This window comes from Calidithermus roseus (assembly GCF_003574095.1).
Taxonomy (GTDB): Bacteria; Deinococcota; Deinococci; order Deinococcales; family Thermaceae; genus Calidithermus; species Calidithermus roseus.
This window is the reverse complement of record NZ_QWLA01000021.1, coordinates 1-46,809: the sequence shown is the minus strand read 5'-3', so window position 1 is coordinate 46,809 and position 46,809 is coordinate 1. Positions and strand designations below refer to the sequence as shown.

The following is a 46,809-nucleotide window of genomic DNA, read 5'->3' as shown; positions in this document are numbered from 1 at the left end:
TGATCCTCTGTGAGGGTCTTACGTCGTACGTCCTACGTCGTACGCAAAACGCAAGACGCGAGACGCCTTCCTCGACCCTAGACTCTGGACCCTCGGACAGGCCACCGGCCTTACCGCCCCTCTCTCCGGCGAGGCTCCGCTGCGGCGCTCGGACAATCCCGGCGGCCAGGTGCGTAACCTGCCCAATCCCTGGCGCGGCGGTCAACCCCCGCAAAGCGTCCGGCGGCAGGTGGAGCGCTACCTCGAGTCCGAACCCCTACCCCCCGAAGTGCGCAACCTGCTGCGGCGCTATTTCGAGCTGCCCGAGCAGTGAGGGAGCCGTCAGCTATCAGCCTTTAGCGGTAAGCGGGAAGCCCGTGGCGCGCGGTCTGTCGAGGGTCGAGAGCCAAGGGTCCAGGGCATTTTGCGTAGAACGTACGACCCCTCACCGCAACAGCCGCACCGCGTCCAGGATGGCCTTGGTGTCGATCTCACCCCGGCTCATCTCGGCCTGGCACTCCAGCAGGTACTCCTCGAGCACGATCTCCCCGATACCCTCCAGCGCCCCACGCACCCCCGCCAGCAGGGTCAGCACCTCGTGGCAGGGCCGTCCTTCCTCGATCATGCGCTGTAACCCGCGCACCTGGCCCTCCAGGCGGCGCAGGCGGTGGAGGAGCTTCTGGCGCTCGGCCTCGGGCGGACTCGGGATCAGGGCTTCGCTCACGGGCCGCTCCTGCTCGGGCTTCAGGCCGTGACCCCTACGCCCGCCGCCTTGAGGGTGGCCTCGAGGAAGACCCGCTCGGGCTGACCGCCCAGCACGCGCTGCTGGGTGAGGCCGTGAATGATGGTGTCGGGCACGCCGGAAATCTTGTAGCGGCTGGAGAGCACGGGGAACTCGCTGGCCTCGATCCCCTCGGCCACGATGTTGGGGTTGTGGTAGGCGAACTTGAAGGCTGTCATCACCGCGCGGGGGCAGTAGGGGCAGGTGGGGGTCACGAAGCTCTGCATCCGCACCGGCTCGCTGACCTTCGCCAGCTCCTGCCGGGCGGCCTCGGGGAGCTTGCTCTCACCCGTGCCCAGCATCAAGAGGGTCTCGAGCAGTGTGGAGAACTCATAGCCGCTGGGGATGCCCACAAAGCGGATGTTGCCGCGCTGTGAGCCCGCCTCGCGCAGCAGCGTGGTGGGGGCGTGGGTCAGGCCCAGGCTCTGGGCCTCGGGGTCGCTGAAGGATTTTTCGATCACCGTGATCTTGTCGCTCAAGCTGGCGATCTCCTTGAGCAGTTCCACGGTTTCCTGCTGCAAACCGGGCTCATCCTGGCCGGGCAACACCAGCGCGCTCTTGGTGAAGACCACCAGCTCGATAGGCCGGGCGATGGGTTGTAGAATCTCCCTGACCTGTGCCTGGATCTTTTCGTCTAAAAGGCTCATCCTGTCTCCTATTCCCCTCTGGGGTTCAGTATACCCCCTGGGGCTATTCGACAGTATACCCCCTATAGGTATATGATTCCAGCCAGGAGGCACAATGTGCTCCCGACAGATCTACGAGGAGGGGTTAGCCCAGGCCAGCTACTACCAGCTCCTCGAGGACGGCGAGGAGTTGAGGGTGGGCAACGTCCGGATCAAGGCCCTGCCCACCCCCGCGCCTTCCTCACCGGCGGCATCCGGGCCTGAGCTCAGGCAGGGTGTCCCCTCGAGCGCGACCCGCAAGCGGAAAAACCGGTGGCCAGCCCTACGTCACAGCGTCTTAAAGCTCTCGAAGGGCTCCCGGCAGACGTTGCAGACGTAGATGCTCTTGCACAGCGTGGGGCCGAAGGTGTTCTTCACTGCCGTGTCGAGCGAGCCGCAGCGCGGGCAGCGCACGAGCTCGAGCTCCAGTTCGATCAGCCCGAATTCGCTCGTCGGGCGCGGCGGGGCGATGCCGTAGCGCTCGAGCTTGGCCTTGGCCTCCGGGGTGATGCAGTCGGTGGACCACGGCGGGAAGAGCACGGTCCTGACCTCGACCTCGGCGAAGCCCAGCCCCCGCACGGCCTGCTCGAGGCCCTCCCGGATCACGTACAGCGCCGGGCATCCCGAGAAGGTGGGCGTCATGGTCACGACCGCCTTCCCTCCCTCCACCTGCACGTCCCGCACGATCCCCATCTCCACCACGTTGATGACGGGGATTTCGGGGTCGGGCACCTGCGCGAGGGCCTGCCAGATCTGCTCAGCGTTGGGAAGGGGGGTCATAGGAACCTCGAGGGGACGGGAGAAGAGGGTAAAAAGGCTAAAAGGGAAAAAGGCGAAAAGCACAAAGCCAAAGCAATCGCCCGGCTCTTTCCCTTTTTACCTTTTCCCCTTTTCACCTTTTTCTCCCCTCTCACCACACCTTCGCTTCCGCGTCCCAGCGAGCGGTGGACTGCATCTCGGCCAACAGCGACCACAGATGCTCGGTGTGCATCTGGCGGGAAGTGGGCTGGTAGCCGGGTTGCAGGGGCAGCTTCAAGCCCGAGTTCTGGAGGTGCTGGGTGGTGTGAAGGAGCCAGGTTTGCTTGAGCCCGCCCAGATCCGGCACGATGCCCTCGGCCACCAGCACCCCCTCGCCCTCCAGCGGCACGAAGAGTTGCTGGGCATAGCCCCACTGCGCGTCCAAAGCCGCCTGCATGCGCCGGTTCGACTCCTCGGTGCCCAGCCCCAGCCGCTCGACCCAGGCCTGGGTGTGCTGGAGGTGGAAGCGCTCCTCGCGCAGGATCTTGGCAGCGACCTCGGCCAGGGGTTTGTAGGTGCTGTCTTTCGCCGCCGAAAGCCACAGCGCCTCGTAGGCGTCGAAGAGGTACTGCCTGAGCAGGGTGAAGGCCCAGTCCCCCTTGGGCAACTCCACCAGTTCACAGTTGTGAAACTCCGCAGCGTCGCGTAAGAAGGCCAGCCGGTCGGGGTCTGAGCCGTCGAGAGTCGAGCGCAGGCCGTACCAGAGCGTAGCGTGCCCCAACTCGTCCTGGGCGATGTTGGCCAGGGCGATGTCCTCCTCGAGGATGGGCCCGTGTCCCACCCACTCGCTATCCCGGTGAGCCAGGATCAGCTCGTCATCGGCCAGAGCGGTGAGCTTGGCAATGAGGGCCTGTTTTACCTGCTCATTCATCGTCATCCCCCTGTGTGCGCTTGTGCTTGCCAGCGTGCGCCCCCACCAGCCCGTAGTACGACTGCTGCTTGTAGGTCTTGTCCTTGGCCGGGGCGAACCAGCTCTCGACGGTTTCGGGGCTGTCCTCGCTCTTGGTCACGCTCGAGGCCGGCACCACCCACCACGCCAGCGCAGGAGCGTCGGTGAAGCGTTCTATGGCCAGCTTTAGCGCGTCCTCGGGGGAGGGGGCCTCGAGTTCGCCCACGTAGTCCACGAAGGTCATCGAGCGTTTGTGGGAGGTCTTGCGGAAGACGTAGTACGTCGAGGGTTTAAGGTCGAAGGTCGAGGGCTTCAACTCCCGACCCTCGGCAAGCTCTTCCTTCGTCACCGAGAGGATCGCCGAGGCAGGAGCGACCCACATGCTCACCGCCTGGGGCCGGCGGGCGAAGACGTTACGCGCGGTGAGCAGCGCGTGAAAGGGGTCGGCGGCGTGCACCGAGCCCACCGCCTGGTGGGGCTTGGAAGGAGTGTCCTGCTTGAAGACTTCCCAGCGGGGCCACTGTGTGTCCATAAAACCTCTCAAACCGCGACCGCGGTCTGCTGCCTCCTCGCCGCGTAGGCCGCCAGCGCCTCACGTACCCAGGCGCCTTCGGCGTGGGCACGGCGCCTCGCCTCGAGGCGCTCCTTGTTCATGGGGCCGTTGCCGCCCACCACGGCCCAGAACTCGTCCCAGTTGATGGGCCCGTGGAGCCAGTTGCCCGTGGCCTCGTCGTAGCGCAGGTCGGGATCGGGGAGGGTGAGGCCGGCCTCCAAGATCTCCGGCGCGTGCTCGTTGATGAACTCTTGCCGCACCTGGTCGTTGGTCTTGGTCTTGATGCCCCACCTCACCAGCGTGGGCGTGTTGGGCGAGTCGGAGTCGTGGGGGCCCAGCATCATTAAGGCGGGCCACCACCAGCGGTTGATGGCGTCCTGGGCCATGGCGCGCTGCTTGGGCGTGCCCTTGGCATAGAGGATCACCATCTCCTTGCCCTGCTTGTGGTGGAAGGTCTCCTCGGCGCAGATGCGCACCATGGCCCGGCTGTAGGGCCCGTAGGAGCACTGCGCCAGCATGGTCTGGTTCTTGATGGCCGCCCCGTCCACCAGCCAGCCGATGGTGCCGATGTCGGCCCAGGTGAGGGTGGGGTAGTTGAAGATGGAGGAGTACTTGGCCTTGCCCGAGAGGAGGGCTTCCAGCATCTCCTCCCGCGTGACCCCCAGCGTCTCGGCGGCGTGGTAGAGGTACTGCCCGTGCCCGGCCTCGTCCTGCACCTTGGCGATGAGGATCATCTTGCGCTTGAGGCTGGGCGCCCGCGTGATCCAGGCCCCTTCCGGCAGCATCCCCACCACCTCGCTGTGCGCGTGCTGCGAGATCATGCGCACGAGCTGGCGGCGGTACTCCTCGGGCATCCAGTCGCCCGGCTCGATCTTCTCCCCCCGCGCGATACGGGCCTCAAACTCGGCTAAGCGCTCGCCATAATCGGGGTCCGTGGGTTTTCCGAACTTTCCAGGCATGGGCCTACCTCCCAAACTAACGCTCGTTAGGTTAAGAGTATAGGGGGCAAATGCCCTGCGATCAAGAACCCCCACACCGTGAAATTTGGACTTCAGTCCAAGTTAGGTCGCAATTCCCCGCCTTCAAAAATCGGTTGCCGGATACGTCTACGTCGGCGTAAACCTCCTCGAGGCTCAGCTTCAGGCTCAAGCAGGGCAGCTCGAGTTCAGCTACCGACAACCATCCCTCAAACCCCCAGCGCCTGCTTCAACCCCTCTACCGCTGCCCGCAGTTCGCGCATCTCGGCCTCGAGCGCCTCCACTCTCGCCTCGAGTTCGCTCTTCTCCTCCGCCCGCGCCACCGGGGCCGGGGTTCCCGAGAGCAGGTGGGCGTAGCGGGGCTCGCGCTCGCCGCTCTGGCGCTCGAGGCGCGTCACCAGGGGGTTGGGGGCGAGGTTCATCAGAAAGCTGAGGACCGCCTCGACCTCCTGGGTGGAGGCGAATTTGTGCATGGACTCGGTGCGGGCCCTCAACTCGCCCACCGTCTGGGGGCCGCGCAGCATCAGCACCGCCAACACCGCCAGGGCGGGGGGCTCGAGCTTGAACTCGCGGTCGAGGAACTGGCGATACTTGGGGGCGCGAGCGCCGTACTCCTTGACCAAAGCGGTCAGGCGCTTGATCTGGAGGGTGTCGAGGGCTTCTTGCACTTCGGCGTCGCTGAGGTTGGTGACGGGGTTGCGGCCCTGCTTCTGGTTGGCCCCCAGCCGCACGGCGTTGAGGGTCAGGGGGTAGTACTCGGGGGTGGCGAACTGCTTCTCGATGAGCGTCCCCAGCACCCGCACCTCGGTCTGGTTGAGAAGTTCCACGGCAGGATTGTATCGCAGGGGCGACGGCGACGGGCTTGCGTGCTGCGAAGCTCGCGGAGCGATGAACCGAGTACATAGCCCGGCTGGCGGGTCGTTTGCAGCGCCTTGAGCGGGGCGAGCTGTCTAGAATTTGCCCATCACCGCAAACCCCAGGAGGTCTCATGTCGGTCCAAAAACTCATTGACACGGTTCAGGAAGCCGTCCGAACCTCGCAAAGCCTCAACATCTATCTCGTCGGCTCAATAGGCAAGGACTACCGCTCGGGCTTCCTCACCCTCTACCGAGGGGAACTGGTCCAGTTCGCCCTGCACGACAAAGGGGGCCGGGCCGCCCTGGCCTACCTGCCCAACTACGAGATCAGGGAAGTCATGACCTCGCCGGTGCAGGGCACCCCTGGCCGTGATGTCAACGTGCCTAGTGTGAAGGAACTGCTCGAGGCCATCGCCAAGTCACGCTGGGTGCACAACCCTTAGAGCGGTTCCCACGAACACCCCATACAGCCAACCAGGCCGTGTTAAAACACCCGCCGATCCCGGCGGGTGTTTGGGGTGGCCCTGCGAGTCGCGGCCCTGATCCCGGTGGCCGCTTTCGCCGCGCTGGTGGGCAGTGGGCTGAGGCTTGACCCGGCAACCTGGCCACACTGGGTCGCGGTGGCGGCAGGGGGCCTGGCGGCCTATCGGGGAGTGCCCGTATGGGGCACAATTGCCCTCGGGCTCGGAGTTTTCTGGCTGCTGCGGGCGCTTGTTTAAAGTGGCCTGGAGTGCTAAACTTGGTTTTAGCGGTTCTCCCTGGTAATTCGGGGTGGGTTTCGGGCCCACCCCTTCTTCTTGGGGGAAGTGGAATCTCAGGTCCATAGCCGTTGTGAGGAAAGGAGGGATCTCCAAGCTGAGCGCACAGGTCTTCGAGGCTCGGATTGGGGGTTTGAACCGTGGATTGGCAGCAACTGGCCCAAGAGGTGTTGGAGCGCCTGGGATATGACGTGCTGGAGGCCAACCTAAAGTCGGCAGGCCGGAGCCGGGTGCTTCTGGTGCGCCTCGAGCGCAAGGACGAGCATCCGGTGAGCGTGGCCGACCTCGAGCGTGCTAGCCACGTCCTGAGCGACGAGCTCGACCGCCGGGACCTGATCGAGGGGGCCTATCGCCTGGAGGTCGAGTCCCCTGGCCCCGAGCGCCCGCTGCTCACCGCCCGCCACTTCGAGCGCTTCATGGGGCTCAAGGTCAAGGTCAAAAGCGAGCAGGGCAACTTCACCGCCCGCATCCAGGGAGTCCAGCCGGGGCGAGTGGACTTCGTGCTCGAGTCCGGCGAGACCAGAAGCCTCGAGTTGGGCAGCTTTAAGGCCAATCTGGCCGAGTGGCCGGATACGCCGAGGTAATCAAGAGGCAATCAAGTCGTACGACAAAGGAGGAACAGTGAACCGAGAATTCGTAGAAGCCCTGACCCAGGTAGCGGTCGAGCGCGGCGTGACCGCCGACGAGCTGATCGCGGCCTTCGAGTATGCCCTGCGGCAGGCTTACCTGCGCCAGCGGGGCTACAAGCAAAAAGACGTGGAGGAGGGCCTAGGCCCCGTGGTGGAGGTCAACCTCGACCCGCAGAGCGGGGAGCTGGAGGTGCTCGAGATCCGCACGGTGGTGGAGAAGGTGGAAAACCCCGACCGTGAGATCTCCCTCGCCGACGCCCTCACCTACGATCCCGACGTGCAGGTAGGCGAGGAGATGGAGTTCCCCGTCGACCGCGAGGAGTTCACCCGCATCGCCGTGCTGGCTGCCAAGCAGGTGCTGACCCAGCGCCTCAAAGAGGCCGAGCGCAACCGGGTGCACAGCGAGTACAAGGACAAGGAGGGCGAGGTCATTACCGGCACCGTGGCCCGGGTGGACAACCGGGGCAGCGTGTACGTGGACTTAGGCCGCGGCGAGGCCCTGATGCCCCTCAAGGAGCAGATCCCCACCGAGCGCTACCATCCGGGCAACCGGATCAAGGTCTACCTCAAGCAGGTGCAGCGTGGCTCCAAGGGGGCTAGCCTGATCGTCAGCCGCGCCAGCGAGGAGTTGCTGCGCTACCTGCTGCGCCAGGAAGTACCCGAGATCGCCGAGGGCATCGTGGAGGTCAAGGCCATAGCCCGCGAACCCGGAAGCCGCTCCAAGGTGGCCGTGATGAGCCACAACCCCAACGTCGATCCCATCGGGGCGTGCATCGGGCACAAGGGCCAGCGCATCCAGGCCGTGAGCTCGGAGCTGGGCCGCGAGCGGGTGGACATCATCCAGTGGTCGCCCAACGTGCGCGAGTTCATCCGCAACGCCCTCTCCCCCGCCCAGGTGGGCAACATCGAAGTGGACCTCGAGGGCAAGCGGGCGCGGGTGGTGGTCTCGAAGGACCAGCACTCCCTGGCCATCGGCAAGGCCGGGCAGAACGTACGCCTGGCCAGCAAGCTCACCGGCTTCGAGATCGACTTCGAAGAGGCCGAGGAGATCACCGACCTCGACGCGGCCATGCTGCGCGCCAGCGAGAAGGAAGAAAAAGAGCGCGTCAGCCCAAAAGTCAAGAACCGTTTCGAGAGCCTGTTCACCGACTCGGACGAGTAGAATGTCCAACGCTGAGGGCCAAACGCCAAGCACCAGCGGGTCGTACGTCATACGACGCACGCAAGGTGCAAGACGCAAAACGTCGGTGTTTTTGGCGTTTAGCGTTTTGCGTTTAGCAACTTTTAGCTATCGGCTATCGACCTTCGACGGAGTGTAGCATGAAACCCAAGCACGTTCCCGAGCGCATGTGCGTGGCCTGCCGCAGGCGCAGGCCCAAGCGGGAGCTGCTTCGCATCGTGCTTACTTCCGAAGGCCCGGTGATCGATCCTACCGGCAAGAAACCCGGACGCGGCGCTTACGTGTGTCCCGATGAGGCCGAGTGCTGGGCTGAGAAAAAGCTGCGGCGCTTCGCCGGAGCGAAGGCCGCCACGCTCTCCCAGGCGCTTTTCACCCTGCTCGGTCCCGCCGTATCCGAGAAACCCTCGAGCTAAGCACCATTGTTGGAGGTGTCAATGGCCAAAGTACGCATTTACCAGCTTGCCAAAGAGCTGGGCATGAGCAACGAGGAGCTGCTGGAAATCCTCGACAGCATGGGGGTGGAGTACAAGTCCCACGCCTCGACCCTCGAGGACGAGACCGCCGCGGCGGTCAAGGAACTCATCGGTGAGCAGCGCCTCGCCGAGGAAGCCAGGAAAGCCGAGGAAGCCAGGAAGGCCATCCCCCACCGCGCGCCAGTGGTGGTGATCATGGGCCACGTAGACCACGGCAAGACCAGCCTCCTCGACTACCTGCGCAAGAGCCGCATCGCCGAGAAGGAAGCGGGCGGCATCACCCAGCACGTGGGGGCCTTCGAGGTCAAGACCAAAGGGGGGACCGTGGTCTTCATCGATACCCCCGGTCACGAGGCCTTCACCAGCATTCGCGAGCGCGGGGCCAAGGTGGCCGACATTGCCGTCATCGTGGTGGCCGCCGACGACGGGGTGATGCCCCAGACCCGCGAGGCCATCGCCCACGCCAAAGCCGCCGGGGCCAAGCTCATCTTCGCGGCCAACAAGATGGACCTGCCCCAGGCCAGCCTCGAGAAGGTCTATCAGGGCCTGATGAAGGAGGGCATCGTGCCCGTGGCCTACGGCGGCGAGGCCGAGGTGCTGCCCATTTCGGCCAAGACCGGGCAGGGCGTACAGGATTTGCTGGAGACCATCCTCATCACCGCCGAACTCGAGGACCTACGGGCCGACCCCAATGCCGAAGCGACGGGGGTGGTGCTCGAGTCGCGCATCGACAAGCAGGCCGGGGTGCTCGCCAGCCTGCTGGTACAGCAAGGAACCCTCAAGGTGGGCGACTACGTGGTGGCCGGGGAGCATTGGGGCAAGATCCGGGCCATGACCGACTCCGAAGGGGTGCGGCGCAACCAGACCGGCCCCTCCACCGCCGTGCAGGTGCTGGGCTTCTCCGAGCCGCCCTCGGCGGGGACTGCCTTCGAGTGGGTGCCCGACCAGGTCGCCGCCAAGGAGATCACCGAGGAGCGGCGGCTGGAGCGCGAGGCCCGCGAGGTGGCTCCCGAGGTGGGCCGCCCGCGCAACATCGCCGACCTGCTGCGCCAGATGCAGGGCAGTGAACAGAAAGAGATCAACCTCATCCTGCGCGCCGACACCCAGGGCTCGCTCGAGGCCATCCAGCAGATCCTCTCCCGCGAGCAGAGCGAAGAAGTGAAGATCAACCTGTTGCTCGCGGCGGTGGGAGCCCCCTCCGAGTCGGACGTGCTGCTGGCTTCGACCGCCAACGGCGCGATCCTCTCCTTCGGCGTGACCCCGGCGGGTTCGGTGAAGAAGATGGCCGAGCAGAAGGGCGTGCCGCTTCAGAGCTTCCGCATCATCTACGAGCTCATCGACGAGGTGCGCAAGATGGTGCGCGGGCAGAGGGAGCCGGTATACAAGGAGGAAATCCTCGGCCAGGCCGAGGTTCGCGCGGTGTTCAAGCTCTCCAGCGGGGTGGTGGCAGGTTGCATGGTCACCAGCGGCAAGATCACCCGCAACGCCGACATAAGGGTGCTGCGCAAGAAGCAGGAGATCTGGAAGGGCAAGATTCACAGCCTCAAGCGCCTCAAGGACGACGTGCGCGAGGTGGCGCAGGGCTTCGAGTGCGGCATCCTGCTGGAGGGCTTCAGCGACTTCCAGGAAGGCGACGTGCTCGAGGCCAGCCAGCGGGTCGAGGTGGTGCAGGAGTGAGGCTTGGGCGAGGCGTGCCCGGCGCGGGGATTCGGTAAGATTGACGGGCATGGGTAGGGGCTGGGTCAGCTGGGTGGTCCTAGGGGTTCTCCTCCTGGGCCCCGATCCCCTCATCCTGCTCACCCCCCCCACCAAGGCCATCCAGGCGAGCTGGTCGAGCAACCCCGGCCCGCAATTCCAGGAGAAAGCCAGCCCCCAAGGCTGGTTGGGCTGGCTGCCTTTCGTGCTGGGTCGGGGTGAGCGCTGCCGGCTGGCCCGACTGCGCCTGGGCCCCCCCCGGCCACGTCCGGCCCGGCCCCGCGCCCAGGGGCGGCTGTTCCTGCTCTACGGGCGTTTGCAACTCGGGGGCTGCCCAACCCCAAGCCGACGAGGGCTCCCCGGATGCCGGGAAGCCCTCGTCGAACGCAATGGCTTTGTAGGATAACCCACGGAACAAACCCTCGACCCAATTCGCGTCGCCGACGCTCTTTAAGGAGTACTGAAGCATGCGACCCCAACCCATGCGGCCCAGCTACAGGCCGCGCAACCCTACCCCGCAGGCCAACCCCCTGTGGACCGGAGTGTTTTTGCTGCTGGTGCTGATCGCCGCTGTCATCGGCATCTGGAAGCCCTGGGTTCCCGCCAGTGAACCCCGCATCAACCTGGGCCTCGACCTGCAGGGCGGCCTGCGCATCACCCTCAAGACCGAAATCGCCAACCCCACCAAGGAAGACCTCGACACCGCCCGCACCGTGCTGGAGAACCGCGTCAACGCGCTGGGCGTGGCCGAGCCGCTGGTGGCGGTGCAGGGCAACGACCGCGTGGTGCTCGAGCTGCCCGGCCTCAAGCAGAGCGACCAGGAGAAGGCCATCCGGCTCATCGGCCAGACCGCCAAGCTCGAGTTCCGCATCGTCAACCAGGGCGCCAGCGGCACCACTGTAGCCGAGATCAACGAGCAACTTCGCAACAACCCCAGCCTCAAGCGCGAGGAGCTGGAGAAGAACCTCATCAAGCTCAGCGACCTCGGCCCGGCGCTGCTTTCGGGCTCTGACCTCGCCAGTGCCCGCGCCAGCTTCGAGCCCGGCACCGGTCGCCCCATCGTCGAACTCTCCTTCAAGCCCGAAGGCGCCCAGAAGTTCGCCGACATCACCCGCCAGAACGTGGGGCGGCGGCTGGCCATCGTGCTCGACGACAAGGTCTACACCGCGCCCAACATCAACCAGGCCATCACCGGCGGCAACGCCATCATCACCGGGCTCTCCGGCCTCGAGGAGGCCTCCGACATCGCGCTGGTGCTGCGCTCGGGCGCGCTACCGGTCAAGCTCAACATCGCCGAGACCCGCGCCATCGGCCCCACGCTGGGCCAGGACGCCATCGCCTCGGGCATCCGCGCGGCCATCGTAGGCACCGTCCTCATCTTCCTCCTGCTCTTCGCCTACTACGGCTTCTGGATGGGCCTGGTGGCCGCGCTGGGCCTGATCTACACCTCCGTCCTCATCCTCGCCATCTTCACCAGCCTGGGCGTGACCCTCACCCTGCCGGGCATCGCGGCGCTGATCATGACGCTGGGCGCCGCCGTAGACGGCAACGTGCTCTCCTTCGAGCGCATCAAGGAGGAGCTCAAGAACGGCAAGCGCTTCCGCCAGGCCATCCCCGGCGGCTTCTCGCACTCCATCATCACCATCCTCGACGTCAACATCTGCCACCTGCTGGCGGCGGCGGCGCTCTACCAGTACTCCACCGGCCCCGTCAAAGGCTTCGCGGTCTCATTGGCGGTGGGGGTGGTGGCTTCAGTGTTCTCCAACTTGGTCTTCGGTCGCTACCTGCTCGAGCGCATCGCCGCCATCCGCGAGGTGCGCCCGCCCTACTGGCTGTGGGGCACCAAGATCGACTTCATGAAGCCCGCCCGCTACGTGACGCTGGTGAGCCTGATCCTGGCGGCGCTGGCCGGGGGGGTGGTGCTGACGAAGGGCTTCAACTTCGGCATCGACTTCACCGGGGGCACCGCCTTCACCATTCGGGTCCCTCAGAGCGTGAACTCCGAGCAGATTCGCTCCTTCCTCGACTCCAGCGGCATCGCAGGGGCAGGCGGAGCCGAGGCCATCGTCACCAGCGTTTCCTCCAGCACCGGCAAGGAGTTCTCGGTGCGGGTCAAGCAACTCAGCGAGCAAAACCGCATCGCGCTCGAGCAGGCCTTCACCCAGAAGCTCCAGGCCCAGGTGCTCCAGTCGGAGACGGTGGGCCCGGCCATCGGCTCCGAGCTGCGCCGCAACACCATCTGGGCGGTGCTGGTGGGGCTGGGTCTGATCCTCGTTTATGTGGCTATCCGCTTCGACTGGGTCTTCGGGGTGGCCAGCCTCATCGCCGTGGGCCACGACATCGCCATCGTGGCCGGGATGTACAGCCTCTTCGGGCTCGAGTTCACCATCCCCACGGTGGCCGCCTTGCTCACCATCATCGGTTTCTCGCTCAACGACTCGGTGATCATCTCCGACCGCATCCGCGAGAACCTCAAGCTCATGCGCGGGGTCAGCTACTACCAGATCGTCAACACCTCCATCAACCAGACCCTCTCGCGCACCATCATGACCGCGCTCACCACCATGCTGCCCATCCTGGCGCTGCTCTTCCTGGGCGGCCCGGTGCTGCGCGACTTCTCGTTGGCGATCACGGTGGGCTTCGTGGTGGGCACCTACTCCTCGATCTACGTGGTCTCGGCGCTGGTGGTGTGGTACAAGACCCGCGAGGCGGCCCGTCGCAAGACGGCTAAAGCCTAGCGCCGTCGCTGGGCGATAGCCAGGAGGCGTCGAGGGCTGGATCGGCCTTCGGCGCCTCGCGCATTGCATACGACGTACCCCCTTTGCATCCTGGCACCCTTCCTTCCCGCCCCTCAGCGGATATCCTCAGGCTCATGGAAGTCCTGGCCCTGGTCTATCGCAACCTGCGCGTGCGGCCCGTGCGCAGCCTGCTGACGCTGCTGGGCATCGTGGTGGCGACGGCCAGCATGGTGCTGTTCATGTCCTTCGGTGAGGGTTTGCGCAGGGCCCTGGGGAGCGAGCTTGCCAGCGTGGGTCCTGCGCTTTTGATCCTGCCCGAGGGGGTGGAAGCGTTCAGTGCGGGTTACCCCGAGCTGCCGCCTGCCGTGGTGCAGAAGCTCGAGGCCATCGCAAACGAGGTAGGGATCACCAAGATCATTCCTGTCACGGTCTTCGTGCGGGGTGGCTTCGACCCGACCAGTAGCTTCGCCTTTCAGGGCCTGCCCAAGGGGGTCAGCCCCAAGGACATCTACCCCAACCTGAAAGTCGCCGAAGGCGTGTTGCTGCCAGGGGCCAGGGGAGCGGTGGTGGGCGGGACCATCGCCCAGCGCAACAACCTCAGCCTGGGCAAGACCCTCCGCCTCTCGCCGCAGGTCTCGCTCGAGGTGGTGGGGGTGCTCGAGCGGACCGGAGGCCTCGCCGACAGCGTCGTCTATGTGCCCATCGAAGCCGTTCGCACGGTGCTGGGCACCCCGAACTACACCTCCATCCTGCTCTCCATCCGCGACGACCGGCGCGCCGAAGCGGTTGCCAAAGCTATCGAAGCCCAGATTCCGGGCATCGACGCCCAGACCTCGGGTGACGTGCTGCGCTTCGCCGAGCGGGCGGTGCGCATCAGCGACCTGGTGCGCTTCGGCATCAGCCTGGTGGCCCTCACCGTGGGGGGGCTGCTGGTGGCCAACACGGTGATGATGTCGGTCTACGAGCGCATCCGCGAGTTCGGGCTGATGCGGGCCATCGGGGCCAGGCGGCGCTTCATCTTCGGGCTGGTGCTGCTGGAAGCCCTGCTGCTGGGGCTAGGCGGGGGCCTGCTGGGGCTGGTCCTGGGGCAGTTAGCCTCCTTCGCGGTCAACTGGTACACCGTGCGGGAGGTGGGGCTGGCCCTTTCCGCCGTCACGCCGCGCCTGGCCCTCTTCGCCCTGCTGGTGGCGCTGGCGCTGGGCCTGCTGGCCGGGGCGCTGCCCGCCCGCACCGCCAGCCGGATTTCGGTGGTCGAGGCTTTGGGCCGAATCTAAGGAGGTCGCAGTGCTCGAGGCCATCAACCTGACCAAACGCTTTCACCAGGGTGACATCGACGTGACCGCCGTGGAGCGCTTCAGCCACCGCTTCAAAGCGGGCATCACCGCCATCGTGGGGCCTTCGGGCTCGGGCAAGACCACCCTGCTCAACCTGCTGGCCGGCTTCGACACCCCCACCGAGGGCGAAGTACGGGTGCAGGACGGGGGGAAGGAGGTAGTGCTGTCGCGGCTGGACGAGGGCTCGAGGGCCGGGCTGCGCCTGCGGCTGATGGGCTTCGTGTTCCAACAGTGGAACCTCATCCCCACCCTGACCGCGCTCGAGAACGTGGCCTTCCCCATGCTGCTGGCCGGGCACAAGCGTAAAGAGCGCCAGGAGCGTGCTGCCTTCCTGCTGGCGCAGGTGGGGCTGGAAAAGCGCCTCAAGCACCTTCCCCACCGGCTCTCGGGGGGTGAGCAGCAGCGGGTGGCCATCGCCCGCGCGCTGGCCTTAGACCCGCCCATCCTCTTCGCCGACGAGCCCACCGGCAACCTCGACTCGGCCTCGGGGGAGCGGGTGATGGAGCTGATCTACTCCCAAGCCCGCAAGGGACGCACCATCATCGTGGTGACCCACAACCTCGAGCTCGCCCGGCAGGCCGACCGCATCCTGCGTGTGCGCGATGGCCGCTTGCTGGAAGAGGTGGTCCAGTAGCCCGCCGCAACGACCTGACCCGCATCGAGAAGAGCAGGCTAACCATGTCGGCAGGCTTTAAAAGAAGAAAATCGCCGAGCTGAGGCGGACGCTGGCGGTCGCCCTGGACCCGCCCGACCCGGATGGCTTGGAGCTATGACGATCAGACCACTTCGGCCCGCTTGCGTTGGCTGGGGTCGAGCACCCGCTTGCGCAGCCGCAGGCTCTTGGGCGTGACCTCGAGCAGTTCGTCGGGGGCCAGGAACTCCAGGGCCTCCTCGAGCGTGAACTTGCGGGGCGGGATCAGGCGGATGTTCTCGTCGGAGCCGGCGGCGCGGATGTTGGTGAGCTTCTTGTTGATGCAGACGTTGACGTTGAGGTCGTTTTCGCGGGAGTTCTCGCCCACGATCATGCCCACGTAGACCTCGGTGCCGGGGTCGATGAAGAAGCTGATGCGCTCTTGCAGGCGGTGGAGGCTGTAGGCGAAGGCCACGCCCGCTTCCATGGCCACCGCGCTGCCGGTGGTGCGGGTCTCGAGCGCGCCCACGTGCGGCCCGTAGCTGTGGAAGTTGTGGCTCATCACGCCCTCGCCGGCGGTGAGGGTGAGGAAGAGGGTGCGGAAGCCGAAGAGGGCCCGGGCCGGGACGGTGAATTCAGCGCGCACGCGCCCTCCCTCCTGCTCCATGTGCACCATCTGGGCCTTGCGGGTGCCCAGCGCCTCCATCACGGGGCCGAACTTGGCCTCGGGCACGTCCACTACCAGGTACTCGTAGGGCTCGTGCACCTGGCCGTCCACTTCCTTCAGCAGCACGCTGGGCTGGCCCACGCTGAACTCGAAGCCCTCGCGGCGCATGGTCTCCAGCAGCACGCTCAGGTGCAGCTCGCCGCGCCCGTGCAGCTCGAAGGTATCGGGCGTGACCTCAATGACCCGCAAGGCCACATTGGTCTCGAGCTCCTTCAAAAGCCGCTCGCGGATCTGGCGGCTGGTGACGAACTTGCCCTCTTTGCCCGCGAAGGGCGAGGTGTTGGGGGTGAGGGTGATGCTCACGGTGGGCTCGTCCACCGCCAGGCGGGGCAGGGCCTCGGGGGCCTCCTTGGCGGCGAGGGTGTCGCCGATCTCCACGCCCTCCATGCCCGCGATGGCCACGATGTCGCCGGGGGTGACTTCCTCGACCTCGAGCCGCTCGAGGCCCTGGTGGGTGAAGGCCGCCACCACCTTGGCGTCGCGGTTGCCGTGCTCGCCCACGATGGTGATGACCTGGCCCTTGCGCACGGTGCCGCGGTGCACTTTGCCCAGGGCGATCTTGCCCAGGAAGTTGGAGTAGTCGAGGTTGGCGACGCGCAGTTGGAAGGGGCCCTCCTCGATGCGGGGGGCGGGGATGTGGGTCAGGATGACCTGGAAGAGGTCCTCGAGGTTGTCCTTCTTCTCCTTCAGCCAGGCCGCGCCCTCGCGCCCGATGGCGTAGAGGTAGGGGAAATCGAGCTGCTCGTCGGAAGCGCCCAGCTCGGCCATGAGGTCGAAGGTCTCGTTCAAGACCTCGTCGGGGCGGGCATCGCGCTTATCAACCTTGTTAATGACCACGATGGGCTTAAGCCCGGCCTCGATGGCCTTCTTGAGCACGAAGCGGGTCTGGGGCATGGGGCCCTCGGCGGCATCGACGAGCAAGAGTACCCCGTCCACCATGCTCAACGCGCGCTCGACCTCCCCGCCGAAGTCGGCGTGGCCGGGGGTATCGACGATGTTGATCTTCACGTCGTTCCAGACCACGGCGGTGTTCTTGGCCAGGATGGTGATGCCGCGCTCGCGCTCGAGGTCGTTCGAATCCATGATGCGCTCGCCCTCCGCGTCGTGGCGGGAGAGGGCTTTGGCCTGCTTGAGCATGGCGTCGACGAGCGTGGTCTTGCCGTGGTCCACGTGCGCGATGATCGCGATGTTTCTGAGTTCCATACCGTCCTCTTGGGGGATTGGGTTGCCTCTCCCCGGCCCCGAGGAACGGCAACGACACAACCTTCATAGTCTACTGGCCACAAAGGGGTTTGTATAGGGCGGGAAGGAGAAAGGGCGAGCCCCCGTGCTCGCCCCTACACCCGGCAATCGATCAGCGACGTACCCCAGCGTTTAGCCTCTTGCCTACGACCCGCGTTTTGCGTTTGGCGTATCGCATACGGCGTACAGCTCATGGCGCTCGGCAGGATCGCCCTATAATCACACTGACCATGCCCGTGAGCGCCCCCCGTCCCGCCCGGCTGAGCAAAGAGGAGTGGCTCGAGCTGGAGAAGCAAAGCGGCCTGCGCTACGAATACCTCGACGGCTTCGTGTACGCGATGGCCGGGGAAAGCCGTACCCACAACGACATCGTCGTGAACATCACCCTCGCGCTGGCCCAGAAAGCCAGGGCCAAAGGCTGTGAGTTCCAGGTCGAAAACATGCGAACCTGGGTCAAAGCGCTCAACCGCTACTACTACCCCGACGTAGTGATCAGTTGCGGCACTGAAGCTCACGAAAGCGAAATCCACGAGCCCTGCTTCATCGTGGAAGTACTGTCGGAGAGCGGTTCCCACGAATACCCCACACGGCCAACTAGGCCGTGTGGGGTAAAACACCCGCCGAGATCGGCGGGTGTTTGTGGGAAACGCGATGAGACCACCGCCGACAAGGACCGGCGGGAGAAGCTCGAGGCCTACTTCAAGATTCCCACCCTCAAGACCTACGTGCTGGTCTCGCAGGAGGAGAAGCGGGTGGAAGTTTATCAGCGAACCCGCTGGAACTTGGTGTGGAGCGAGTTGGTCAACGACAGTGAACTCGAGGTCGCCTGCTTGGGAGAAACCCTCAACCTCGAGCAGATCTACGCCGGGCTGGCCGTCGCCGAGGTCGTCGAACCCTCGAGCGACGTGAGCCCCTGAGCCCCCCGCGGCTGGAGGGGCCCGGCAAGCCGGAGCCGCCGCTACCCGAGGTAAACGCAGGGGTCGGGAGAATCCGCCTTGGGTGCTTCGGTGCTCTCTTCCCGAAAGCTCATCAGCATCAGCAGAAAGGTTTCGGTAGAAGCCGCTTCACTCCGGCGGATCTCCGAGGCGATGGTCTTGGCGAGCTTGGGCAGCAACTGGCTCAGCGCCCGTTCGGGGTCTTCCGTATGGGGCAAAACAGCCAGTAGCTTTTCCATAGGGAATTAGCCTACACCCGCCACGCCAGGCCCACAACCCACTCGACCCTCTGAGCTCAGCCTTGATCTTTGCTTTCAAAGTGATATCATTTTACTAACAGGAGGCATCATGGCACGTATTCCCATCATCGTAGGTTTCATCGCCGCAGCCACAGGGCTGCTGGGCAAGGGCTTAGCCGCCGCCCAGGAGGTGGTGCTCGAGACCCCCACCGGCAAGCTCTACGCCACCCTCGAGCTGCCCGCCACCAACCCGCCCTACCCCGTCGCCCTCATCCACCCTGGCTCCGGTCCCACCGACCGCGACGGCAACAGCCCGCTGCTCCCCGGGAAGAACGACAGCCTGAAGCTGCTGGCCGAAGGGCTCGCCGCGCAGGGCATCGCCAGCCTGCGGGTGGACAAGCGGGGCATCGCCAAGAGCGCGGGCGCGCTGGCCCGCGAGGAGGACGTGCGCCTGGAGAGCTTCGTCGAGGACGCGGCAGCCTGGCTCGAGTGGCTGCGCCGCGACGGGCGATTCGGCAAGCGGGCGGTGATCGGGCACAGCGAGGGCTCGCTCATCGGGATGCTCGCCGCCCAGCGGGCCGGGGCCGACGCCTTCGTCTCGCTGGCCGGGCCGGGCCGCCCGCTGGGGCAGATCCTGCTCGAGCAGCTCAAGCCGCAGCTCCCCCCCGCCATGTACCAGGAGGCCGAGCGGGTGGTGAAGGAGCTCGAGGCCGGGCGCACCGTGCCCGAGGCCAGCATCCAGCTCCCCCCGCAGCTCACGGCGCAGCTCTTCCGCGCGAGTGTGCAGCCCTATCTGATCTCGCTCTTCCGCTACGACCCCGCCCGAGAAATCGGCAAGCTGAGCGTTCCGGTGCTCATCGTGCAGGGCACCACCGACCTCCAGGTGAGCCCTGCCGAGGCCGAGGCCCTGGCAAAGGGGAACCCCAAGGCCCAGAAGGTGATCATCGAGGGCATGAACCACGTGCTCAAACGTGCCCCCACCGACCCCCAGGCCAACCTCGCCGCCTACAGCGACCCCAAGCTGCCGCTGGCCGAGGGCCTGTTGGAGGCCGTGGTACGCTTCCTGCAGGCTTCGCTTTAGACACACCCGCCACCGCTCATAGGAGGCTATATGAACATCACCCGCGAGAAAAGGGCCCTGGCGCTGCCGGGGATTCTGGGTCTAATCTTGGTGCTGGGGCTGCTGGCCTGGGGTGGGTTGCAGCTTCGCGACTTCGTCCTCGAGGTCACCCGCAGCCGCGTCAACGAACAGGCCATGCTGCCCACGCTGCTGTACGGGGTAGGTTCAATTGTGCTGGGCTTCATCCTGATGGGGGGCTTTTTGGTGGTACAACCCAACGAAGCCCGGGTCCTCACCTTCCTGGGTAAGTACACCGGCAGCATCACCCGCGACGGCTGGTACTGGGTCAACCCCTTCGCCAAGAAGCAAAAGCTGAGCCTGAAGGTCAACAACTTCAACTCCGAGCGGCTGAAGGTCAACGACGCGACGGGCAACCCCATCGAGATCGCGGCGGTGATCGTCTGGCGCGTCACCGACAGCGCCCGCGCCACCTTCGACGTGGAGGACTACCAGGAGTTCGTGGCCATCCAGTCCGAGACCGCCATCCGCGCCCTCGCCAGCCGCTACCCCTACGACACCCACGACGGCACCGAGTCGCTGCGCGGCAACCCCGACGAGGTGGGCGACGAGTTGCGCAAGGAGTTGCACAAGCGCCTCGAGATCGCCGGCATCGACGTGCTCGAGGCCCGCATCTCCCACCTGGCCTACGCCCCCGAGATCGCCCAAGCCATGCTGCGCCGCCAGCAGGCCCAGGCGGTGATCGCCGCACGGCAGAAGATCGTCGAGGGCGCGGTGGGCATGGTCAAGCAGGCCCTCGAGCAGCTCAAGAGCGAGGGCGTGGTGGACCTCGACGAGGAGCGCAAGGCCGCCATGGTCAACAACCTGCTCGTGGCCCTGGTCTCCGAGTCGGAGGCCTCGCCCATCATCAACACGGGCAGCCTGTACTGAGCGCTGGCGGCCCAAGGACCACATTCCACGGTAAACCGCCGCGGGCTACGGATCGCCTTCTATGGCCGAGAAGAAGAAATTCCTCTTGCGCATCGACCCCGAGCTCTACGAGGCGCTCGAGCGCTGGGCCAACGACGAGTTTCGCAGCGTCAACGCCCAGATCGAGTTCGTGCTGCGGGAGTCGGTGCGCAGGGCGGGAAGGCTCAAGGCGAAAGCCCAGCCCGAAGCCCCCACGGAGGAGGACTGAACTGAGATGTTCAAGCAGCGCATCAGCGGGAGGGTCGGCGGCCCCAGGACCGGCTACGACGTCAACCTGACCTGGGACGGCACCCACCTCACGGGCCGCGTCGGCGGAGCGCACCAGGGCAAGGACGTTCACCTCAACCTCAGCAACGGCCAGGTGAGCGGGCGGGTCGGGGGCAAGCACGCCGGCTTCGACGTGCAGGGCACCTTGAGGCCCCAAGCTCTGAAGCTGCGCCTGGGCGGGGCTATCCTCGGCAAGGACCTGCGGCTCGAGCTCAGCCGCACCCACTTCACCGGGCGGCTGGGCGGCCCGAAGCTTGGGCACGACGTGAGCCTCAAAACCACCGTGCCCAACCGCCTCAGCGGGCGTATCGGCGGGCGCTTCGACGGCAAAGACGTGCGCCTCAGCAGCACCGCACCGCTCGAGATCACCGCCCTCGCCGCCGTGATCGCCTTCTATGCGCTCGAGCAGAACCACCAGTCCAGCGCCGCCTCCGGCTGAGGGTGCTATGGTCTGGCTCAAGGCCCTGCTCTTCACCCTGGTAGCCCCCGTCACGGTCGTCCTGTGGGTTCCCCTGTGGCTGCTGGGCTGGAGCTACCCCCGGCCCGCCCTCCTCCTGCAGTGGCTGGGGCTGCTTCCCATCGCCCTGGGCGCGGCGGTCTATCTGTGGTGTGTCTGGAACTTTGCAGCCAGGGGGCAGGGCACCCCGGCCCCCATCGACCCGCCCAAAACGCTGGTGGTACAGGGGCTTTATCGCTGGGTGCGCAACCCCATGTACATGGGGATCGGGCTGGTGCTGATGGGCGAAACCCTGCTTTTCGGCTCCGGAAGCCTGCTGCTGTACACCCTGCTGGTCCTGCTGACCTGCCACCTCTTCGTGATCCTCTACGAAGAACCCACCCTGCGGCGGCGCTTTGGCCAAGCCTACGAGGATTACTGCCGCACCGTCCCCCGCTGGGTTCCCCGCTTCAAAAAACAACCTTGAGTGCCGCGATTCAAACTCACCTGTCCCACCGGGAATGCCCGACCTTGTGACTCTGAGCGCCCGCCCCGATGCTAGGATGGATCCATCAACCCAAAGGGTTGGCGATACTTGAAAATCGGCTCGAGACACATCAAGGGGGTCAAGGGGCAATTTTTCTCGCTAGAATCAAGTGTGTTCCCCACGCACGCGGGGATGAACCGGGAGACCAGGACCATAACCCTCAGAGTAAACGTGTTCCCCACGCACGCGGGGATGAACCGGAAGGGCGAAGGTCCTCAGGGGCTATTCCCCAGTGTTCCCCACGCACGCGGGGATGAACCGGCTTAGCCAAAGCTCCTCTTCTAGCCCCCCCCGTGTTCCCCACGCACGCGGGGATGAACCGCCTGGGCGGTGCCGGGGCGGGGGAGCCCCCCGTGTTCCCCACGCACGCGGGGATGAACCGCCCCAACCCGCGTGGTAGACGGGCTTGTCGGGGTGTTCCCCACGCACGCGGGGATGAACCGGGCGCCCAGGACGCGGGCGGTCGCCTTAACCGTGTTCCCCACGCACGCGGGGATGAACCGGCCTCGAGCAGGTCCATCAGCAGATTGAAAGCGTGTTCCCCACGCACGCGGGGATGAACCGAGCGTTCCGAATCTAATAGAGATCGCGGGAACGTGTTCCCCACGCACGCGGGGATGAACCGCGCTGGATCGAGCACGCCCGCACCGCCACCGCGTGTTCCCCACGCACGCGGGGATGAACCGGAAGTCATGGCCGCTCTGGCGGAGCCCTTCGCGTGTTCCCCACGCACGCGGGGATGAACCGGTCATCTGTTCCTCCACGAAATGCGCCCCGTAGTGTTCCCCACGCACGCGGGGATGAACCGTCACCGCCAAGCTCTTCCCTGGGGGGGGCAACGTGTTCCCCACGCACGCGGGGATGAACCGCAAGCTGCGCTCCCGGATACTCCAAAGCGCTGGTGTTCCCCACGCACGCGGGGATGAACCGTAGCCACAGACCCCTGCTCCAGAATTCTCCAAGTGTTCCCCACGCACGCGGGGATGAACCGCGGCAGCCGCATTCGGTCTAACTCGTTCTGCAGTGTTCCCCACGCACGCGGGGATGAACCGGAGCCACCTTCCCCTCCCCCCACAGGGGCTGCGTGTTCCCCACGCACGCGGGGATGAACCGGTCGTTCGCTCGGTCACCCGTAGCCGCCCCCGGTGTTCCCCACGCACGCGGGGATGAACCGATGTGAGCGATGCCCTGAAGGAGCGGGGCATCGTGTTCCCCACGCACGCGGGGATGAACCCTGTGGCGCGGGCTCGGCGGTGCGGCCCGGCAGTGTTCCCCGCGCACGCGGGGACGTTACCCGCCTAAATCACCCCCGTAGGCACCAAGTACCAGTACGCCTTGTTGAAGGCCATCTTCTCGTAGTGGTAGAGCCAGCTCGGGGCTGGGGGGTTGGGCGGGGTGTCGTAGTCGAAGGCCAGGATGCTGGCTTTTTCGTAGCCGGACTCGAGGAAGCACGTCACCTTGCCGTGGTAGGCCGCGTGGCGGGGGTCTACCTCGCGACCCTGGATGGCGGCGGCGATGCGCTCGGCGATCACGGGGGCCTCGAAGTGAGCGGTGGAGCCAGCCTTGGAGATGGGCAGGTCGGTGGTGTCGCCCAGGGCGTAGACGTTGGGGAAGCCGGGCACCTGGAGGGTGCTGCGGTCGGTCTTGACCCAGCCTTGTGCGTCGGCGATGAGGGAGTTCTCGAGGAACTTCGCGCCCCGGTGCGGTGGGATCATCACCAGCAGGTCGTAGGGTAGTTCGGTGCCCTCGAGGCTGTAGGCGATCTTCTTTTGGGGGTCCACGGACTCGAGGTTGAAGAAGGTCTCCACCCTGACCCCGCGCTCAGCCAGCAGGGGCGCGGCGAGGTCGGCCACGCTCTGGATGGTGAACACGCGGTCGATGGGGTAGGTGTAGGTGATCTCGGTTTTGTCGCGGATACCGCGGCGGGAGAGGTACTCCTCGAGCAAGAAGGTGAACTCGAGGGGGGCCACCGGGCACTTGTGGGGCAGACCGCCCACCCCCACCACGATCCTGCCGCCGGTGAACTCCTCGAGGGCGCTGTGCAGCCGCCAGGCGGCCTCCTCGGTGTAGAAGTGATGAGCGCCCTCAGCCAAGCCTGGCACATCCTCGGGGGTCACCCGGGAGCCCGTCGCCACCACCAGATAGTCGTAGCCCAGCTTGCGGCCATCCTCGAGCTCGACGGTGTTATGGGTCGGGTCCAGCGCGGTGACGCGGGCTATCTCGAGGCGAATCCTCCGGCGCAGCAGGCTCCTGAGGCTTCTCGACAGCGTCCTAGGGTCCTGCCAGCCGAAGGGCACGTACAGCCAGCCCGGCTGGTAGAGGTGGCGGGGCGAGGCGCTGACGAGCGTGATCTCGGCTTCGCCCTTGAGCTTCTTGGACAGCAGGTTGGCGACCAGGGTTCCGCCCGTGCCCCCGCCTAGCACCAGAATCTGTTTCATGGCTCCTCCTCGGCAGCGGGGCCCAGGGTCTCCCTGAGCCCGCTACGGCTTGCCTCGCTAATGGGTCTTGCGGACGATAAAGCGCTTGGCATCGCCTCCGACGTCCTCGAGGGCCACCAGCTCGTGGTTGGCCTTGGCGACCCAGGCCGGGATGTCCTTGACGGAGCCGGGGTCGCTCGAGAGCACCGCGATCACGTCGCCCACCGCGGCAGAGCGCACGGTGCGGATGAGCTCCATCAGGGGACCGGGGCAGAAACTCCCACGGGCGTCGATTTCCTTGGCGATGGTAACGGGACTGAGCATGGTTTCCTCCTTCAGATGAACAGCGTCTGCGCGCCCTCGGCTTCCTTGATGAAGTAGGCCACGCCCACCACGTCCTCGACAATGGGCTCGAGGTCGTCCTTCTTGAGGTCGAACATGTCCAGGGTGGCGCTGCAGGCGTAGATATGGACGTTGCCCACCTCCTTGGCGTCCTGGAAGTTCTTCATCCAGTGGGGGATGTTCTTGGCCTTCATGCTCTGGGCCAGCACGTCCTCCATGCCCTTGAACTCGTTGGGCATCACCATCGGGGCTTGCTCGTAGCCCTTCTTGAAGGCCAACAGCCCCCCGAAAGTGAGGAACACCGTCACGTCCTTGCCCATGGCCGCCGCTCCCGCGGTGAGGATCGAAGCCGCCATCAGCTTATCGGTGGTGCCGCTCTCGACGATCAGGGCGAATTTGTCTGCCATAAAGCCGCTCCTCTCTTTCTCGAGTCTTATTCTGCTTTTATACCCCCAGGATGTATGTCCTGGGTAAAATGTCCCTACTAAACGAAATTTTCGCAATCAAACTGATGAGGGTAGGAATTTTATTTCTCTTATTTATCGGTAACCAAATAAATATACCCCCATTAGCATGGGTATAGCGTTCGACAGCGGAGCAAATCGCCGTCTTAGGACATGGCCTGGGCTGGCTCGAGCAGATCGCCGCCCCCTGGCCTGTAGCCACCTCTCCGAGAGCGACCGGGGGACCCCCGGCAGCGGCAACGTGTACTGGGACGAGGTGTTCAGCGGCCTGGGCGCTATCGGCTACTGGGGCGACCTGGTGATGGAATCGTTCGTAGCCCTCAACCCGGACATTGCCCGCGCCACTTGCATGTGGCGCCCGGTAGTCGAAAACCCGGCATACCTGGTACGCGAAGGGCTGGCCTTCCTGCGTTCGAAGGCCCGCTCCCACGGCCTGCCGGGCTGAGCCTCTTTACTCGCTCTGGGGCTTGACAGCGAGTGAGGGAGAGGTGTATAACGGCTGCAATCGATTGCAGCAGACGTTTGCAGCCGCTTGGAATCGGCGGTCGCGGGGAGTGGAGTGTAGCCCATGAAGCGGGGGACCCAGCCGGGAATGGTGCGGCAGGAGGACGTGGCCGCACGCGCCGGGGTCTCGGCTTCCACGGTGTCCCGCGCGCTGACGCGGCCCGAGATGGTGACCCCCGAGACCCGCAGGCGAATCCTCGAGGCCGCCGAAGCGCTGGGGTACGCTCCCAACCAGCTAGCCCGCAGCCTGCGCAAGCAGGGCTCGCGCACCATCGGCCTGATCATCTCCGATATCCTGGTACCCTTCCACGCCGAGGTGGCCAAGGGGGTGGAGGATCTGGCCAGCGAGCACGGCTTCGCCACCATCCTGTGCAACTCCGGCGAGGATCCGAGGGAAGAGATGCGCTACCTGGAGGTGCTCAGGGGCTTCCAGGTCGGCGGCATCATCATCGAGCCCACCCGGGGCACCGCCCAGCGCCAGCGCATCGAGGCCCTGGTCAGAAGCGGTACTCGTGTGGTGGAGGTCGACCGCATCAGCGGGGCTAGAGGGGTCACCTCGGTGCTCTCGGACAACCTGGGGGGAGCCGCGAGCGCCGCTGAATACCTTCTGAGTCTGGGGCACCGCTCTTTCGCCGTGATCGCCGGCGACACCAGCATCACCAGCGGGAAAGAACGCCTAGCGGGCTTCCAGGGGAGCCTGGAGCGCCAGGGGGTATCCCTGGACCCCCGCTGGGTGCTCAGCTGCCCCAACACCCCCGAGGGGGGCTATCGGGCTGCCCGCGAGCTGTTCGCCCGCCCCGGCCTGCCCTCGGCCCTTTTCGTGCAGAACGCCCAGATGATGAGCGGGGTGCTGCGGGCGGTGCGGGAGGCGGGCCTCGAGATCCCGCTCGAGCTGTCGGTGGTGTGCTTCGACGAAACCCAGTGGGCCGCCCTGGTGAACCCCCCCCTCACGGTGGTGGCTCAGCAAGCCTACGAGCTCGGGCACACCGCCGCGAAGATCATCGTGGAGTCCATGGAAAGGCGGGGGGCGCGGCAAAAGTCGCGGGTCGTGCGACTGCCGACCCGGCTGATCGTGCGGGAGTCCTGCCGGGAAGCCCAGCCAAGCAGACCAGATGCCCCGGCTATATCCGGACACAGCCGGGCGCGATGAGACGGATTCCCTGCTCTGCACGGGGCAGATCCAAATGACGAGAGGAGGTGATGCGAAAGATCCAGCAAAACCCTGATGGTTAGGCTCGTAACCCGTGGTTTCTCACCTGAGATCCGAAGGAGGCTTGAACCCATGAAATTCAAGCGGATATTCGCCCTTCTCGCGGGAGTGGCGGCTCTTACCGCAATGCTGCTGGCCGGATTGGTGCAGGGCCAGGGCCGGCGCTTCGACGGGGTGCAGATCAACGTGCTCACCTTCACCGGCCCGCAGATCGCCGAGCCCCTGCGGCGGCGCGGCAGGGAGTTCGAGCAGATGACCGGGGCCAGGGTCAACGTGGTGGTGGTCCCCTTCGCCGACCTCTACCAGCAGATCCTGACCGATGCCACCACCGGCACCAACAGCTTTGACGCCTGGATCTTCGCCCCGCAGTGGATGGCCGACTTCGTGCCCGCGGGGATCATGGAGGACCTCACCGCCCGTATCCGCGCCGACCGGGACATCCAGTGGAGCGACATCGGCGAGTTCTTCCGCAACTTCAGCGCCAGCTACGGCGGCAAGATCTACACCATTCCCCTCGACGGCGACTTCCAGATGGTCTACTACCGCACCGACGTGTTGCAGCAGCTCAACCTGCGCCCCCCCCAGACCTGGGACGACTACCTGGCCATCGCCAAAGCCGCCCACGGCAAGGACTGGAACGGCGACGGCAGGGCCGACTATGGCAGTTGCATCGCCAAGAAGCGCAACGCCCAGTCCTACTGGATGTTCACGTCCATCCTTGGAGGTTTCGTGCAATCGAGGGGCACGCAGCAGGGTGCTTTCTTCGACACGGACACCATGCGCCCCCTGGTGCGCAACGAGGCTTTCGCCGAAGCCCTCAGGGTCTACAAGGAGACCACCCAGTACGGCCCGCCCGACGAGCTCAATCTGGACGTGGGCGACACCCGCGGCCTGTTCACCAGTGGCCGCTGCGCCCTTTCTGTGGACTGGGGGGACATCGGCACCCTGGCCATCGACCCGCAGACCTCCAAGGTCAAGGACAAGGTGGGCGCGGTGATCCTGCCGGGGAGCCGGCGGGTCCTGGACCGGGCCAGTGGCCGGCTGGTGAGCTGCACCGCCAGCCTCTGCCCCCACGCGACAGGGGGCATCAACCACGCGCCCTACGCGGCCTTCGGCGGCTGGTCGGGCGGCATCAACATCAAGGCCAGGCCCCAGGCCAAGGACGCGGCTTACGCCCTGTTCTCCTACATGAGTAGCCCCGCCGTCTCGGGCAAGGACGTGACCATCGGCATCACCGGCTTCAACCCCTACCGCACCTCCCACTTCAAGAACCTCAAGCTCTGGACCGATGCCGGCTTCAGCGAGGCCGGGGCCCGGGTCTATCTGGGGGCTATCGAGGCCAGCTTGAACAGCCCCAACATGATCCTGGACCTGCGCATCCCCAAGAACCAGCAGTACCAGCAGGTGGTGCTGGACAAAGCCCTTTCCGAGTTCCTGGCCGGACAGATCAATGCCCAGCAGGCCATGGACCAGATCAATAGCGGTTGGGAGGAGATCACCAACGCCGAAGGCCGGGAGCGGCAGAAGCAAGCCTACCGCGCCAGCCTGAGCATCGAACGCTAGCCCGGAGCACGGCGTCCAGGGGGCGGCTGCGCGCCGGCGGTCGGTGGCTGCCCCCTGAAGGCGAGGTAGGTGAAGATGCGAGCACCCAAGGACGACTCGAGGCAAGTACCATCTGAGCGAACGGGACCAGGGCAGTCCAGGCCCTTGCAGCGGCTTTACGGTTGGCTCGAGCACCGCGCCGGTCTGGTCTTCCTGCTGCCTGCGGTGGTGGTGATCCTGGGCTTTGCCATCTTCCCCTTGCTGGGCTCGCTGTACACCTCCTTGATCCGCATTCGCTTCAGCGGCGGGCAGACCGAACTCGACTTCGTGGGTCTGGCCAACTACCGCAAACTGCTTTTAGGCAGCGAGCAAGCGCATTTTTTGGGTAGAGGGGGCGAAGCCCTGTGGGTATGGGTGACGCTCTTTTTCCTGGCCCTGCTGCTGGCCTGGGGGCTTTACAGGCGCTACCGGCAGGGGCGAGGGGGGCTCGCCTGGTCCCTTTTGGGCGGGGCTTTGGTGCTGGCCTTCGCCTGGCTGGTGCTCTCTCGGCTGGTTCCCGGCAGCCTGCTGGGGACCTTGCAGACGACGCTTTTCTACGTCTTCGCGGGCACGGCCTTGCAGTACGGGCTGGGGCTGTGGCTGGCTTTGCTGTGCGCTGAGCGCCTGCCGGGAACGCGCTTCTTCCGGGTGGTGTTCATGCTACCTTTGGCCATCACCCCGGTGGGGATCGCCTACATGTTCCGCATGCTCACCGACACCAGCAAGGGGCCTTTGCAGCCCCTGTGGGCGGCGCTGGGCCTCGAGGGCTTCTCCTGGGTCAACGACCCCTGGGGGGCCCGCTTCGCGGTGCTCATCGGCGATACCTGGCAGTGGACCCCCTTCGCCTTCATCGTGCTGCTGGCCGCACTGCAGAGCATTCCCCAGGAGCAGATCGAAGCCGCCGCGGTGGACGGGGCGACGAGGTGGCAGACCTTCCGTTACGTGATCTTCCCCTACCTGCTGCCGGCCAGCGCCACCTTGGTCCTGATCCGCATGATCGAGGGCTTCAAGATCGTGGACCTGCCCAACATCCTCACCAACGGCGGCCCGGGCACGGCCACCGAGTCCATCACCCTGCACGCCTACTTCGCCTGGCGGACGCTGGACGTGGGCACGGCGGCGGCACTGGGCTTCACCCTGCTGGTCCTGGTCTCGGTGTTCAGCACGGTCTACGCCCGTGCGCTCCTGCCGCGGGCGAGGGGGGAGGGATGAGATGAGAAACCCCCTGAAACCTTCGCCGCTCCAGGTCGCGTTCACCTACGCCGTGCTGGTGATCGCCGCCATCGTCGTGCTCTTCCCGCTGTACTGGGTGGCGGTGACCTCCCTGAAGCTGCCCATAGACGTGTTCAACGGGCCCTTCTATTTGCCCTTCGTGGACTTCAAGCCCAGCCCGCACGCCTGGCAGTACGTCTTCGGCGTGCTGGGCCCGGACGTGAAGCGGGCCTACCTCAACACGGCCAGCGTGGCCCTGGCGAGCGCGGCCATCACCCTTTTCCTGGGGGCCTTCGCCGCCTACGGCCTCACCCGCTTCGAGTACCGCCCCAGGGTCGGGGCCATCGTGGCCTTCATCGGCTGCTTGGTGCTGGGGGTGGTGCTCTCGGTTCTGGGCACGCCCGTGGGGGTGGCGGTGGCTGTGGCGCTGGCGCTGTTCTTTTTGGTTCTACAGACGCTGGGACGGCGCTTCAAGCGAAGCTTGGGAAACCAGGACGTGGCCTTCTGGATGATCTCTAACCGCATCCTGCCGCCGGTGGTGGTGGTCATCCCCATCTACCTGCTCTTTCAGCAACTGGGGCTACTGGATACCCGCACGGCCCTCATCGCGAGCTACACCGCGGTGAACCTGCCCATCGCGGTCTGGCTGATGCGGGACTACTTCATGGGCGTCCCCCAGGACGTCGAGGAGTCGGCCCAGATCGACGGGGCCTCGAGGTACCGCATCTTCTTCTCCATCGTGCTGCCCCTGGCGGCCCCCGGCCTGGTGGCCACCTTCTTGTTGGTGCTGGTCTTCGCCTGGAACGAGTACCTCGTGGCCCTGTTCCTCTCCAAGGCCAACGCCCAGACCATGCCCCTTTTGGTCTCGGCCATGAGCGGCACCCGCGGCACCGAGTGGTGGTACATGTCGGTGGTCATCCTGATCATGATCCTGCCGGTGGTGGTCATGGCCATCATCCTCGAGCGCTACATCGAGCGCGGCCTGATCGTGGGCGCGGTGAAGGGGTGAGGCATGCAACGCATCGGAATGGTCATCCGCGTCAAGCCGGAGAAGCTCGAGGAGTACAAGCGCCTGCACGCCGACCCCTGGCCAGGGGTGCTGGAGACCCTGCGCCGGGTGGGGGTGCGCAACTACTCGATCTTCCACCACGCCGGCCTGCTCTTCGGCTACCTGGAGTTCCACGGGGAGAGTTGGGAGGAAGCCCAGAAACAAATCGCCGCCGACCCCCTGACCCAGGAGTGGTGGAAGCTCACCGACCCCTGCCAGGAGCCCCTGCCCACCCGCCAGGAGGAGGAGTGGTGGGCCCGGATGGAGCAGGTCTTTTTGATGGAGTAAGCCATGCGAATCATCGAGGCACGCGCCCTGGACGTCCGCTTCCCCACCTCGAAGAGCCTGGATGGCTCCGACGCCATGAACCCCGACCCCGACTACTCGGCGGCCTACGTCGTGCTGAGGAGCGACAGGGACCTGGAGGGCCACGGCCTGGCCTTCACCATCGGGCGGGGGAACGAGTTGGTGGTGCAGGCCATCCAGGTCCTCCTGCCCAAGGTGGTGGGAGAGCGCCTGGAGAGCTTTACCGCCGACATGGCCGGCTTCTGGCGCCGCCTCACCGGCGACAGCCAGTTGCGATGGCTGGGTCCGGAGAAGGGGGTGATCCACCTGGCCACCGCCGCGGTGGTCAACGCGGTGTGGGACCTGTGGGCCAAGCGTGAGGGCAAGCCGCTGTGGAAGCTGCTGGTAGACCTCACCCCCGAACAACTGGTGGCCTCTATCGACTTCCGCTACCTCACCGACGCGATTACCCCGCCAGAAGCGCTGGAGATCTTGAAGCGCCTCGAGCCCACCAAGGGTAAGCGCGAGGCCCAGATGCTCGAGCAGGGTTACCCGGCCTATGCCACCAGCGTGGGCTGGCTGGGCTACCCCGACGAGAAGATCCGCCGCCTGTGCCGTGAAGCCCTCGAGCAAGGCTTTAGGGCCTTCAAGCTCAAGGTAGGCCGCGACCTCGAGGACGACCTGCGTCGCTGTGCGATCGTGCGCGAGGAGGTCGGGCCGGATGGTGTGCTGATGGTGGACGCCAACCAGGTCTGGGACGTGCCCCAGGCCATCGGGTGGGTGCGGCAGTTGGCCCCCTACAAGCCCCTGTGGATCGAGGAGCCCACTTCTCCCGACGACATCCTGGGACACCGGGCCATCGCCAGGGCGCTGGAGGACACCGGCATCCGGGTGGCCACCGGCGAGCACGTGCACAACCGGGTGATGTTCAAGCAGTACCTGGAGGCGGGCGCCATGGGCTTCTGCCAGATCGACGCCTGCCGCTTAGGGGGGGTCAACGAGGTGCTGGCCGTGCTCTTGCTGGCGGCCAAGTTCGGCGTGCCGGTCTGCCCGCACGCGGGCGGGGTGGGGCTTTGCGAATACGTGCAGCACCTCTCGATCTTCGACTACGTCGCGGTCTCGGGCTCGCTGGAGGAGCGTTACCTGGAGTACGTGGACCACCTGCACGAGCACTTCGTAGACCCGGTGCGGGTGCAGGGGGGCCGCTATCTGGCTCCCCAGAGCCCCGGCTACAGCATCGCGATCAAGCCGGGGTCGCTCGAGACCCACACCTACCCCACGGGCAGCTACTGGCGCGAGGTCAGGAGATGATCCCCATGAGCACCTACCGCTTACCCCAAGCAGCCGAAGCCCCCAAAGCCCAGCCCGGCGAGGTCTACCTGGTCGCCAGCGGCGACCTGCGCCTGTCGGCCAACCAGACCTGCTGGCCGGCCCAGGAGGACATGGAGCGCAAGCTGGCGCGGGCCTTCGCCGAGCACGGCTTCAAAATCGTGCGGGCCCACCCTTACGACCCGGTAGAGCGCCACGGCTTCATCTCGAGCCAGCGCATGGGCATGAAGGTCTTCGAGCGCATCCCCCCCGAAGCTCCCCTGGTGGTGGCCGAAGCCGTCTGGCAGTACAGCCACCACGTCTTGGCTGGCCTGCGCGACCACCAAGGCCCCATCCTCACCGTGGCCAACTGGAGCGGGCAGTGGCCGGGGCTGGTGGGGATGCTCAACCTCAACGGCAGCCTCACCAAGATGGGGGTGAAGTACAGCAGCCTCTGGAGCGAGGACTTCACCGACCCCTTTTTCAGGCGAGGGCTCAAGGAATGGCTCGAGACCGGCCAGATCACCCACGACCTGAGCCACGTGCGCGCCCTGGAAGTGTCGCGGCTACCGGCAGCGGAGCGGGAACTGGGGGAGGCCCTGGCCAGGCAGCTTCGGCGCGAGAAGGCCATCCTGGGCGTGTTCGACGAGGGCTGCATGGGGATGTACAACGCCATCATCGACGACGAGCTCCTCAACCCCTGCGGCCTCTACAAAGAGCGCCTGTCGCAATCGGCGCTGGTGGCCGAGATGCGGCGGGTAAAAGACGAGGAGGCTCGAGCGGCCTACGAGTGGCTCCTGACCCAGGGAATGCGGTTCGCCCTGGGGCAAGACGAATCGAGCGAGCTCACCCTGGGCCAGGTGCTCGAGCAGCTCAAGATGTACATCGCCGCCGTGCGCATGGCCCACGACTTCGGCTGCGACGCCATCGGCATCCAGTACCAGCAGGGCCTCAAGGACATGGCCCCGGCCTCAGACCTGGCGGAGGGCCTGCTCAACAACGTCCTGCGCCCGCCGGTGATGAGCCGCGACGGCAGGGAAGAACTCTACCCCCACCAAGCCCTGCCCCACTTCAACGAGGTGGACGAAGGCGCGGCGGTGGACGCGCTGGTGACCAACCGGGTCTGGTCGGCCATGGGCTTCGACCCGGCTACCACGCTGCACGACGTGCGTTGGGGTGAGCGTTACACGGCGAACGGCCTGGACGCTTTCGTGTGGGTCTTCATGATCTCCGGGGCCGCGCCTGCCTCGCACTTCACCGGGGGGTACCGGGGGGCCTCGAGCGAGCGCCAGCCCCCCATGTACTTCCGCCTGGGCGGCGGCACCCTCAAGGGCGTCAGCAAGCCCGGCGAGATCGTGTGGTCGCGGGTGTACGTGATGGCAGGGGGTCTACACGCGGACCTAGGTCGAGCCACGGTGGTCGAGCTGCCCCAGGAGGAGACCCTTCGGCGCTGGCGCCTCACCACCCCGCAGTGGCCCATCATGCATGCGGTGCTGCACGGGGTGAGCCGCGACCAGATGATGGCCCGGCACAAGGCCAACCACATCCAGGTGGCCTACGCCCCTTCAGCCGAGGAGGCCGACCGGGCTTTGGCGGCCAAGGCGGCCATGTTCGCGGCCATGGGCATCGAGGTACACCTGTGCGGTGAAGTCGGGGTGGGATAGGGATGGGCGAGCTACTCTTGGGTATCGACGTGGGTACCTACAGCAGCAAGGGGGTGCTGGCAGCGCCCGATGGCACCGTGCTGAAGAGCCAGGTGGTCGAGCACGGCCTGGAGATCCCGCATCCGGGGTGGGCCGAGCAGGACGCGGAGGGGGTCTGGTGGGCCGACGTGGTGACCCTCTGCCGGGCGCTCCTCGACGGCAAGCCCCACACCGCAGCCGATGTGGCCGCGGTTTGCCTCAGCGCGATCGGACCGTGCATGCTGCCCCTGGACCAGAAGGGTCGCCCGCTGCGGCGGGGAATCTTGTACGGGGTGGATACCCGTGCTACCGAGGAGATCGAGTTCCTCGAGCGCTCCATCGGCCCCGAAGAGCTCTTCAGGCTCAGCGGAATGGCCCTTTCCAGTCAGGCCGTGGGGCCGAAGATTCTCTGGGTGCGTCGCCACGAACCCGAAGTCTGGCGGCAGACGGCGCGCATCACCACGGCCAGCAGCTACCTGACCTACCGCCTGACGGGCGAGCACGTCATGGACCGCCACACCGCCAGCCACTACATCCCCCTCTTCGACCTGAAGAGCCTGGAGTGGACGGACCGCTACGCCGAGGAGGTGGCCGACCCCTCCCTCCTGCCCCGCCTGGGCTGGAGCGACGAGCTGGCCGGGGAGGTGAGCCCGCAAGGGGCCCGGGAGACCGGCCTCAAAGCGGGCACCCCGGTGGCCGTGGGGGCGGTGGACGCCTTGGCCGAGGCCGTGAGCGTGGGGGTGGCCCATCCGGGAGACCTGATGGTCATGTACGGCAGCACCACCTTCTTCATCCTGGTGCAGGAGCAGCCCACCCCCGACCCGCGCATGTGGACGGTGGCCGGGGCCCGCCGGGGGCAGTACAACCTGGCCGCGGGCATGGCCACCAGCGGCAGCCTGACCCGCTGGTTTCGCGACGAGCTGGCCCGCGACCTGCCCGAGGCCGAAGCCTACGAGCGGCTCTACCGGGCAGCCGAGCAGGTGCCGCCGGGAGCCCGCGGCCTGCTGGTCCTGCCCTACTTCAGCGGCGAGCGCACCCCCATCAACGACCCCAGGGCCCGTGGCCTCATCGCCGGGCTCAACCTCTCGCACAGCCGCGACGAATTGTTCCGGGCGGCCCTCGAGGGCGTGGGCTACGGCATCCGCCACAACCTCGAGACCTTCGGGGAAGTCGGCGCAGCGGTAAAGCGGGTGGTGGCGGTGGGGGGCGGCACCAAGGGGCGCACCTGGCTGCAGATCGTCTGTGACATCAGCGGCCAGGAGCAGCTCCTGCCCGAGGTGACCATCGGGGCCAGCTACGGCGACGCCTTCTTAGCTGGGGTGGCCGGTGGTCTCTTGCGCTGGGACGATCTGGGGCAGTGGGTGCGCCTTCGCGAGCGCGTGGCGCCCAATCCCGCCCACAAAGCTCGCTACGACGAGATGTACCGGCTCTACCTGCAGCTCTACTCCTCCACCCGCGACCTCGTGCACGCCCTCGCGGGGATAGGCCAGGAGGCCGGGTAATGGCCAGTCCTGGCGAGTGGGCCCCGCTGCGGCGCGGCCTGAAGCTCACCCGGCTCGGCCTGGGCGTGGGTACCCTGGGGGGCCTGTTCGAGCCGGTCTCGGACGAAGCGGCCCAGGCAGTGCTGGAGGCGGCCTGGAAGGGGGGAATCCGCTACTATGACGCCGCCCCCTGGTATGGCTTCGGCCTGGCCGAGGAGCGGTTGGGCCGCTTCCTGGTCGGTCGAAGCGGACACGTGGTCTCGACCAAGGTAGGACGCCTGCTGCGCCCCGACGCGCCGCCCCATCCCAGCCAGTTCGATGCCAGGGGTGAGCCGGTGTTCAAGACGCCCTCGCGCTTGAACGTGGTCTACGACTACAGCTACGACGGCTTCATGCGCTCGCTGGAGGAGAGCCTGGAGCGCATGGGCCTCGAGCGCGTCGATATCCTGCTCATCCACGACCCTGACGTCGTCCAGGTGAGCGTGCGCGAGGTGATGGAGGGGGGGTACAAAGCCCTGGCCGAGTTGCGGGAGCAGGGCGTGGTGAGGGCCATCGGCGCAGGCATGAACCAGTGGGAGATGCTCCTCGAGTTCGCCCGTGAAGGCGACTTCGACGTCTTCCTGCTGGCCGGGCGCTACACCCTCTTGGAGCAGGAGCCCCTGCGGGAATTCCTTCCCCTGTGCCTCAAGAAGGGCATCGGGGTGGTCATCGGGGGCGTATACAACAGCGGGCTGCTGGCCAACCCCCGGCCCGGCGCGCACTACAACTACGCCGAAGTCCCTCCCAGCGTGTTGCAGCGGGCCCTGCGCATCCAGGCGGTGTGCCATCGGCACGGGGTGCCGCTCAAGGCCGCAGCCATCCAGTTTCCCCTGGGTCACCCGGCGGTGGTCTCGGTGCTCACGGCAGGCCGCTCGCCCGAGCAGCTCGAGGAGAACTTGCGCATGTTCCAGACCCCCATCCCTCAAGACCTCTGGGCCGAACTCAAGGCGGAGGGACTCCTGGCCGAGGAAGCGCCGGTACCCACCTAGGTCACCCCACGCTGAGCTGGTCCAAAGGAGGTTCCATGGCAGGAAGACTCGCAGGCAAAACCGCCCTGATCACCGCAGCCGGCCAGGGCATTGGCCGGGCCGCCGCGGAGCTTTTCATCCAGGAAGGGGCCCAGGTCATCGCCACCGACCTCGACCCCCTGCTGCTGCGGGGGCTCCCCTGCCGCACCGAGAAGCTCGACGTGACCGACCGGGCCGCCATCTTCGCGCTGGTGGGCTCGCTCGAGGCCATCGACGTGCTGTTCAACGTGGCGGGATACGTCCACCACGGCACGATTCTCGAGTGCACCGAGGAGGACTGGGACTTCTCCTTCGACCTGAACGTGCGCTCGATGTTCTGGACCATGCAGGCCGTCATTCCCAGGATGCTCGAGCGAGGAGGCGGCTCGATCATCAACCTCTCCAGCGTGGCCTCCTCGCTCAAAGGGGTACCTCAGCGCTTCGTCTACAGCGCCACCAAGGCCGCGGTGATCGGGCTGACCAAGGCCGTGGCCGCCGACTTCGTCAGCCGGGGCATTCGCTGCAACGTCATCTGCCCCGGCACCGTGGACTCCCCCTCCTGGCGCCTCCGGGTAGCCAAGCAGGCCCAGCAGAGCGGCCAGAGCGAGGAAGAGGTGCGGCAGGCTTTCATCGCCCGGCAACCCATGGGCCGTGTGGGCCGGCCCGAGGAAGTGGCCCACCTGGCCCTCTACCTGGCCTCGGACGAGTCGGCCTTCACCACCGGAGCGGTGCACGTCATCGACGGCGGATGGAGCATGTAGGGGGAAATATGAAGCTCTTGCGTTACGGTGAGCCGGGTAAGGAGAAGCCGGGCGTCGTGGACCGGGAAGGGCGGGTCCGCGACCTCTCGGCCCTGATCGAAGACATAGGCCCCAAGGCCCTGGCCGAAGACCTCGAGCGCCTCGCGGCCATGGACCCCCAGACCCTTCCCGCAGTACCCGGAACCCCCCGCATCGGCCCCTGCCTGAGCGGCGTGGGCAAGTTCATCTGCATCGGCCTCAACTACCGGGACCACGCCGAGGAGACCGGAGCGGCCCTCCCCACGGAGCCGGTGGTCTTCCTGAAGGCCACCAGCGCCATCAGTGGGCCCAACGACGACCTGGTGATCCCTCGGGGTTCGCGCAAGACCGACTGGGAGGTGGAGCTGGGCGTGGTCATCGGCAAGCGGGCCAAGTACGTTTCCCTCGAGAAAGCCCTGGACTACGTGGCCGGCTACTGCGTGGTCCATGATGTCTCCGAGCGGGAGTTCCAGCTCGAGCGCGGGGGGCTGTGGGACAAGGGCAAGGGTTGCGATACCTTCGGCCCCATCGGGCCCTGGCTGGTCACCAAGGACGAGGTGCCCGACCCGCAGGACTTGCGCCTGTGGCTGGAGGTGGACGGGCACCGCTACCAGGACGGCACCACCCGCAACATGATCTTCGGCGTGGCCTACCTGGTGAGCTACCTCTCCCACTTCTTCACCCTCCACCCTGGGGACCTGATCTCCACCGGCACCCCTGCGGGCGTGGGGCTGGGCCAAAAACCCCTTCCGGTCTACCTGCGCCCTGGGCAGACCGTAAGGCTCGGCATCGAGGGGCTGGGCGTGCAGCAGCAGCGCACGGTGGCCGAGGAGCCGGAGGCGCCATGATCATCGATGCCCACCAGCACTTCATCTACCCCAGCCGGGTCCACTACCCCTGGCTGGAAGAGGAGGCCCTCTCCCCCATCCGGCGCGACTTCACCCCGGAGGACCTGCGGCCCCTGCTCGAGGAGAGCGGGGTGGAGCGGACCATCCTGGTACAGACCCGCACGAGCCTCGAGGAGACCTACTTTTTCCTCCAGACCGCCGCCGGCGCCGGCTTCGTGGCCGGGGTGGTGGGCTGGGCCGACCTGACCGACCCGAGGGTGGGCGAGGTCCTCGACGAACTCCTGGCCTCCCCTCACGGGCGCTACCTGGTAGGGTTGCGCCACCAGGTCCACGACGAGGAAGACCCCTTCTGGCTCCTCCAGGACTCCGTGCAGCGGGGCCTGGCCGAGCTGGGCCGGCGGGGGCTGGCCTACGACTTCCTCACCCGCAGCCGCGAGCTGCCCGCCTGCTTCGAGACCGCCCGCAACCACCCGCAGGTGCGCTTCGTGGTAGACCACCTGGCCAAGCCGAACATCCGGGGGGGCCAGTGGGCGCAGTGGGTGGAGCACCTGGCCCCCTTGAGCGAACTCCCCAACGTCTGGGTCAAGCTCTCCGGTCTGGTCACCGAGGCCGACTGGCAGCGCTGGAGCCTCGAGGACCTGCGGCCTTACGTAGAGGAAGCCCTGAAGCTTTTCGGAGCCCAGCGCTGCCTCTTTGGCAGCGACTGGCCGGTCTGCTTGCTGGCTGCGGGGTATCGCGAGGTCAAAGGGGCCCTGGAAAGCATCCTGGAGCACAGCGGCCTCGAGCGGGGCAGCGCAGCGTGGGAGGGGATCTTCGGCTCCAACGCCGCCGCGGTCTATAGGGTTGCCCTCTGACGCTTCCATCGCAAACAAGCAGATCAACTCGAGCCCTTGCACAATCGGGGCCCAGCGCCTACACTTGGCTGCAAATGGTACTGCCTTTTACCGTGAAGGGTTGGTGGTGGCCTGGGTAGCCCTGGGGCGGTAGAGGTTCGTACCCCTAGGGCTTTTCGACCTAGGGGCTTTTTTTGTTGGGCGAAGGGAGCAAGCAATGCGCACGATGGAACAGGAAGTAACCATTCCGGTGAAGAAGACTTTGCTGGCCGACCTCGAGACCCCCGTCTCGGCCTACCTCAAGCTCTCGGAGAAGACCACCCCGAGCTTTTTGCTGGAGTCGGTGGAAGGGGGCAAGGCCTGGGCCCGCTGGAGCTTCGTGGGCATCGGGGCGCGGCGCACCTTCCGGCTCAAGGACGGGGTGATGACCATCGGCGGCGAGCCGGTCCCGACCTCCGACCCCCTGCGCACGCTCTACGAGGCCATTCACCGCCCCACCCGGCCCGACCCCGACCTGCCCCTCTTCTGGGGCGGGGCGGTGGGCTACGCGGCCTACGACCTGATTCGCTACTACGAGCGTCTGCCCGCCCTCAAGCCCGATGTGCTGGGCGTGCCGGATTTGCTCTTCGTCGAGCCCGAGGTGCTGGTGGTGTTCGACCAGTTCAAACAGCAGATGCACCTCGTCGCCCCGGCGGAGGAAGGCAACGCGGCCTCGAGGGCCCATGCACTGGAGCGCATCGCCTGGGCCGAGAAGAAGCTCAATGGCCCTTTGCCTGGCGTGCCCGGCGAGCGGGCCGGGCGGCGGCTGGAGTTCAGTCACAACGTCACGCAGGCGGGGTACGAGGCCATGGTGGAGCGGGCGCTGGAGTACATCCGCGCGGGCGACGTCTTCCAGGTGGTGCCCAGCCTGAGGATGTCGGCGCCCCTGAACGTGCACCCCTTCGCCGTCTACCGGGCGCTGCGCTCGGTCAACCCCAGCCCTTACATGGGCTTTCTGGAACTGGGCGAGGTCACGCTGGTCTCGTGCAGCCCCGAGAGCCTGCTGCGCTCCGACGGGCAGAAGGTGGTCACCCGCCCCATCGCCGGCACCCGCCGCCGGGGGCAGGACGCCGCCGAGGACGAGGCCCTGGCCGCCGAGCTCCTCTCCGACGAGAAGGAGCGAGCCGAGCACGTCATGCTCGTGGACCTCTCCCGCAACGACCTGGGCCGGGTCTGCCGCTACGGCACGGTGCGCCCCAAAGAGCTTATGAGCGTGGAGAACTACTCGCACGTCATGCACATCGTCTCGACCGTGGAGGGCGAGCTGCGCGAGGACAAGAGCCCCCTCGACGCCCTGGCCTCGGTGCTGCCGATGGGCACGGTCTCGGGGGCCCCCAAGATCCGGGCCATGGAGATCATCGAGGAGCTCGAGCCCTCCCGCCGCGGCGCCTACGGCGGCAGCTTCGGCTACGTGGCCTACGACGGGCACATGGACCAGGCCCTCACGCTCAGGACCATCGTGGTGGCGGGCGGACAAATCCACATCCAGGCCGGGGCAGGGGTGGTCTACGACTCCAACCCCGCCAGCGAGTACCAGGAGTGCTTGAGCAAGGCCCAGGCCATGGTCAAAGCCGTGCGCTTGGCCGAGGAAGGGCTGTGAGGCGGGAGGGCGCGGCATGAAGCGAATTCTGATGATCGATAACTACGACTCCTTCACCTACAACCTGGTGCAGTACCTGGGCGAACTGGGGGCCCTTCTCACGGTGTGGCGCAACGACCGCTTCGCGCTCGAGGACGTCGCCGCCTTGGGCCCCGACGGGATCGTGATCTCCCCCGGCCCCTGCACCCCCAAGGAAGCGGGGCTCTCGGTGCCGTTGATCCGGCGCTACGCCCCCGAGTACCCCATCCTGGGCGTGTGTCTGGGCCACCAGAGCATCGCAGAGGCCTTCGGGGCGCGGGTGGTGCGGCACAAGCTCATCGTGCACGGCAAGACCAGCGCCATCGAGCACGACGGCAGCGGGATCTTCGCCGGGCTGCCCACGCCCTTCACCGCCACCCGCTACCACTCGCTGGTGGTGGAAGACCTCCCCGAAGCGCTGCGGGTGACGGCCTGGGTGGACGAGCCGGTAGGCCGCACGGTGATGGGCCTGCAGCACCGTGATTACCCCACCTACGGGGTGCAGTTCCACCCCGAGTCGGTCCTGACCGAAGGTGGCAAGCAGATGTTGGCGAATTTCCTGGAGATATGCCGATAGCTAGCGGCTATGGGCTATAAGCTATTAGCAATGATTTCCGTAATCGTCCCCCTCCACCCGGCCGAGGACCGGCGGGAAGTGCTCGAGGCCAAGCTGCGCGCCCTCGAGGGACAGGGTGAGCTCGAGGTAGTCCTGGTGAGCGACACGCCGCGTCCCTACGCCTTCCTCGAGGAGTACAAACCGCCCTACCCCCTCCGCACAATTCACGACCCCCAGGCCAGGAGCGCGGGGCGCAAGCGCAACCGGGGGGCTGCCGCCGCGCGGGGGGAATGCCTGATCTTCTCCGACGACGACGTGGTGCCCGAGTCGGGCTGGCTCGAGGCCTTCCGCCAGGCCTTCGCCCGCGAGGGCGCGGTCTACCTGGGTGGCTTCCGCTTCAAGGAGGGCCAGCCTTGGAAACCGGCCCTGCGCTTTGGCAGGGTGGGCTTCAACAACGTCAACGGGGTCGCGCTGGGGATGGCCCGCAGCCTCTTCGAGCGGGTTGGGGGGTTCGCCGAGTGGCTCGAGGGCTACGGCGGGGAGGACCTCGAGTTCGGCTACCGGCTGGTAAAGGCCGGGATCCCTCTGCGCTACTTGCCCCAGGCCCAGGCCCACCACCTTGGCCCCACCCCCACCCGCGACCTGCTCAAGGCCCGCCAGGCCGGGGCCCAGGCCGCCCGCATCGCCCGATACCACAAGGACCCCAAGCTGGCGCTCGAGCTGGGCGTGCACCCGGTGCAACTGGTGCTCAAGATGACGATCCTGCCCTGGATGAAGGGCCTGCTGGGCTACACCGGTGACTACGAGCTGGCCTACGCCTGGGGAGCCTGGGAAACCCGCTACGACCAGAGGCCCACGGAAGGGGGACGGGCGTAGGGTGACGCGGGGAATGGAAGTTACGCCGCAAGCCTTTGGAGTGTTATGGACCCGCTGAAAAAAGTCCTGTCTGGTGAACAGCTGTCGCAAGAAGAAGCCCGCGCCCTGATGGGCCGCATCATGGCCGGCGAACTGACCCCGGCGCAGATGGCCGGGGTGCTGGTGGCCCTGCGGGTGCGGGGGGAGACGCTCGAGGAGATCACCGGCTTCGCCGAGGGCATGCGCGAGGCGGCGGTGACGATCCGGGTCTCGCGCAAGCCGCTGGTGGACATCGTGGGCACCGGGGGCATCGCCCCGGAGGCCTTCAACATCTCCACCACCTCCTGCTTCGTGGTGGCGGCTGGGGGGGTGGCGGTGGCCAAGCACGGCAACCGCCTGGCCTCCTCCCGCTCGGGGTCCTTCGATTTGCTCGAGGCCCTGGGCATACGGCTCGACACCCCGGTGGAGCGGGTGGCCGAGGGCATCGAGGCCCTGGGCATCGGCTTCCTCTTCGCCCGCAACCACCACCCCGCCATGCGCCACGTGGCCCCGGTGCGGGCCGAGCTGGGCGTGCGCACGGTGTTCAACATTCTCGGACCCCTCACCAACCCCGCCTACGCCAGCCACTACGTGCTGGGGGTATATACCCCGGCCCTGCTCGAGACCTTCGCCAACGCCGTGCGCAAGCTGGGGGCCGAGGCCGCGCTGGTGGTCCACGGCGATGGCCTCGACGACTTTGGCCTGTGGAACAATCAACTCGCCGAGCTCCACAACGGCTCGATCCGCCGCTACGCCCTCACTCCTGGCGAAGTCGGCCTTCCCGCCGCCACCTACGAGCAGCTCACCGGGGGCACCCCACCGGAAAACGCCGTGATCGCCAGGGCCATCCTCTCAGGCCAGGAGCGCGGTCCTCGCCGCGACGCGGTAGCCCTCACCGCCGGGGCCGCCTTTTACATCAGCGGCAGAACCCCCACCATCGCCCAGGGCGTCACCCTGGCCCAGGAAGTGCTCGACAGCGGGGCGGGGTTGGAGTTGCTCGAGCGCCTGGTGCGCTTCACGCAGGGTTGAAGATGTCGATGGTCGAACGCCTAACGCAAAACGTCGATGGTCGATAGCCAGGGGACGTCGAGGGTCTGGAGCGGGCACGGGGGCCCGCCCCTACGAAAGGTGTTTCGCGTCTTGCGTTTTGCGTACGACGTACGACGTAGGACGTACGACTGGCATTTAGCGTTCGGCGCTCAACTATCGACGTCAAAAGATCTGCGTCAATCCCAGGCTCGGCGTCGAGGTCCCTCGCTCCTGGTCGATCTTCATGGCCTGCACCTTGAAGTGCTGGCGGCTGGTGGCGTTGACCATGCCGGTCTCGTAGTCGATGAGGCCGTCGCGGTAGAGGTCGGCGAGGTGGTCGTCGAAGGTCTGCATGCCGTCGAGGCGCGACTCACGGATGGCTTCGTAGATCTGGGGCGTGCGCTCGGGGTCTTTGATCATGTCGCGGATGCGCAGGGTGCCCTTGAGGATTTCCATCGCCGCGATTCGGCCCCCGCCCATGCGGGGCAGCAGCTTCTGTGAGATGATGCCCACCAGGCTCTCGGCGAAGAGGATACGGGCCACGTCGCGCTCGTGCGGGGGGAAGAGGTCGAGCAGGCGGTTGATGGTGCGCACGGAGTCCTGGGTGTGCATGGTGGAGAAGACGAGGTGGCCGGTCTGGGCGGCCTCGAGCGCCGCCGCCGCCGTCTCGTGGTCGCGAATCTCCCCGATCATGATGGTGTCGGGGTCCTGGCGCATGGCGGCTACCAGGGCCTCGTGGAAGCCCAGGGTGTCGCTGCCCAGCTCGCGCTGCACGATGATCGAGCGCTTGGGCTTGAAGAGGTACTCGATGGGGTCCTCGATGGTCACGATCATCTCGGCGTGGCGGGTGTTGATCTCCTCGAGGATGCGCGCCAGCGTGGTGGACTTGCCCGAGCCGGTGGGCCCGGTGACGAGCACCAGCCCCTTCTCCTGGTTGGAGAAGAAGTCCAGGTTCTCCTGGGAGAGCGCGCACATCTTGAGCTTCTCCTCGTCGGAGTTGATCACGCGCATCACCACACTGACCGAGCCCCGCTGCCTGAAGAGGTTGACGCGGAAGCGGGCCACGCCGGGCAGGCTGTAGGCTAGGTCAACCTGGTGGCGCTCCTCAAAACGCTTCTTGTGCTGGGGCGTACACAGCACGTCCACCAGTGAGGCGGTGTATTGGGGTGGGAGCTTGGTCTGGCCCAAGGGGGTCAGCCGGCCGTGGATACGAACCATGGGGGGCAATCCCACGTGCAGGTGCAGGTCGGAAGCACCCTGGGCGACAATACTGGTCAGCATCTCCTGGAAGGTCATACGTCGTTCAGTGTGACAGGCATTTTCATAATTCCTGGTACATTCGTCACCGATTTCTCGCTCTACACTCAGGGTAGAAAGCAAGCCACACCAAAAGCCTGGATAGGCTTTGGGAGGAGGGAACCATGTACAAACGCCTGCTCATGCCGACCGACGGGAGCGCTTGCAGCCTGGCGGCGATCCGGGAGGGCCTCGAGGTCGCCAAGACCCTGGGCGCGGAGGTCACCTTCTTGTACGTGCTGGAGAACCCCACCGGCCTGTGGATGGCCCCCGAGAGCGGGGCTTACATCCAGGAGCTAACCCAGGACCTCAGAAAAGTTGGGCAAGCCGCGCTCGACGAGGCTGAAAAACTGGCCAAGGAGGCGGGAGTGGCCTCGAGCGGCAAGCTGCGCGAGGGCAACGTCACCGCCACCATCCTGGACGAGGCCAAGAATTACGACCTCCTGGTAATGGGCACCCACGGTCGCACCGGCCTCGACAAACTGCTGCTGGGCTCCGTCACCGAGGGCGTGCTGCACCGCACCAACAAGCCCGTGCTGGTGGTACGCAGCCGGTGAAGAGCCATCAGCCGTCAGCTTGTAGCCCGTGGCTAGTGGCGTGTGGTGACTGCTAAGGGGGGTGACAAGGCGCCCCGCGTTTTGCGTTTTGCGTTTGGCATACGGCGTAGGACGTACGACCCGCGCCCGGCCATCGACCATCGGCACTATGCACCCCGTTCATATTTCCTGACGCAGCTTCAACAGCAGCGCGACGGGGGGTGCGGCTCATGCAAGCCAATCCCTCATCTGCTGGGGCGTGAGGTTGCCCCCGCACAGCACCGTAGCGACGCGCTGGCCCCGGAAGCGCGCGCCATGGGCCAGCAGCGCCCCCACCCCCACCGCCCCGGAGGGCTCGACCACCAACCCCAGGTGGCGATGTAGGAGGCGCATAGCCTCCAACGTCAGCGCGTCCTCGACCAGCAGGATGTCGTCCACCACGTCCCGCAGGTCCTCGAGGGCCTCGGGCACCGGCAGCCGCACGCCGATGCCGTCGGCGATGGTGTGGATGCGCTCGTGGGTGACCAGGCGACCGCTGCGCCAGGACTGCTCCATGGCCGGGGCCCCCGCCGCGCACACCCCGATGACCTGCACCTGGGGGCGCTGCGCCTTGACCCAGTGGCCGACGCCCGCCAGCAGCGCCCCGTTGCCCAGCGGCACCAGTAGCGCGTCGAGGGGCTGGGGGTAGCGCAGCAGCTCGAGGCCGATGGTCCCGGCCCCGATGGTGGGCTCCACGTCACGGCTATCCTCCACGAAGATCGCCCCGCTTTGAGCGGCGTAGGCTTTGGCGGCCAGCTTGGCCGCGTCGAAGTCCTCCCCCTCCAGCCGCAATTCGGCCCCCAACGCACGCATGCGCTCGAGCTTGAGTGAGTTGGCGTTGACCGAGGCGAAGACCGTCAGCGGCACCCCGTGCTTGCGGGCTGCGTAGGCCATCCCCTGGCCGAAGTTCCCCGCCGAGGCGCAGACCACCGGCGCGGGGCCCCTAGCCTCCACGTGCTGCTGCATGAAGTAGTCGGCCCCCCGGCCCTTGAAGGAGCGGATGGGGTTGACGGTCTCCACCTTGACCACCAGCTCGACCCCCAGCTCTGCCGAGAGGGAATCGGCCAAAAACTGCGGGGTGTTTAGAAATACCGGGTCGATGAGGTGGCTGGCGGCCTCGATGGCTTGGGGGGAGATGCGTGAACTCATGGTTCCTCCAATGGACTTGCTGCGAAGGACGTCGATAGCTGATAGCCCAACGCGCGGTGCGGGTCGTACGTCGTACGCAAGACGCAAAACGCTTTGGCCATCGACCATCGGCTATCGACCATCGACTATCGACGTCTTCTCAAGCGCAGAACGCGCGGGCGGTCTCGAGGTAGATGCGGGCGCAGCGCTCTACGGAGTCCAGGTCCACCCACTCCTCCACCGCGTGGGCTCCTGCGCCCTCGCCGGGAGAACCGGGCACCAGGTCGGGGTTGATGGAATTGATCGCGACCAGCCGACCGAGGAGTTCGCTGACGGGAGGCATGATTGTATACAAAATAGCAGGATCGTACACGATTCCGTCAGCCGCCCTCACCCATCCCCGATGAACCCCGGTAGGATGCTGGAGATGAAGCTCAACCGACGCGAGGTGCTGGGCCTGGGGGCGGGCCTGCTGGGGCTGGGCCAGGCTCAGAGCAGCCCCGAGACCCCCACCTACTTCCCCCTGGGGGTGGCCTCCGGCGACCCCAGCGACAGCGGGGTGGTGCTGTGGACCCGCCTGGCCCCCGAGGTCTGGCAGGAGGGGGAGGGGCTGGAGTTCGAGATCACCGAGGATAGCGACCCCGCCTTCGCCGCGCCCCGCTTCGCCGGGCCCGCCGTGCAGCCGCGCCCGGAAAACGACTTCACCAGCCTCACCGACCTCTCGGGGCTGCTCGAGCCGGGCCGCGCCTACCTCTACCGCTTCCGCTACCGGGGGGTCTACAGCCTCGTGGGGCGCACCAAGACCCTGCCCGCGCCCGGCGAGACGCCCGCGCTGCTGCGGATCGGGCTGGTGACTTGCCAGGAGTTCACCAGCGGCTACTGGGGGGCCTTCGCCCACCTGGCGCGGGAGAAGCTCGACGCGGTGCTGCACCTGGGCGACTTCATCTACGAGACCTCCGCCGACCCCCGCTGGCGCAGGCTGCGCTTCCCCGACCGCAGCTACCGCCTGCCCAGCGGCAGCTACGTGGCGGTGAGCCTGGCCGACTACCGCGCCATCTACCGCGCCTACCGCGCCGACCCCTTTTTGCAGATGGCCCTGGCCGCGCACCCCTGGGTCTTCCTGTGGGACGACCACGAGATGGCCAACGACTACTACTGGGACGCGGCCCACGACGCCCCCGGTGCCCCCGACCACCCCTACCGGGGGCAGCCCGAGCGGCTCAGGCGGCTCAAGCTCGAGGCCCAGCAGGCCTGGCT

General features: G+C 66.4%; 51 protein-coding genes and 1 CRISPR repeat array. Of the genes, 36 read left to right on the top strand and 15 right to left on the bottom strand.

The features are described from left to right. The first annotated feature begins 169 nt into the window (after positions 1–169). Positions 170–313: a hypothetical protein gene (locus Mrose_RS18825; RefSeq protein ID WP_182482713.1), complete on the top strand. Its 144-nt coding sequence runs from the start codon at positions 170–172 to the stop codon at positions 311–313. A 111-nt stretch (positions 314–424) separates the two neighbouring features. On the opposite strand, the gene Mrose_RS07140 is transcribed toward Mrose_RS18825, so the two are convergent. The 7 genes from Mrose_RS07140 to Mrose_RS07105 form a co-directional block, all read right to left on the bottom strand. Then, complete coding sequence (locus Mrose_RS07140; RefSeq protein ID WP_245969646.1) at positions 425–703, bottom strand: metal-sensitive transcriptional regulator; 279 nt, start codon at positions 701–703, stop codon at positions 425–427. Positions 704–723: 20 nt separating this feature from the next. After that, the gene (gene pdo, locus Mrose_RS07135; RefSeq protein ID WP_119276872.1) at positions 724–1,407 is read right to left on the bottom strand and encodes a protein disulfide oxidoreductase; all 684 of its coding nucleotides are present in this window, start codon (positions 1,405–1,407) and stop codon (positions 724–726) included. A 306-nt stretch (positions 1,408–1,713) separates the two neighbouring features. Further along, a complete protein-coding gene (gene paaD / locus Mrose_RS07130) occupies positions 1,714–2,205 on the bottom strand; it encodes a 1,2-phenylacetyl-CoA epoxidase subunit PaaD (RefSeq protein ID WP_119276874.1) in 492 nt (163 codons plus the stop codon). 130 nt (positions 2,206–2,335) lie between these two features. Continuing rightward, complete coding sequence (gene paaC / locus Mrose_RS07125; RefSeq protein WP_119276870.1) at positions 2,336–3,094, bottom strand: 1,2-phenylacetyl-CoA epoxidase subunit PaaC; 759 nt, start codon at positions 3,092–3,094, stop codon at positions 2,336–2,338. Continuing rightward, the gene (locus Mrose_RS07120) at positions 3,087–3,644 is read right to left on the bottom strand and encodes a phenylacetic acid degradation protein (protein WP_119276868.1); all 558 of its coding nucleotides are present in this window, start codon (positions 3,642–3,644) and stop codon (positions 3,087–3,089) included. The genes paaC and Mrose_RS07120 overlap by 8 nt, the downstream gene beginning before the upstream one ends. A gap of 8 nt (positions 3,645–3,652) precedes the next feature. Beyond that, complete coding sequence (gene paaA / locus Mrose_RS07115) at positions 3,653–4,624, bottom strand: 1,2-phenylacetyl-CoA epoxidase subunit PaaA (RefSeq protein WP_119276866.1); 972 nt, start codon at positions 4,622–4,624, stop codon at positions 3,653–3,655. 227 nt (positions 4,625–4,851) lie between these two features. Further along, positions 4,852–5,469 carry a YceH family protein gene (locus tag Mrose_RS07105; RefSeq protein ID WP_119276864.1) on the bottom strand — a complete coding sequence of 206 codons (618 nt, stop codon included), beginning with the start codon at positions 5,467–5,469 and terminating at the stop codon, positions 4,852–4,854. Between the two features lie 161 nt (positions 5,470–5,630). Between Mrose_RS07105 and Mrose_RS07100 the strand changes: the two genes are divergently transcribed. From Mrose_RS07100 to Mrose_RS07055, 10 genes are all read left to right on the top strand, one after another. Then, a complete protein-coding gene (locus tag Mrose_RS07100) occupies positions 5,631–5,942 on the top strand; it encodes a hypothetical protein (RefSeq protein WP_119276863.1) in 312 nt (103 codons plus the stop codon). Between the two features lie 75 nt (positions 5,943–6,017). Continuing rightward, a complete protein-coding gene (locus Mrose_RS07095) occupies positions 6,018–6,218 on the top strand; it encodes an AzlD domain-containing protein (RefSeq protein ID WP_182482712.1) in 201 nt (66 codons plus the stop codon). Between the two features lie 179 nt (positions 6,219–6,397). Next, the gene (gene rimP / locus Mrose_RS07090; protein WP_119276859.1) at positions 6,398–6,841 is read left to right on the top strand and encodes a ribosome maturation factor RimP; all 444 of its coding nucleotides are present in this window, start codon (positions 6,398–6,400) and stop codon (positions 6,839–6,841) included. Positions 6,842–6,878: 37 nt separating this feature from the next. Further along, positions 6,879–8,048 carry a transcription termination factor NusA gene (gene nusA / locus Mrose_RS07085; RefSeq protein WP_119276857.1) on the top strand — a complete coding sequence of 390 codons (1,170 nt, stop codon included), beginning with the start codon at positions 6,879–6,881 and terminating at the stop codon, positions 8,046–8,048. A gap of 158 nt (positions 8,049–8,206) precedes the next feature. Continuing rightward, the gene (locus tag Mrose_RS07080) at positions 8,207–8,479 is read left to right on the top strand and encodes a YlxR family protein (RefSeq protein ID WP_119276856.1); all 273 of its coding nucleotides are present in this window, start codon (positions 8,207–8,209) and stop codon (positions 8,477–8,479) included. A 21-nt stretch (positions 8,480–8,500) separates the two neighbouring features. Then, entirely contained in the window at positions 8,501–10,216 is a 1,716-nt protein-coding gene (infB, locus tag Mrose_RS07075) for a translation initiation factor IF-2 (RefSeq protein ID WP_119276854.1), read from the top strand. A gap of 49 nt (positions 10,217–10,265) precedes the next feature. Continuing rightward, the gene (locus tag Mrose_RS07070; RefSeq protein WP_119276852.1) at positions 10,266–10,640 is read left to right on the top strand and encodes a hypothetical protein; all 375 of its coding nucleotides are present in this window, start codon (positions 10,266–10,268) and stop codon (positions 10,638–10,640) included. A gap of 76 nt (positions 10,641–10,716) precedes the next feature. Further along, entirely contained in the window at positions 10,717–12,972 is a 2,256-nt protein-coding gene (gene secD / locus Mrose_RS07065; RefSeq protein WP_119276851.1) for a protein translocase subunit SecD, read from the top strand. A gap of 134 nt (positions 12,973–13,106) precedes the next feature. Next, positions 13,107–14,246: an ABC transporter permease gene (locus tag Mrose_RS07060; protein WP_119276849.1), complete on the top strand. Its 1,140-nt coding sequence runs from the start codon at positions 13,107–13,109 to the stop codon at positions 14,244–14,246. Positions 14,247–14,256: 10 nt separating this feature from the next. Continuing rightward, on the top strand, positions 14,257–14,940 hold the full coding sequence (locus tag Mrose_RS07055) for an ABC transporter ATP-binding protein (RefSeq protein ID WP_119276847.1): 684 nt from the start codon (positions 14,257–14,259) through the stop codon (positions 14,938–14,940). Positions 14,941–15,082: 142 nt separating this feature from the next. Here Mrose_RS07055 and typA read toward each other — a convergent pair whose 3' ends face one another. Next, complete coding sequence (typA, locus tag Mrose_RS07050) at positions 15,083–16,867, bottom strand: translational GTPase TypA (protein WP_119276845.1); 1,785 nt, start codon at positions 16,865–16,867, stop codon at positions 15,083–15,085. Positions 16,868–17,136: 269 nt separating this feature from the next. Between typA and Mrose_RS07045 the strand changes: the two genes are divergently transcribed. Then, positions 17,137–17,823 (top strand): Uma2 family endonuclease, encoded by a 687-nt coding sequence (locus Mrose_RS07045; RefSeq protein ID WP_119276843.1) that lies wholly within the window; start codon positions 17,137–17,139, stop codon positions 17,821–17,823. 41 nt (positions 17,824–17,864) lie between these two features. Here the strand turns inward: Mrose_RS07045 and Mrose_RS07040 are convergent, their stop codons facing one another. Further along, on the bottom strand, positions 17,865–18,080 hold the full coding sequence (locus Mrose_RS07040; protein WP_119276841.1) for a hypothetical protein: 216 nt from the start codon (positions 18,078–18,080) through the stop codon (positions 17,865–17,867). A 109-nt stretch (positions 18,081–18,189) separates the two neighbouring features. On the opposite strand from Mrose_RS07040, the gene Mrose_RS07035 reads away from it, so the two are divergent. The 5 genes from Mrose_RS07035 (at position 18,190) to Mrose_RS07015 (ending at position 21,317) form a co-directional block, all read left to right on the top strand. Continuing rightward, a complete protein-coding gene (locus Mrose_RS07035; protein ID WP_119276839.1) occupies positions 18,190–19,161 on the top strand; it encodes an alpha/beta hydrolase in 972 nt (323 codons plus the stop codon). A gap of 30 nt (positions 19,162–19,191) precedes the next feature. Next, the gene (locus Mrose_RS07030; RefSeq protein WP_119276837.1) at positions 19,192–20,088 is read left to right on the top strand and encodes an SPFH domain-containing protein; all 897 of its coding nucleotides are present in this window, start codon (positions 19,192–19,194) and stop codon (positions 20,086–20,088) included. Between the two features lie 61 nt (positions 20,089–20,149). After that, the gene (locus Mrose_RS07025; protein WP_119276835.1) at positions 20,150–20,335 is read left to right on the top strand and encodes a type II toxin-antitoxin system antitoxin; all 186 of its coding nucleotides are present in this window, start codon (positions 20,150–20,152) and stop codon (positions 20,333–20,335) included. Positions 20,336–20,341: 6 nt separating this feature from the next. Beyond that, positions 20,342–20,833 carry a hypothetical protein gene (locus tag Mrose_RS07020; RefSeq protein ID WP_119276833.1) on the top strand — a complete coding sequence of 164 codons (492 nt, stop codon included), beginning with the start codon at positions 20,342–20,344 and terminating at the stop codon, positions 20,831–20,833. Positions 20,834–20,840: 7 nt separating this feature from the next. Further along, on the top strand, positions 20,841–21,317 hold the full coding sequence (locus Mrose_RS07015) for a methyltransferase family protein (protein WP_220452297.1): 477 nt from the start codon (positions 20,841–20,843) through the stop codon (positions 21,315–21,317). Positions 21,318–21,488: 171 nt separating this feature from the next. Further along, positions 21,489–22,612: a CRISPR direct-repeat array (repeat unit 29 nt; unit sequence GTGTTCCCCACGCACGCGGGGATGAACCG). Between the two features lie 63 nt (positions 22,613–22,675). Here the strand turns inward: Mrose_RS07015 and Mrose_RS07010 are convergent. Genes Mrose_RS07010 through Mrose_RS07000 form a run of 3 tightly spaced genes read right to left on the bottom strand, consistent with a single transcriptional unit; the run spans position 22,676 to position 24,543 of the window. Further along, positions 22,676–23,815 carry an NAD(P)/FAD-dependent oxidoreductase gene (locus Mrose_RS07010; protein WP_119276829.1) on the bottom strand — a complete coding sequence of 380 codons (1,140 nt, stop codon included), beginning with the start codon at positions 23,813–23,815 and terminating at the stop codon, positions 22,676–22,678. Between the two features lie 57 nt (positions 23,816–23,872). Continuing rightward, positions 23,873–24,118, bottom strand: a complete 246-nt coding sequence (locus Mrose_RS07005) for a sulfurtransferase TusA family protein (protein WP_119276827.1) — start codon at positions 24,116–24,118, stop codon at positions 23,873–23,875. Between the two features lie 11 nt (positions 24,119–24,129). Continuing rightward, a complete protein-coding gene (locus tag Mrose_RS07000) occupies positions 24,130–24,543 on the bottom strand; it encodes a DsrE/DsrF/DrsH-like family protein (protein WP_119276825.1) in 414 nt (137 codons plus the stop codon). A 166-nt stretch (positions 24,544–24,709) separates the two neighbouring features. Here Mrose_RS07000 and Mrose_RS06995 point away from each other — a divergent pair, with 166 nt between their 5' ends. The 17 genes from Mrose_RS06995 to trpD all read left to right on the top strand — a co-directional run bounded on the left by Mrose_RS06995 (position 24,710) and on the right by trpD (position 42,553). Continuing rightward, on the top strand, positions 24,710–25,045 hold the full coding sequence (locus Mrose_RS06995) for a hypothetical protein (protein ID WP_182482711.1): 336 nt from the start codon (positions 24,710–24,712) through the stop codon (positions 25,043–25,045). 123 nt (positions 25,046–25,168) lie between these two features. Then, positions 25,169–26,254 carry a LacI family DNA-binding transcriptional regulator gene (locus Mrose_RS06990; protein WP_119276823.1) on the top strand — a complete coding sequence of 362 codons (1,086 nt, stop codon included), beginning with the start codon at positions 25,169–25,171 and terminating at the stop codon, positions 26,252–26,254. A gap of 132 nt (positions 26,255–26,386) precedes the next feature. Beyond that, complete coding sequence (locus tag Mrose_RS06985) at positions 26,387–27,877, top strand: ABC transporter substrate-binding protein (RefSeq protein WP_119276822.1); 1,491 nt, start codon at positions 26,387–26,389, stop codon at positions 27,875–27,877. Between the two features lie 75 nt (positions 27,878–27,952). Continuing rightward, complete coding sequence (locus Mrose_RS06980; protein ID WP_245969648.1) at positions 27,953–29,107, top strand: carbohydrate ABC transporter permease; 1,155 nt, start codon at positions 27,953–27,955, stop codon at positions 29,105–29,107. A 1-nt stretch (position 29,108) separates the two neighbouring features. Further along, the gene (locus tag Mrose_RS06975) at positions 29,109–30,116 is read left to right on the top strand and encodes a carbohydrate ABC transporter permease (RefSeq protein ID WP_119276818.1); all 1,008 of its coding nucleotides are present in this window, start codon (positions 29,109–29,111) and stop codon (positions 30,114–30,116) included. A 3-nt stretch (positions 30,117–30,119) separates the two neighbouring features. Next, entirely contained in the window at positions 30,120–30,443 is a 324-nt protein-coding gene (locus Mrose_RS06970) for an L-rhamnose mutarotase (RefSeq protein ID WP_119276817.1), read from the top strand. A gap of 3 nt (positions 30,444–30,446) precedes the next feature. Next, positions 30,447–31,751: an L-fuconate dehydratase gene (locus tag Mrose_RS06965; RefSeq protein ID WP_119276815.1), complete on the top strand. Its 1,305-nt coding sequence runs from the start codon at positions 30,447–30,449 to the stop codon at positions 31,749–31,751. Positions 31,752–31,756: 5 nt separating this feature from the next. Beyond that, on the top strand, positions 31,757–33,412 hold the full coding sequence (locus tag Mrose_RS06960) for a fucose isomerase (RefSeq protein ID WP_119276813.1): 1,656 nt from the start codon (positions 31,757–31,759) through the stop codon (positions 33,410–33,412). A gap of 2 nt (positions 33,413–33,414) precedes the next feature. Continuing rightward, positions 33,415–34,932: an FGGY-family carbohydrate kinase gene (locus tag Mrose_RS06955; protein ID WP_119276812.1), complete on the top strand. Its 1,518-nt coding sequence runs from the start codon at positions 33,415–33,417 to the stop codon at positions 34,930–34,932. Next, a complete protein-coding gene (locus Mrose_RS06950; protein ID WP_119276810.1) occupies positions 34,932–35,939 on the top strand; it encodes an aldo/keto reductase in 1,008 nt (335 codons plus the stop codon). The genes Mrose_RS06955 and Mrose_RS06950 overlap by 1 nt, the downstream gene beginning before the upstream one ends. A gap of 35 nt (positions 35,940–35,974) precedes the next feature. Continuing rightward, positions 35,975–36,718: an SDR family oxidoreductase gene (locus tag Mrose_RS06945; protein ID WP_119276808.1), complete on the top strand. Its 744-nt coding sequence runs from the start codon at positions 35,975–35,977 to the stop codon at positions 36,716–36,718. A gap of 8 nt (positions 36,719–36,726) precedes the next feature. Further along, positions 36,727–37,584: a fumarylacetoacetate hydrolase family protein gene (locus tag Mrose_RS06940; RefSeq protein ID WP_119276806.1), complete on the top strand. Its 858-nt coding sequence runs from the start codon at positions 36,727–36,729 to the stop codon at positions 37,582–37,584. Then, positions 37,581–38,438 carry an amidohydrolase family protein gene (locus Mrose_RS06935; protein ID WP_119276805.1) on the top strand — a complete coding sequence of 286 codons (858 nt, stop codon included), beginning with the start codon at positions 37,581–37,583 and terminating at the stop codon, positions 38,436–38,438. The genes Mrose_RS06940 and Mrose_RS06935 overlap by 4 nt, the downstream gene beginning before the upstream one ends. 205 nt (positions 38,439–38,643) lie before the next feature. Continuing rightward, positions 38,644–40,056 (top strand): anthranilate synthase component I, encoded by a 1,413-nt coding sequence (trpE, locus tag Mrose_RS06930; RefSeq protein WP_119276803.1) that lies wholly within the window; start codon positions 38,644–38,646, stop codon positions 40,054–40,056. Between the two features lie 16 nt (positions 40,057–40,072). Then, positions 40,073–40,651 (top strand): anthranilate synthase component II, encoded by a 579-nt coding sequence (locus tag Mrose_RS06925; RefSeq protein ID WP_119276801.1) that lies wholly within the window; start codon positions 40,073–40,075, stop codon positions 40,649–40,651. A gap of 30 nt (positions 40,652–40,681) precedes the next feature. Then, the gene (locus Mrose_RS06920) at positions 40,682–41,506 is read left to right on the top strand and encodes a glycosyltransferase family 2 protein (RefSeq protein ID WP_182482710.1); all 825 of its coding nucleotides are present in this window, start codon (positions 40,682–40,684) and stop codon (positions 41,504–41,506) included. Between the two features lie 45 nt (positions 41,507–41,551). Further along, positions 41,552–42,553: an anthranilate phosphoribosyltransferase gene (gene trpD, locus Mrose_RS06915; protein ID WP_119276798.1), complete on the top strand. Its 1,002-nt coding sequence runs from the start codon at positions 41,552–41,554 to the stop codon at positions 42,551–42,553. A gap of 183 nt (positions 42,554–42,736) precedes the next feature. On the opposite strand, the gene Mrose_RS06910 is transcribed toward trpD, so the two are convergent. Further along, on the bottom strand, positions 42,737–43,849 hold the full coding sequence (locus Mrose_RS06910) for a type IV pilus twitching motility protein PilT (protein WP_119276796.1): 1,113 nt from the start codon (positions 43,847–43,849) through the stop codon (positions 42,737–42,739). A 125-nt stretch (positions 43,850–43,974) separates the two neighbouring features. Between Mrose_RS06910 and Mrose_RS06905 the strand changes: the two genes are divergently transcribed. Further along, positions 43,975–44,406, top strand: coding sequence for a universal stress protein (locus Mrose_RS06905; RefSeq protein ID WP_119276794.1), 432 nt, complete (start codon positions 43,975–43,977; stop codon positions 44,404–44,406). A gap of 207 nt (positions 44,407–44,613) precedes the next feature. Here Mrose_RS06905 and Mrose_RS06900 read toward each other — a convergent pair whose 3' ends face one another. After that, the gene (locus Mrose_RS06900; RefSeq protein WP_119276792.1) at positions 44,614–45,573 is read right to left on the bottom strand and encodes a threonine ammonia-lyase; all 960 of its coding nucleotides are present in this window, start codon (positions 45,571–45,573) and stop codon (positions 44,614–44,616) included. Positions 45,574–45,712: 139 nt separating this feature from the next. Then, positions 45,713–45,895 (bottom strand): hypothetical protein, encoded by a 183-nt coding sequence (locus tag Mrose_RS06895; RefSeq protein ID WP_119276790.1) that lies wholly within the window; start codon positions 45,893–45,895, stop codon positions 45,713–45,715. 84 nt (positions 45,896–45,979) lie between these two features. Between Mrose_RS06895 and Mrose_RS06890 the strand changes: the two genes are divergently transcribed. Then, positions 45,980–46,809, top strand: an 830-nt coding sequence (locus Mrose_RS06890; protein WP_182482709.1) for an alkaline phosphatase D family protein, incomplete at its 3' end; no start/stop codon positions are given.

Coding starts and splice junctions, on each gene's coding strand:
- pdo (WP_119276872.1), bottom strand. CDS start 1,407: ATGAGCCTTTTAGACGAAAAGATCCAGGCACAGGTCAGGGAGATTCTA.
- paaD (WP_119276874.1), bottom strand. CDS start 2,205: ATGACCCCCCTTCCCAACGCTGAGCAGATCTGGCAGGCCCTCGCGCAG.
- paaC (WP_119276870.1), bottom strand. CDS start 3,094: ATGAATGAGCAGGTAAAACAGGCCCTCATTGCCAAGCTCACCGCTCTG.
- Mrose_RS07120 (WP_119276868.1), bottom strand. CDS start 3,644: ATGGACACACAGTGGCCCCGCTGGGAAGTCTTCAAGCAGGACACTCCT.
- paaA (WP_119276866.1), bottom strand. CDS start 4,624: ATGCCTGGAAAGTTCGGAAAACCCACGGACCCCGATTATGGCGAGCGC.
- Mrose_RS07100 (WP_119276863.1), top strand. CDS start 5,631: ATGTCGGTCCAAAAACTCATTGACACGGTTCAGGAAGCCGTCCGAACC.
- Mrose_RS07080 (WP_119276856.1), top strand. CDS start 8,207: ATGAAACCCAAGCACGTTCCCGAGCGCATGTGCGTGGCCTGCCGCAGG.
- infB (WP_119276854.1), top strand. CDS start 8,501: ATGGCCAAAGTACGCATTTACCAGCTTGCCAAAGAGCTGGGCATGAGC.
- Mrose_RS07070 (WP_119276852.1), top strand. CDS start 10,266: ATGGGTAGGGGCTGGGTCAGCTGGGTGGTCCTAGGGGTTCTCCTCCTG.
- secD (WP_119276851.1), top strand. CDS start 10,717: ATGCGGCCCAGCTACAGGCCGCGCAACCCTACCCCGCAGGCCAACCCC.
- Mrose_RS07060 (WP_119276849.1), top strand. CDS start 13,107: ATGGAAGTCCTGGCCCTGGTCTATCGCAACCTGCGCGTGCGGCCCGTG.
- typA (WP_119276845.1), bottom strand. CDS start 16,867: ATGGAACTCAGAAACATCGCGATCATCGCGCACGTGGACCACGGCAAG.
- Mrose_RS07045 (WP_119276843.1), top strand. CDS start 17,137: ATGCCCGTGAGCGCCCCCCGTCCCGCCCGGCTGAGCAAAGAGGAGTGG.
- Mrose_RS07040 (WP_119276841.1), bottom strand. CDS start 18,080: ATGGAAAAGCTACTGGCTGTTTTGCCCCATACGGAAGACCCCGAACGG.
- Mrose_RS07035 (WP_119276839.1), top strand. CDS start 18,190: ATGGCACGTATTCCCATCATCGTAGGTTTCATCGCCGCAGCCACAGGG.
- Mrose_RS07030 (WP_119276837.1), top strand. CDS start 19,192: ATGAACATCACCCGCGAGAAAAGGGCCCTGGCGCTGCCGGGGATTCTG.
- Mrose_RS07025 (WP_119276835.1), top strand. CDS start 20,150: ATGGCCGAGAAGAAGAAATTCCTCTTGCGCATCGACCCCGAGCTCTAC.
- Mrose_RS07020 (WP_119276833.1), top strand. CDS start 20,342: ATGTTCAAGCAGCGCATCAGCGGGAGGGTCGGCGGCCCCAGGACCGGC.
- Mrose_RS07015 (WP_220452297.1), top strand. CDS start 20,841: ATGGTCTGGCTCAAGGCCCTGCTCTTCACCCTGGTAGCCCCCGTCACG.
- Mrose_RS07010 (WP_119276829.1), bottom strand. CDS start 23,815: ATGAAACAGATTCTGGTGCTAGGCGGGGGCACGGGCGGAACCCTGGTC.
- Mrose_RS07005 (WP_119276827.1), bottom strand. CDS start 24,118: ATGCTCAGTCCCGTTACCATCGCCAAGGAAATCGACGCCCGTGGGAGT.
- Mrose_RS07000 (WP_119276825.1), bottom strand. CDS start 24,543: ATGGCAGACAAATTCGCCCTGATCGTCGAGAGCGGCACCACCGATAAG.
- Mrose_RS06995 (WP_182482711.1), top strand. CDS start 24,710: ATGGGTATAGCGTTCGACAGCGGAGCAAATCGCCGTCTTAGGACATGG.
- Mrose_RS06990 (WP_119276823.1), top strand. CDS start 25,169: ATGAAGCGGGGGACCCAGCCGGGAATGGTGCGGCAGGAGGACGTGGCC.
- Mrose_RS06985 (WP_119276822.1), top strand. CDS start 26,387: ATGAAATTCAAGCGGATATTCGCCCTTCTCGCGGGAGTGGCGGCTCTT.
- Mrose_RS06980 (WP_245969648.1), top strand. CDS start 27,953: ATGCGAGCACCCAAGGACGACTCGAGGCAAGTACCATCTGAGCGAACG.
- Mrose_RS06975 (WP_119276818.1), top strand. CDS start 29,109: ATGAGAAACCCCCTGAAACCTTCGCCGCTCCAGGTCGCGTTCACCTAC.
- Mrose_RS06970 (WP_119276817.1), top strand. CDS start 30,120: ATGCAACGCATCGGAATGGTCATCCGCGTCAAGCCGGAGAAGCTCGAG.
- Mrose_RS06965 (WP_119276815.1), top strand. CDS start 30,447: ATGCGAATCATCGAGGCACGCGCCCTGGACGTCCGCTTCCCCACCTCG.
- Mrose_RS06960 (WP_119276813.1), top strand. CDS start 31,757: ATGAGCACCTACCGCTTACCCCAAGCAGCCGAAGCCCCCAAAGCCCAG.
- Mrose_RS06955 (WP_119276812.1), top strand. CDS start 33,415: ATGGGCGAGCTACTCTTGGGTATCGACGTGGGTACCTACAGCAGCAAG.
- Mrose_RS06950 (WP_119276810.1), top strand. CDS start 34,932: ATGGCCAGTCCTGGCGAGTGGGCCCCGCTGCGGCGCGGCCTGAAGCTC.
- Mrose_RS06945 (WP_119276808.1), top strand. CDS start 35,975: ATGGCAGGAAGACTCGCAGGCAAAACCGCCCTGATCACCGCAGCCGGC.
- Mrose_RS06940 (WP_119276806.1), top strand. CDS start 36,727: ATGAAGCTCTTGCGTTACGGTGAGCCGGGTAAGGAGAAGCCGGGCGTC.
- Mrose_RS06935 (WP_119276805.1), top strand. CDS start 37,581: ATGATCATCGATGCCCACCAGCACTTCATCTACCCCAGCCGGGTCCAC.
- trpE (WP_119276803.1), top strand. CDS start 38,644: ATGGAACAGGAAGTAACCATTCCGGTGAAGAAGACTTTGCTGGCCGAC.
- Mrose_RS06925 (WP_119276801.1), top strand. CDS start 40,073: ATGAAGCGAATTCTGATGATCGATAACTACGACTCCTTCACCTACAAC.
- Mrose_RS06920 (WP_182482710.1), top strand. CDS start 40,682: ATGATTTCCGTAATCGTCCCCCTCCACCCGGCCGAGGACCGGCGGGAA.
- trpD (WP_119276798.1), top strand. CDS start 41,552: ATGGACCCGCTGAAAAAAGTCCTGTCTGGTGAACAGCTGTCGCAAGAA.
- Mrose_RS06910 (WP_119276796.1), bottom strand. CDS start 43,849: ATGACCTTCCAGGAGATGCTGACCAGTATTGTCGCCCAGGGTGCTTCC.
- Mrose_RS06905 (WP_119276794.1), top strand. CDS start 43,975: ATGTACAAACGCCTGCTCATGCCGACCGACGGGAGCGCTTGCAGCCTG.
- Mrose_RS06900 (WP_119276792.1), bottom strand. CDS start 45,573: ATGAGTTCACGCATCTCCCCCCAAGCCATCGAGGCCGCCAGCCACCTC.
- Mrose_RS06895 (WP_119276790.1), bottom strand. CDS start 45,895: ATGCCTCCCGTCAGCGAACTCCTCGGTCGGCTGGTCGCGATCAATTCC.